Consider the following 55230-nt stretch of genomic DNA (forward strand, 5'->3'; position numbering starts at 1 on the left):
CGCGACTGCGCCGCCACCATGGCCTTCGGCATGGAGGCCGTTGCCGGCGGCACGGACCTGCTGTGCATCGGCGAAATGGGCATCGGCAACACGACGATCGCCGCCGCCATCAACCTGGCGCTTTACGGCGGCACGGCCGAGGAATGGGTCGGTCCGGGCACCGGTTCGGAAGGCGAAGTGCTCCAGCGCAAGATCGCCGCCGTCGAGAAGGCTGTCGCGCTGAACCGCGATCATCTTTCCGATCCGCTGGAAGTGCTGCGGCGTCTCGGCGGCCGCGAGATCGCGGCAATGGCCGGCGCCATCCTTGCCGCGCGCATGCAGAAAATCCCCGTCATCATCGACGGCTATGTCGCGACGGCGGCCGGCGCGATCCTGCGTGCCGCCAATCCGTCGGCGCTCGATCATTGCCTGATCGGCCATGTCTCGGCGGAGCCTGCGCATATGAAGGCGATCGAGAAGCTCGGCAAGACGCCGCTTCTGGCGCTCGGCATGCGTCTGGGCGAAGGCACCGGTGCGGCCCTTGCCGCCGGCATCGTCAAATCGGCGGCCGCCTGCCATTCCGGCATGGCGACTTTCGTTCAGGCGGGCGTCAGCAACCGTTCGTAGCGAGCGGTCGGCAAAAAGCCAAAATGGCGTGGATTGAGACCCGTGGGGCGTTGGTTCCATTGGTGCGGCAAGAACGGGATTGAAGAATGGGTCAGGGACCAATCGAGAAAAAGACGGGCTTCAGCCACCTGATCGCCGCGGCGACCTATTCGGCCGCGGGCGCACGCCGCCTGCTTGGCGAATCCGCCTTCCGCCATGAGCTGATCGCCTTCGGCGTCGCCATGGTCATCTTCGCCGTCGTCGGCGCCAACTTCTTCCAGTATGTGGCGATGGCCATCCTCTTCCTGCTGATGATCGCCTTCGAGGCGCTCAATACGGCGATCGAAGAGATTGTCGACCGGGTCTCGCCGGAGATTTCAGAGATGGGCAAACACTCGAAGGACCTCGGGTCGTTCGCGGTGTTTTGCCTGATTATCGCCAATGCCGGTTACGCCGGCTATGTGGTGATTTCGCAGTTCATCTGAGACTGTGGGGTGGCGTGGATCCTCGGGTCAAGCCCGAGGATGACGGTGGGGAGGTGGATGCCTCCGTCGTTTATGCTGCGCAGATATTTCCACTATCACTCCCACGGGATCAGCCCGGGTATGATGCAAGAGCGAAGGTTTCGCCAAAGTATCGGCGGTCTCCTGAAGCACTGGTCAATAAGGGGAGGGTGAAGGCCAGCCTCCCCTCTGTCATCCTCGGGCTTGACCCGAGGATCCACGCCTCCGCTGAAACGCCTCAGGCGAAGCTCTTGCGGCGCGGCGAAACGGCCTGGGTTTCCGTAACGGCGGGCAGGCTTTGCAGCACGCGTTTCGCCGGCAGGATTGCGATGGCTTCGGTGCCTTCGCGCAGCTTGGATTTCAGGATGAATTCGCCATTGTGCTTGGCAAGGATGGCCTGAACGATCGGCAGGCCGAGGCCGGTGCCCTGTTCGGCGCTCTTGATGGCGATGGAGCCCTGGCCGAAGGCCGAGAGCACGACGGGGATTTCGTCCTCGGGAATGCCGGGGCCGTTGTCCTTGATGGAGAGATATTGTCCGCCGCCGGCCGTCCAGCCGGCCTTGACGACGATCTCGCCGCCCTGGGGTGTGAATTTCACGGCATTGGACAAGAGGTTCAGAACGACCTGGCGCAGGGCCTTCTCATCCGCCCAGAGTGCGGGCATGCCGCCTTCGACCTGTTCTGAGATCGTGATGTTCTTCGCCCGCGCGCGCAGCTGCACCATGCCGATGCAATCCTCGGCGATATCGACGAGATGCACGCTATCCTCCGACAGGTCGTATTTGCCGGCCTCAATGCGCGAGAGGTCGAGGATCTCGTTGATGAGGTTGAGCAGGTGCTGGCCGGAGCGGTGAATGTCCGACGTGTATTCCTTGTAGACCGGGTTGTTGAGCGGGCCCAGCACTTCCGTCGACATGACCTCGGAGAAGCCGAGAATGGCGTTGAGCGGCGTGCGCAGTTCATGCGACATGGAGGCGAGGAAGCGGGATTTCGCGAGGTTGGCTTCTTCCGCCCGGCGGCGAGCCTCGTCGGACATGGATTTGGCGACTTCCAGCTCGGCGATCAGGTCATCCTTTTCCGATTGCGAGGAGAGGAGCTGGGCACTCGTCTGGCGCAGGCGATGCGTGATGAAGATTAGGAAGACGAGGGCGGCGGCGATGATCGCCGCCATGGCCATTGTGGTGGGGACGGGACGCAGCAAGGCCGAGAGGACAAGGGCCGCGACCGTTGGCGCAAAGGCGAAAAGCACGGCATGACGCAGCATCAGCGTCGTGATCGTCGTGACGGCAAGCGCGACAAGGAGGGCAGTGCCCTGATAGAGCTCGAAGGTGACGCCGGTGCAGCTGCCGCAGGTCTGGAGCGCGAAGGCCGTCCAGGCGACGCCCATCAAAAGCTGTGCCGCGAGGAAGCGGCGCTGCCAGCGCTGGACATTTTCGATAGTGATGTCTTTGCCGCGCGCGCGCCGCGCGATGATCATGCCGACCGCATGCGCGCTGAGCGCCAAAACCGCCCAGGCCATAAGGCCGATTTCCTGCGTGAAATAGATGCCGATCGCGGCGATCATCACGATGATGGCGGGGATGATCAGCGCACTCTGCACCACGGAGGCGATGTGGAGTTGCAGCATTTCCCGCTCGAGACCCGCGGAAATGCCTGTCGCGGTCTGCAACCGTTCGCGAGTCGCGCGGACGGCCCGCGAAACAGCCTTGTTTCTATGGCTGCGCGACTTGTCGACGATGATCTTGTCGGTCGAGGTACTGACGCCGGTACTCATCACGAATTGCAACGGTTGCTGATGGCGTTGAATTCTAGGGGGCAATCCTTAAGAAGATGCTGCCGCGCATAAACCATTTACGAACCATTCCGACATTTTCAGTAGCGTGAACGCGGCGCCGTTTCGGATATGACGGAGCGTGAAGACGAGAACGGCAGGAAGTGGAATTCATGGGGCTTTCCAAGGGGGCGCGCGATGTTGGCGTGGCGGTGGCGATCCTGGCGCTGACGGCGCTGATCGTGCTGCGCGTCAGTGGTGAAAGCGGCGAGACGATCACCGGGACCGCGCGTGCGGCCGACGGCGATACGCTGACGCTGGACGGGCACCGCATTCGCCTTGTTGGCATGGATACGCCCGAGATGATGCAGATCTGCAAGCGCGACGGCGAGGACTGGCGCTGCGGCGTGGCCGCCCGCTCGCGGCTTGCCGAGTTTTTGCGCGCGGGGCCGGTCACCTGCCGGACGCAGGGCAGGGACAAATATGACCGGCTGCTGGCGCGCTGTGAGACGGAAGCCGGCGATCTCGGCGGACGAATGGTGCGCGAAGGGCTGGCGGTGGCCTATGGCGGCTACGAGGACGAGGAGCAGTTCGCCAAGGCCGAGCGCAAGGGGCTGTGGGCCACGGAATTCGACCTGCCGCAGCAATGGCGCCGCATGAACGGGCGTCCGCAGGAAGACACGCACAAGGGGCAACCCGGCGTGCTCGGCGACATTCTGTCGACGCTGGGTCTCGGTTGACGGATGGCGCGATGAACGAGCGCAAGCCTGCCGACGAGATCGCCGCGCTCAGTGCGGCAATGGCCGCCTGCCGGCTCTGTCGGGACGCGCCGGCCAAGGGGCCGAAGGATCGTCTGCCGCACGAGCCGCGGCCTGTCGCCGTTCTCTCCGCGACGGCGCGCATCCTGATTGCCGGGCAGGCGCCGGGGCTTCGGGTGCATGACAGCGGGCTCCCCTTCAACGATGCCTCCGGCGACCGGCTGCGCGAGTGGATGGGCGTGACGCGGGAGGACTTCTACGACCCGGAGAAATTCGCCATCGTGCCGATGGGCTTCTGTTTTCCCGGCTATGACGCCCATGGCAGCGACCTGCCGCCGCGCCGGGAATGCGCGCCGCTCTGGCGCGCGCGCGTCATCGCCGCCATGCCGCAGGTCGAGCTGGTGCTGGCAATCGGCCAATATGCGCAGGCCTGGCATCTCGGCGCGGCGAAGGCGAAAAGCATGACCGACACGGTGCGCGATTGGCGCCGGCATCTCGGCCGCAATGCAGCGCCCGCGGTACTGCCTCTGCCACATCCGAGCTGGCGCAACACCGGCTGGCTGAAGCGCAACCCGTGGTTCTCGGACGAGGTTCTGCCTGAACTGAGAAAGCGTGTGAAAATCCTCACGGGCTGAAATGTAATTCTTCCCATTTGCCGTAATCCCGGTATATGAGGGAATTAAATTTCTTAGGGGACTATAATGGATCGTCTGGACCGCAAAATCCTGCGCCTTCTGCAGGAAGATTCCACGCTGGCTGTGGCCGACCTCGCCAAGAAGGTCGGGCTTTCGACCACGCCTTGCTGGCGGCGCATCCAGAAGATGGAAGAGGATGGCGTGATCCGCAAGCGCGTCGCGCTGCTCGATCCGGTCAAGATCAACACCAAGGTCACCGTCTTCGTCTCGATCCGCACCAATTCGCATTCCACCGAATGGCTGAAGCGTTTTTCGGAAGTGATCGTCGAATTCCCTGAAGTCGTCGAGTTCTATCGCATGAGCGGCGAGGTGGATTACCTGCTGCGCGTCGTCGTGCCCGATATCGGCGCCTATGACGCCTTCTACAAGCGCATGATCGCCCGTATCGAGATCCGTGACGTCTCCTCGGCCTTCGCCATGGAGCAGATCAAGTACACGACCGAGATGCCGCTCGATTACATGACCGTCGACAATCAGAAGAACAGCGACGAATAGTCAGCGCTTGAGACGGGCGAGGATCTTCTCGTCCGTCAGTTCGCGCACCGCGTCCTTGCCGATCCAGCGTGCCGTCTTGTCGCTGCTGCCGGCAAGCGTCCGCGCAAGGGCGAGGGCGAGCGCATGGCAGGCGTGGCTGCGCTTGCCGACATTGCGTAGCGCCCAGTTGACGGATTTTTTCACGAAGTTCCGGGGATCGCCGGCGTGGTCTTCGACGAGATCGAGCCAGCCGATCAGTGTGTCGTCCGGCTCCTTCTTCATATGCACCGCAGCGCTCGCGATCATGGCGAAGGCGGTGCGGCGCACGAATTCCCGCTCGTCGGCCGCGAAGGTCGGGATCAGCGAGACGAGCTTTGCTTCGATAAAAATATCCGCGGCGTTGTCGACCAATTCCCAGGAGTTGAAGTCCTCAGCAAGGCGAAGGGCTTCCTCCGGCGTCAGCTTCCCCGGCTCCAGCGTATAGAGCGCCAGCATGCGGGCCTCGCGGATATCACTGGTCCACAGGGCGAAGGCGCGGGCGTGATCCTTGCCCGTCAGGCGGGCAATTTTCTGCAAGTCGGGATTGGAGATGCCGAGCGCCGTTTCCGTGACGATGCCGAAACGCTCCATGCCGGCGACCGTTTCCTCCGATCGCAGCGACCGGAGGTGTTCGATGATCTCGCCGGCGGTGGAGGCCTTGCCGATCATTTCCGCTCGAGACGGGCGAGAAGCGAGGACGTGTCCCAGCGGTTGCCGCCCATGTCCTGCACGTCGCCGTAGAACTGGTCGATGAGGGCGGTGGTGGGCAGCTTGGCGCCGTTGCGGCGGGCTTCGGACAGGACGATGTCGAGGTCCTTGCGCATCCAGTCGATGGCGAAGCCGAAATCGTATTTGCCCGCGATCATCGTCTTGTGGCGGTTGTCCATCTGCCAGGAACCGGCCGCACCCTTGGAGATGACCTCGATGACCGCCTCCATGTCGAGGCCCGACTTCTTGCCGAAATGAATGGCCTCGGCGAGGCCCTGCACGACGCCGGCCACGCAGATCTGGTTGACCATCTTGGCGAGCTGGCCGCTGCCGGCCGGGCCCATCAGGCCGACCATGCGGGCATAGGCGTCGATGACGGGCCTGGCTTTTTCAAAAACCGCTTCCTCACCGCCGCACATGACGGTCAGGACGCCGTTTTCGGCGCCGGCCTGGCCGCCGGAGACGGGAGCGTCGATGAAATGCAGGCCCTTGGCCTTCGTCGCGGCATCGAGTTCGCGGGCGACTTCGGCGGATGCGGTGGTGTTGTCGATGAGGGTCGCGCCCGGCTTCATGCCTTCGATCACGCCATCCTTGGCGATGGTGACGGAACGAAGGTCATCGTCATTGCCGACGCAGGTGAAGACGAAGTCGGCTTCCTTTGCTGCCTCGGCCGGGGTGCGGAACGCCGTGCCGCCGAATTCGGCCGCCCATTTTTCCGCCTTGGCGAAGGTGCGGTTATAGACCGCGACCTCGTGGCCGCCCTTGACCTTCAGGTGGCCGGCCATGGGATAGCCCATGACACCGAGACCGATGAACGCAACCTTTGCCATGCCGTAACCTCCTGCAATCGCTGGCAGGAGGTTTAGCGGATCATCGTTTCCGGCGAAAGTGTTTCTCTTGTGTCAGGGGCAATGCGCCGCGCTCGTCAGCCGCGATATTTCGCCAGCACGAGATGGCCGGCGATTGGTTCGCCTTCTTCCATGCGGACGGTGATGTCGGTGATTTCGACGAGGTCGAAACCGGTCTCGTCGAGGCGCTGGCGGACATAGTCGGGCGAATGGGCAAAGCGCTGGTGCGCGCCGACCATGAAGGGGCGGCCGGCGAAGGTGTCGGCCGGCAGCGTTTCGGAGGAGAAGATGAAATGTCCGCCGGCCACGAGGTTTTCGGCGGCGCCGAAGAACAGCGGCTCCAGCGCGCCGAGATAGGGCAGTACGTCGGTCGCGGTGATCAGGTCGAAGGGCTCGTCGTCATTATCGTCGAGGAAATCGACGGCCTCGGCGACGTAGAGCGTCTCGTAGAGGTCCTTCTCATGGGCGACTTCCACCATGTTTTCCGACAGGTCGACGCCGGTGATGTCCTCCGCCATGTCGCGCAACGCGCCGCCGGTCAGGCCCGTGCCGCAGCCGAGGTCGAGCACGCGCTGGAACGGACCCATCTTGAGGTCCTGGAAGCGATGGCGCACCAGAAGCGGCACGCAATAGCCGAGCTGTTCGACCAGCACATCCTCGAACACTTCGGCGTGTTGATCGAACAGGGTGGCGACATAGGCGTCCGGCGCCTTTTCCGGCGTGTCGCCGCGGCCCATAGAGGCGAGGCGCACGGCCGCACCGCCATGGTCTTCCGGGTCGAGCGCCAGCACCTCGGCATAGGCTTTGGCGGCGGCATCGAAATCGCCGGACTTTTCCAGCGAAAGGGCGCGGTTATAGGCTTCCGCGAGCGCGTCTTCATCAATCTTCTTCATGGGGCGTCTCATACGGTCCGGCTGCGGTTTTGGCAATGGAGGCGGATGCGCGCAAACGGTCCATCGAGATGGGCGCTTTCGCCCTCTAAGTGCAAATAGGCATTTATCAATTGGCGAAAGAGGCGCATGATCTTCCCAAGACCAAAAAGACAGTTGGAGGAAAGACATGCCCGCCGATATGTCCCCCTTGTCGCTTTCCGACGCGAAGCGCACAGGCAGCCCCGCCTTGCCGGCGACGCCGATGGAAACGATCAACACCATGGTGCATTATTATCGCGGCGAGCTTGGCCGAATGGCCGGCTGGCGCGACCGGATCGACCGAACGTCGAACTGGGCGATCACCGTGGTGGCGGCGCTGCTCTCCGTCTCGCTCTCGACGCCGACCTCGCATCACGGCGTGTTGCTCTTCGCCATGCTGCTCGTCTCGCTGCTCCTGATGATCGAGGCGCGGCGCTACCGGTTCTTCGACGTGTATCGGGCACGCGTGCGCCAGCTGGAGCGTTTCTATTTCGCCGAAATCCTTAATCCGCGCGCCGCCCTCGACCTCGACTGGGCCGCGCCCATCGCGAAAAGCCTGCGCAAGCCGGAATTCCTGATCAGCTACCGCGACGCCACCTGTCGGCGACTCCGGCGGAACTATTGCTGGCTCTATCTCATCCTGCTGCTCGCCTGGGCGCTGAAGATCTCCTCCTCGATGATGCAGAAGCCGGCGACGGCTGGCCGCGACATGACGCTCGCGGTCGAGCATGTGGTGGCGAATGCGGCACTCGGGCCGGTTCCGGGCCTGGTGGTGATCGGCCTCGTCGCAGTGTTCTATGCCGTCATCGCCTATTTCTCGCTGAAGGTGGACATGTCCGACACCGAACTCGCGCATGGGTCGGTACACGTCTAATCGTTCCGCGCTGCTCAGTTGATGATGAACTCGCCCTTCAGCGCCCGCCACTCCGTCGCCGAGATCAGGCGATGGTGGATGTAGCGGACGGAGTGGATCGGACCGTCGAGTTTTTCCTGCCAGAATTTCAGGAAACTCTTCATCTCCGGAAAATCCGGGGCGAGGTCGTAGTGCTGCCAGATATAGGTCTGCAGGAACTGCTGGTGATCCGGCATGCGGTAGAGGATCTGGGCCGTGGTCATGCCGTAGCCCTTGAGCTGCATTGCCATGTCGTTCGTCATGGGGACCTCATCGCGAGATGAATGATGGTCCCTAAGATTGAGCGCCCGCAAGGTTAACAAGACCTTAAAGTCTCGTAGCGTAAGGAAAGATTTCTTATGAAATCAACGCCTTGGCAGCACTCTGCGTCGAGTGCTGCCAAGGGATGTCAGCGCTTCAGGTGGCGGGTCAGGCGGGTTTCGAGCCAGGCCCAGATGTTGCGCAGCAGCTCCACCATGAGGAGATACATCAGTGCGGCCCAGAGATAGGCCTGATAGTCGAATGTGCGCGAGAAGGCGAGGCGGGTCTGGCCCATCAGATCGAGGACCGTGACGATGGCGACGATGGCCGAGCCCTTGATCATCAGGATGATCTCGTTGCCGTAGGGGCGCAGCGCCACGATGAGCGCCTGTGGCAGGATGACCTTGAAGAAGGCGACCTTCTTCGGCAGGCCGAGCGCGTCGGCGCCCTCAAGCTGGCCGCGCGGCACGCTCTGGATGGCGCCGCGCAGGATTTCCGCCTGGTAGGCGGCGGTGTTGAGCGTGAAGGCGAGCAGCGCGCAGTTCCAGGCATCGCGGAAGAACCACCAGACGCCCATGGCCTTCAGCTCGGCGGAGAAGCTGCCGAGGCCGTAATAGATGAGGAAGAGCTGGGTCAGCAGCGGCGTGCCGCGGAAGAAGTAGACATAGCCATAGGCGATCCACGACAGGACCGGGTTCTTCGACATGCGCGCAAAAGCGACTGGCAGCGAGATGAGGCCGCCGAGCACGACCGAGCAGACGACCAGGAGCAGCGTGACACCCAGGCCGGACAGGTAGTTCGGACCGTATTTCGCGAATTTTTCCGGATCCCAGCCGCCGGCGATCATCATGAAGATGCCAATGGCAAGCGCAAGCCAGACGCCGAGGAAGGCATTGCCGAAGAAGCGGCCGGCGGTGAAGGCCTTTACCGGGGCCGGTGGCGGGGCCTGTGGTTCGATCAGGGTGGTGACGAAGCTCATCGTGCGGCCTCCGAACGCTTGGCCCAGCCCTCGATGCCGGAGAAGACCAGCGAGGAGAGGAAGGCGAGGACAAGGAAAAGCACACAGGCGATGACGTAGAACTCGAAGGCTTCCTTGGTGACGCGCGCCGCAATACTTGTCTGGCGCAGGATATCCGGCAGGCCGACGACGGAGACGAGGGCGGTGTCCTTCAACAGCGCCATCCACAGATTGCCGAGGCCGGGCAGGGCGACGCGGATGAGTTGCGGCAGGATGATGAGCTGCATGGTGCGGCCGTGATGCAGGCCGAGCGCGTAGCCCGCCTCGTACTGGCCGCGCGGAATAGCCTTGAAGGCCGACAGCAGCACTTCCGAGCAATAGGCGGAAAACACCATGGCGAGCGCGATCATGCCGGCGAAGAAGGCGTTGATCTCGACCGTGCCGTCATAGCCGACGGCGGTCATGAGGTTCTGCACAACGATCTGCAGGCCGTAATAGATGATGAAGAGCGTCAGAAGCTCCGGCAGGCCGCGGAAGAGCGTGGTGTAGATATTGGCCGAGAGCCTGAGCGACTTTTCTTCCGACTGTTTTGCCAGCGCGATGAAGAAGCCCAGGAACAGGCCGATGGGCAGCGTCGCGATGGCGAGACTGGCCGTGACCAGGAAGCCGAAAGCAATCTCGTCGCCCCAGCCCGCGGCACCGCAGGCGAGCAGCGTATTGCCCGCGAAAAGATTGAAGATGCCGACCGGACCGCAGAGGGGATCGATGATCCCCAGAAATGCGGATACCGCTTCGACGATGGCGGTGAAGAACCCGCTCATGCCAGAATTACCCCCGATGCGCGTTTTTCGCTTCTTGTTAAGGCGCTTGCTGCGCTCTCTTTCTTATGACCAACTTCTCAAACAAAAGGAGCGGGAGAGCAAGCCCTCCCGCCCGTGCATTCTGGTGATGGGGTCAGAAAAAACCCGCATGAGCCGGATGCGTCGTGTCTTACTCGCCGTAGACGTCGAACGGGAAGTACTTGGCGTTGATTTCCTGGTACTTGCCGTTGGCGCGGATCGCCGCGATCGCTGCGGTGAACTTGTCGGCCAGCGCGTCGCCCTTGCGCACCGCGATGCCGGCGCCTTCACCGTTGATGACGGGGTCGATCGGCAGCGTGCCGAGCAGCTTGCAGCAGGCGCCGGCGTCGGTCTTCAGCCATTCGGAGAGCACCACGACGTCGTCGATGGCGGCATCGATGCGGCCGTTGGCGATGTCGAGCTTGTACTCGTCCGAGGTCGGGTACATCTTGATGTCGGCATCCTTCATATGCGCCTGGGCATAGTTGGAATGGGTCGTGGAACCCTGGGCGCCGAGCGCCTTGCCGGCGAGCGCCTCAGGCGTCGCTTCCTTGATGTCGGAATCCTTCGGCACGATGATGGCCGGCGGCGTGTTGTAGTACTTCTTGGAGAAGTCGACCTTCTCCTTGCGCTCGGCGGTGATCGACATGGACGCGACGATGGCGTCGAACTTCTTGGCGATGAGCGCCGGAATGATGCCGTCCCAGTCCTGCGTCACGAAGGTGCATTCGGCCTTCATTTCCTCGCAGAGCGCCTTGGCGATGTCGATGTCGAAACCGGTCAGCGTGCCGTCGGCCTCGAGATTGTTGAAGGGCGGGTAGGCGCCTTCCGTGCCGATCACGATCTTCTCGCCTTCAGCCATCGCGGAGGTCGCGAAGAGGGCGATGACCGCAGCCGAGGCTGCGAGCGTGAAACGTTTGGAAATACGCATTGTGATCCTCTCTGTTGAAGGCTCTCGGGTTTTTCTTGTTGTCCGGGCCTTGAATGGAAGCGGGCAGGTCTGCCCGCTTGGGTTGGATAATCGAACTGTTTCTCATAAAAAATCAACTGCTTTTCCGTCGCGCTTCCGCCGCGTTTCCCCGACCATTTCATGGCCGTCACTGGTCTTGGCGCCGGCGCGACCTATCTCGCCGGTCGATGAGGTCGTTCAGGCGCGGTTCACACCCGCCTGACTAGGCCTGAACAGGAAACGGGTGTTGCCGGCCGGCCGAAAGAGCCGGGAGGCAGCGCTCCAGACAGACAGACGGGACACCGTGAGGACAGAACGATGACTTTCCGCTCCAAACTTTTTGCCACCGTGGCTCTGCCCCTGCTTTCAGCCTCGCTGATCGCGACGCCGTCGCTGGCCGATGCGCTCATGAAACCCTTCGACGTGGCCCAGGCGAGCGACGAGGGACAGCCGAGCGAGGAAGAACTGCTGAAACAGCAGCAGGAAGAACAGCAGCGCGCCGAGCAGGAAGACCAGCAGCGGCAGGCGGACGAACAGAAGGCCGCAGAGGACCAGCAGCGTCAGGCCGATGAGCAGAAGGCTGCCGAGGAAGACCAGCAGCGTCAGGCCGATGAACAGAAAGCCGCCGAGGACCAGCAGCGGCAGGCCGACGAGCTGAAGGCTGCTGAAGACCAGCAGCGTCAGGCCGATGAACAGAAGGCTGCCGAGGACCAGCAGCAGGCCGACGAACAGAAGGCTGCCGAAGACCAGCAGCGTCAGGCCGATGAACAGAAGGCTGCCGAGGACCAGCAGCGGCAGGCCGATGAACAGAAGGCTGCCGAGGACCAGCAGCAGGCCGACGAACAGAAGGCTGCCGAAGACCAGCAGCGTCAGGCCGATGAGCAGAAGGCTGCCGAGGACCAGCAGCGTCAGGCCGATGAGCAGAAGGCTGCCGAGGACCAGCAGCGGCAGGCCGACGAGCAGAAGGCTGCCGAGGACCAGCAGCCTCAGGCCGACGAGCAGAAGGCCGCTGATGAGCAGCAATCCGAGCAGCCTGCCACCGAACAGAGCCAGCAGGCCGGCGAGGAAACACCTGCCACCGAGCCGGTGCCGGAGGTGGTTGAAACGTTGACGGAAGAGCAGAAGCAGGAGATCGCTGAGGATCCCGGCAAGACCGACGAGACGGTGGTCCTGCCTGTCGAAAATGGCGCGGCCGTGCTCGACAGTGACAAGGACGCCGACAATGCCGGCGGCCAGAAGAGCCGCGACAATCGTCGCAAGCAGCGTGAGGAACAGCGCGCGCAGGAAGAGGACGTGCCGGTTCCCGACACGGACGACAGCGCGCAGGCAGCGATTTCCGAAGAGGTGCGCGATGCGGTGCCCGGGCGTATCGAGGCGGCCATCAAGGAAGAAGGCAAGCGCGTCGACGAGGCACCGGAATTCCTCGTTCCCGAGACCACCAACATCGTCAACAACACGGTCATCAACAACACGACGATCGTCAACAACGACAACAAGACGATCGACAACAGCGTCACGCAGGTCAATGTCATCGAGCGCTTCGAGAATCGCACGGTTCTGGAAGTGGGCGAGCAGCTGATCGTGCGCGGTGACGATCGTCCGCGCCTGCGCCGTGATTCCGAGGATGTCTTTTACGACAACCTGGCGCGCGGTCGCGTGCGCGAAACGATCCAGCGTCCCGGCGGCGTGCGCATCGTGACGATCTACAATCGTTACGGCGATATCATCCAGCGCTCGCGCGTCGGGGATGACGGCCGCGAATATATTCTCGTCTATGCGCCGGAACTGGAGGATGACGCGCCGCGTCCCGGCCTCGTCGATGTCGGTTACGAGCTGCCGCCGATGCGCCTGCGCATTCCCGTCAGCGACTATATCATCGACACCTCGAGCGATCCGGACCGCGATTACTACGCCTTCCTTGCCGAGCCGCCGGTCGAGCGCGTCGAGCGCGTCTATACGATCGACGAGGTGAAACAGTCGGCGCGTCTGCGGGACAAGGTGCGCCGCATCGACCTCGATACGATCACCTTCGCGACGGCGAGCGCCGAGGTGCCTATGTCGCAGGCCCGTACGCTGCGCAGCGTGGCCGACGCGATGCAGAAGGTGCTGGACAAGGACCCGGGCGAGACCTTCCTGATCGAGGGGCATACGGATGCCGTCGGCTCGGACAAGTCGAACCTGGTGCTTTCCGATGAGCGCGCCGAATCGGTCGCCAGCCTGTTGACGGAGGTTTACGGCATTCCGCCGGAGAACCTGCAGACGCAGGGTTACGGCGAGCGCTTCCTGAAGGTTCGCACCGAGGTGGCCGAACAGCAGAACCGCCGCGTCACCATCCGCCGCGTCACGACGCTGGTGCGCCCGCTCGCCAAGGCGAACTGATCGGGATTTCGTGCGTTTTGACAGAGCCGCCGGTCAATGCGCCGGCGGCTCTGTCGCATTCAGCGCGGATTCATGTGAGATGGTCTAGCGTCTGTTTTACGAGGGGCGAATATGTGGAAACACGAATTTGCCTCAAACGATTGATCCATTGCCTGCAAAACCGGCAAAAGAGGAAACGCTATGGGTAAGAGAACGACACTTCTGGCAACGGTGGCTTTGCCCATCGTTTCGCTGGTCTGGCAGCCGGTTCAGGCCGCGATGATCCGTCCGCCTGTCATCGACAGCCGCATGCCCAACGTCATCACCGTGCAGGAGAGCGACGGTTCCGAGGAAGAGCGCAAGCCGCGCAAGAAGCGGGAACGGCAGGAAGACGGCGAGCAGCAGGGCGAGCGCCGCAAGCCGCGCAAGGAACAGAGCGACGAAAGCGCCGGCGAACAGCAGCAGCAAGAACGCCAGGAGCGGCGCAAGAAGCGCGAGTCTGCTGAAGGTGATGACCAGCAGCAGCAGCAGGAACGCCAAGAGCGCCGCAAAAAGCAGCGCGAGGCCGCTGAAGGCGATGACCAGCAGCAGCAGGATCGCCAGAAGGCGCGCGAGGAACGCAAGAAGCAGCGCGAGGCCGCTGAAGGCGACGATCAGCAACAGCAGGATCGCCAGAAGGCGCGTGAAGAGCGCAAGAAGCAGCGTGAGGCCGCTGAGGGCGATGACCAGCAGCAGGATCGCCAGAAGGCGCGCGAGGAACGCAAGAAGCAGCGTGAGGCCGCTGAGGGCGACGATCAGCAACAGCGGGATCGCCAGAAGGCGCGCGAGGAACGCAAGAAGCAGCGTGAGGCCGCTGAGGGCGACGATCAGCAACAGCAGGATCGCCAGAAGGCGCGCGAGGAACGCAAGAAGCAGCGCGAGGCCGCTGAAGGCGACGATCAGCAACAGCAGGACCGCCAGAAGGCGCGTGAAGAGCGCAAGAAGCAGCGCGAGGCCGCTGAAGGCGACGATCAGCAACAGCAGGATCGCCAGAAAGCCCGCGAAGAGCGTCGCAAGAAGCAGCGTGAGGCTGCGGAGGACCAGCAGCGCGAAGAGCAGACAAACGAGCGGCCCCGCCGCAAGCGCGATGAAGATCGTGAGCGCATTGCCCGAGACCCGTCCAAGACGAACGAGACGATCGAACTGCCGTTCCTCGACGGTGCGGCCGTGCTCGACAGCGACAAGGATTTCGACAACCGCAAAGGATCCAGCCGTGACGAGCGTCGCCGCAAGCGCGCTGAAGAGCGGGAAAACGTCAAGATCCGTATCCCTGAGTCGGATCGCGACGCACAGGTCGGCTGGAAGGATCGTGATCGCGTCCGCTACGAATCGGGCGAGAGCGAGCGTGGCGAACGCCGTGACCGCCGTCCGCGCTATGAGGAGCGTGATGGCTGGCGTGTCGAGCGCGAAGTCGATGATCGCGCCGTGATCAATTTCGGCGACCGGATCATCGTCCGCTCGGACGACGGCCGCCGCCTGTCGCGCCGGGCAACCGAGACCTATTACGAGGACCTGCCGCATGGCCGTGTCCGCGAGGTCATCGTGCGTCCGAACGGCGACCGGGTCGTCACGATCCGCAGCCGCTACGGCGACGTCATCCAGCGCTCGCGCATCGATCGCTCGGGTCGTGAATATGTCATGTTCTATGCCCCGGAAATCGATCGTGACGCCCGGCCGACCTTCGTCGATCCCGGCGAGCGTCTGCCGCCGATGCGCCTGACGGTGCCGCTCGACGACTATATCATCGACACGTCGTCCGAGGGCTCGCATGATTATCGCGAATTCCTCGACCGGCCGCCGGTGGAGCCCGTCGAGCGTGTCTATACGCTGGATGAGGTGAAGTACTCGGCCCGTATCCGCGACAAGGTGCGCCGTATCGACCTCGATACGATCACGTTTGCGACCGGTTCATCGGAGATTTCGATGAACCAGGCGACGACCCTGCGCAAGGTGGCGGATGCGATGAACGAGATCCTCGACAAGGATGCCGGCGAGACCTTCCTGATCGAAGGCCACACCGATGCCGTCGGCTCGGACGAATCGAACCTCGTGCTTTCGGACGAACGGGCCGAGGCCGTCGCCAACATCCTGACGGACGTCTATGACATCCCGCCGGAAAACCTGGCCACCCAGGGCTATGGCGAGCGGTTCTTGAAGATCGATACGGATGGGCCCGAACAGCTCAACCGTCGCGTCACAATCCGTCGCGTGACCGCGCTGGTGAAGCCGGTCGCCATGGCCGAGTAATCGGTCGATACAGGATAGAAAGAAGGCCGCGGAATTCGTTCCGCGGCCTTTTCCGTTTTATGGTGATCAGGCGGGGGCGGGTACCGGGAGACCGGTGATCTCTATGACGAAATCCGCGATGGCAGCGGTGTCGTCGAGGTCGAAGACGGGAAGGGCGGTATCCGTGACCGCGTGGTCGGCGGCGATGGCGGCGATATGGGGGTCTTCGGGGGCGAGCGGAACGCGGTTGGCGGATTCCAGGCGTCGTGCCTCGATCTTCGGAATCGGCTCGCGCTTGTAGCCCTCGATAAGCACGAGATCGCAGGGCGCGAGGCGGGCGAGGATTTCTTCGAAACTGGGCTCAGGTGCACCGCGCAGCTCGTGCATGATGGCATAGCGCGTGCCGGAGACGATGGTCACTTCATGCGCGCCGGCCTGGCGATGGCGGTAACTGTCGGCGCCGACCTTGTCGATATCGAAATCATGGTGCGCGTGTTTGATGGTCGAGACGCGGTAGCCGCGGGCGACGAGCTCCGTGACCAGACGCACGGCAAGCCCGGTCTTGCCGGAATTCTTCCATCCGGCGATGCCGAAGATTTTGGGACGCGTCATCTCTCCAGCACCCAGAGCCAGTTTTCCGCCTGATCGAGATCGTCGGGCGTGTTGATGTTGAAGAACGGATCGAATTCGCCGCGCGACGTCTCGATCGGCGGGAAGGTGATTTCACGCGCCTGGTGGCGTTCGAGATAGCTGCGCACACGCAACGCCCCGCCGCCGGAAAGCCAAGCACTGAGATCGTCGGCCAGCGCCACCGGCCAGAGCGCGAAGACCGGGTGGAGGCCACCTGCCGAGCGCGCGACGGCGATCCTGTCCGGCGTATCGATGACCTTGCCCAGCCGGCTGACGAGATCGGTCGGGAAGAAGGGGCTGTCGGTCGGCACGGTCGCGACGTGGCTCGCCTCGGGATGGTTGCGCCTGACATGGTCGAGGGCGGCGAGCACGCCACCGAGCGGCCCTGCGCGCGCGGCGCCGAGATCGGCGAAGACCGGAAACTCCTCGCCGCGCTCGAAGAGCATGGGACCGTTGGCATTGACGGCGACGGACGAGACCTGCGGCCGCAACCGCCGTGCGGCGCGGTCGATAAGGGCTGCGCCGCCGAGACGGATGCGCGTCTTGTCCTGCCCCATCCGCGAGGACAGGCCGCCGGCCAGGATCACACCCGGTATCGCTTGCGAGAGTGCCATCGTGCTCCCATCGTGTTGGCTCTCACACCGGTCTAGTCGGTGCAAGGCCTGGTCGCAAGTCTCTGCGATGTCACGGCGATTCCGGCGTGGACTGCTGGGCGATGGGGGCCGCCCGGCGACGGTTTTCGCGGTAGAAGGTGTAGAGGCCCGAGGCGATGACGATGAAGGCGCCCACGGTCATCCAGAGATCGGGTAATTCGCCGAAGAACAGGAAGCCGATCGCGATCGCCCAGAGGAGGCTCATGTAGCGGAACGGCGCGACGAAGGAGATTTCGCCGACACGCATGGCGTTGACGATCGTCTGGTAGCCGATGAGCAGCAGAACGCTGGCCGCGGCCAGCCGCTCGACGACCGCCGCCGACATCGGCTGCCAGCCGCCCATCGGCACGATCAGTGCACCGCCGACAAGCGTGATGACGATCGCGGTGATGACGCTGATGAACAGGGTGGAGACGTCGCTGCGGATGCGCCGCGTGGCGAGATCGCGTGTCGCCGCACCGATCATCGAAGCGATGGCATAGATGGCGGCGAGCGAAAAGCCCTCCGGCCCGGGCCGGATGACGATGAGCACGCCGATGAAGCCGACGATGATGGCGAGCCAGCGCCGCCAGCCGACCTGTTCGCCCAGGAAGAGGGCGGCCCCGAGCGTCACGGCCAGCGGCAGCGACTGGAGGATGGCCGAGATATTGGCGAGCGGCATGACGCTGAGGGCGGAAATGAAGGTGAGCGAGGCAAAAATTTCCGCCGCGAGCCGCAGGGCGACCGGCGGCTGCAACAGGATGCGCCAGGAGCCGAGTGCGCCCATCCGCCAGGCGATGACCAGCACGAGCGCGCTTGTCATCAGCCCGCGCACAAACAGGATCTGGCCGGTGTTCATCGCATGCGTGACGGATTTCACGAGCGCATCGTTGCAGGTGAAGGCCGCCATGGCGATGGCCATGAACAGGGCGCCCCTGGCATTTCCGGTGGAGTTCATAGGGAGTGATTCCGCGCGTTGGTCTCTCCCTCATATGCCGAACGGGCGTGGCCTGCCATCATCCTCAAGGCTGGAACAAACGGGGTGATTGGCGAAAGAAACGGCGATTGAAATGATTTTGAGCAGAAGACGCGATCATTTCGGCGCAAACCCTTGAGTTTCTGCCGGTTTCTCGAAGGCATTCATTAAGCTTCCCCACCTATCGTTGCGTCATCCCAAATGCGTGTTCGCATGATGCGACGGGTGAGGGCTGGCCGTCTGATGCAAGACCGGTGCAGTCCCTTCAGCAGTTTTCGGCCGCACTCCCCCTGGTCTCCAGAGCGGCCGTTTCGGCTTTGAAAGCGCCCGACGGGACATGGTCGTCATAAGAAACGCCGGGGAAACCATGTCCTTCATCGACCGCCTGCTCCAGCAGCGCCGCATCGTCACCAAGGTATTGCTGTTCGTCATTCCGCTCGTCGCGCTCATCGCCGGCATCGGCCTTGTCGGTTATTTTACCGCGAGCACCCTGAACGGCCACATGACGGTCACGCGCGAGACGATCAACAGCCTGTCGCATTTCCAGAACCTGCGCACGAGCCTGCAGGATTTCGCCGACAAACCGGGACAGGACACGCGCGACGCACTCTCCGCCCGCATCGACGAGCAGGAGGCCGGCATCCGCGATCTCGACGCGCTGCTGCCGAATGCGGCGGAAAAGGCCAAGATCGCCTCCGTCGTCGCCCTTGCCGGTACGATGCGCGGCCAGACCGAGGCGCTGTGGTCGATCGATCAGGAGCGCAACGCCGTCACGACCAGCCTAGAAAGCGCGCTTGCCGCGATGGCCAGGGACGGCGACTTTGCCGAAAAACAGATCGCGGTCATCCGCAACGAATCGGGTGAGAAGGAAGCCTTCGCCAAGGCGTTGCTGTTCGACGCCGCTGCCTATCAGGGCCTGGCCGAACGCATCGGCAAGTTCCGCAAGCCGGTCGCGCTGGCCATGAAGCCGGAAGACAAGGTGAAGGCGGCCGAGACCTATCTGCCGCAGCTTTTGAAGCAGCTTGCCGAATCCAAGGCGATCGCCTCGCCGAAGGCGCTGGAGCAGATCAAGCCGCTGGAGGTCGAAATCGCCGCGGTGCAGGGCATCCTCGCCGGCACTGACGATGCCGAGGGCAAGAAGGCGAAATTCATTCCGGTTCTTACCAAGCTTTCCAAATTCGATGCCGACTTCCTGAAGGAGGCCGGCAAGAATTCCGATACGGCCGCCAAGCGCTTCGTCGGCATGGATGCCGAGATCGCGCTGCTCAAGACGCTGATCACGCTGATGGGCGACACGTTCAAGGGCATCGACCAGACGCGCCTGCATATCAGCGAGCTGCATCGCAAGCTCGACCAGCCCAGCCGCGACGCGGTTCTCGCCGACGTGAAGGCCGTTGCCGCCAGCGCCGCCGAGCTTGCCAAGCTCGGCGCCAAGAATGCCGCACTGCGCGATCTCTCGCAGAAGCTGGCGCCTTCGCTCGCCAGCATCGAGAAGGGCACGCAGGACCTGATCGCCGTCGGCGAAAAGTGGCAGGCGGCGCGTGTTGCCGCCTATGCCGCAGTCGCCGATGCCAGCCAGACGCTCGAGCAGTTCGTGTCGAGTGCGCAGGAGGCCGGCAAGCAGGATAGCCAGCGCTCGGCCAATGTCTCGATCATCGCCATGGTCGCCGGCACGCTGCTCGCCATCATCGGCGGCCTGATGCTGGTCGAAACCCTGCGCGGCCCGCTGAAGCGCGTCACCGAATCGATGGCGCGCCTCGCCAGCGGCGATCTGGAAATCAGCATCGACGGCCGCAACCGTGGCGACGAGATCGGCGACATGGTGCGTTCGGTCGCCGTCTTCCGCGATGCCGCCCGCGAAAACGTAAGGCTTGAGCAGGAGGCGGAAGCCCAGCGCCAGCTGACGGCCGAGGAGCAGGCCCGCCGTACCAGCGAGCGCGCCCGCATCGAGGCCGAGCAGACCGAGGCGCTGACCGCGCTCTCCGATGTGCTCGGCCAGCTTGCCGCCGGCAATCTCGAAGAGAGCATGACGGAGGCGCTGGCCGCCGAATATGTCGCCATGGCCCGCACCTACAACAATGCCGTCGAGGCGCTGCGCCACACGCTGTCCGACGTTCGTGCGACGACGATGGAAATCAACGGCGGCACCGGCAACCTTGCCGCCTCCGCCGACGATCTCGCCCGCCGCACCGAACAGCAGGCGGCTGCCCTCGAGGAAAGCTCGCGGGCGCTGCGCCAGCTTACCGACATCGTCCGTTCGACGGCCGAAAGCGCCCAGAAGACCGCCGTTTCGGTCGATGAGACGCATAGCTACGCCCAGCGCTCCGGCGAGGTCGTGGCCAAGGCCGTCACCGCCATGGGCGAGATCAACCGCTCCTCGGAGAAGATCAGCACGATCATCGGCGTCATCGACGAGATCGCTTTCCAGACGAACCTTCTGGCGCTCAATGCCGGTGTCGAGGCGGCGCGTGCCGGCGAGGCCGGTCGTGGTTTCGCCGTCGTCGCGCAGGAAGTCCGTGAGCTTGCCCAGCGCTGCGCCGGTGCCGCCCGCGAGATCAAGGGCCTCATCTCGGAAAGTTCCGCCCAGGTGCGCAACGGCGTTTCGCTGGTGACGGAGACGGGCGAGGCGCTCTCGGTGATCAACGACCACATCTCCTCGATCCACACGCTCGTCGGCAAGATCGAGGCGGCTGCGGCGGCCCAGTATCAGGGCATCAACGAGGTGAACCAGGCTGTGCACCAGGTCGAGCTCATCACCCAGCAGAATGCCGCGATGGTGGAAGAGAACACCGCCGAAATCCACGGCCTGCGCCGCCGGGTGCAGACGCTCAACCAGAAGATCGACCACTTCAAGACACGCGATCTCGATACGCGGGAAGACAACGGTTATGGCCGGCACTATGCGGCGTAAGCGATCGTGACGGATCAAATAAAACGGCCGGGCGAAAGCCCGGCCGTTTTATTTGAAGGGCTTTCAACCGCCCGTAACGCTCATATGCCGGGCGACGGCCGGGCGGTTGCGGCGGTCGATGATGAAATCGTGGCCCTTGGGCTTGCGGCCGATCGCTTCGTCGATGGCCTGCGAGAGCAGGGCGTCGTCATCGGAGGCGCGCAGCGGCAGGCGCAGGTCGGCGGCGTCGTTCTGGCCGAGGCACATATAGAGCGTGCCGGTGCAGGTGAGGCGCACGCGGTTGCAGCTCTCGCAGAAATTATGCGTCATCGGTGTGATCAGGCCGAGACGACCGCCGGTCTCCTCGACCGTCACGTAACGCGCCGGGCCGCCGGTGCGGTAGGCGTTTTCGGTCAGTGTGAATTCTTCGGCGAGGCGGGCGCGCATTTCCGACAGCGGCAGATAGCGGTCGGTGCGGTCTTCCTCGATTTCGCCCATCGGCATGGTCTCGATGAGCGTCAGGTCCATGCCGCGGCCGTGCGCCCAGCGCATCAGCTCGGGGATTTCGCGGTCGTTGAAATCCTTCAGGGCAACGGCGTTGATCTTGATTTTCAGGCCGGCGGCCTGCGCGGCGTCGATACCTTCGATGACCTTCGAAAGCTCGCCCCAGCGGGTGATGGTCTTGAACTTTTCCACGTCGAGCGTGTCGAGCGAGACATTGATGCGGCGCACGCCGCAATCGGCAAGCTCGGCGGCGTGTTTGGCAAGCTGCGATCCGTTGGTCGTCAGCGTCAGTTCGTCGAGGCGGCCGTCACGAACCTGTTTGCCGAGTTCGCGCACGAGATGCATGATGTTCTTGCGCACCAGCGGCTCGCCGCCGGTGAGCCTGAGCTTGCGCACGCCCTTGGCGATGAAGGCGGAACAGAGCCGGTTCAGCTCTTCGAGCGTGAGCAGGTCCTTCTTCGGCAGGAAGGTCATGTTTTCCGCCATGCAATAGGTGCAGCGGAAATCGCAGCGGTCCGTCACGGAGACGCGCAGATAGGTGACCGCCCGCCCGAAGGGGTCGATCATCGGGGCTGCGGATTGCGCGACGGGGTCGGCGCCGTTCCAAGGTCCTGCATAGGAATTCAAAACATGTCCTCCATTATCGACATGTCGTGCGCGCGAGGCGTAGCGTCAAGCCGATGCGGCGATTATGACAGTATTTTCCGCCTTGCACATCCCCGGCTTGCGGCATAGTCCTTCGCGAAATCGAATAGGAAAGGGCATGGACATGAGCGATCTCTGGCCGACCGAACTGCGCGTTTCCAAGGACCGCCAGCGCCTCGTCGTCACGTTCAACGACGGTGCTAGCTTCGACCTTTCCGCCGAGATGCTGCGCGTTCTTTCGCCCTCGGCGGAAGTGCAGGGCCATGGGCCGGGCCAGAAGGTAACCGTGCCGGGCAAGCGCAATGTCGCGATCATCGCCATGACGCCGACGGGCAATTATGCCGTGCGCATCGGTTTCGACGACTTTCATGATACCGGCATCTTCACGTGGTCCTATCTCAGGGAACTCGGGGAAAAGGGCGAAACGCTCTTTGCCGAATACGAGCGCGACCTTGCAGAGAAGGGCATGAGCCGCGATATGTCGGAAAAGCCGCGATAATTTCCGGACTGCCAAAGGGCGCGTCCACCGCAAACGAACGGAGAGACCCTTGGCAGCAGAAGCGAACGCAAACGATCTCACCCAGGTTGTCGTGCTCCTGGCGGCAGGCGTCGCCGCCGTGCCGGTCTTCAAGAAGATCGGGCTCGGCTCGGTGCTCGGTTATCTCGCGGCCGGCCTTGCCATCGGCCCCTTCGGCCTCGGCTTCTTTGCCGATCCGCAGGCGATCATCCATGTCGCCGAACTCGGCGTGGTGATGTTCCTCTTCATCATCGGCCTGGAAATGCAGCCGTCGCGGCTCTGGGGAATGCGCAAGGACATTTTCGGCCTCGGCGCGGTGCAGGTCATGGGCGCCATGGCGGCACTCACCTGTATCGGGCTTTCCTTCGGCTTCCCGCTCATTCCCTCCTTTGTCGCCGGCACCGGCTTCGTTCTGACCTCGACCGCCATCGTCATGCAGATGCTGCAGGAGCGCGGCACCCTGTCGACGCTGAAGGGGCAACGCATCATCGCGATCCTGCTCTTCGAAGACCTTGCCATCGTGCCGCTGCTCGCCATTGTCGCACTGCTTGGCACGGGCGCGGCCGCGACGGATGCGTCCGATCGCTGGCTCTCCGTCGGCATCGCCATCGGCGCCATCGTGGCGCTGGTTCTGGCTGGACGATACCTGCTCAATCCGTTGTTTCGGGTGCTTGCCGCCTCCGGTGCGCGTGAGGTGATGACGGCGGCGGCGCTGCTCGTGGTGCTGGGGTCGGCGCTCGCCATGCAGGTCTCGGGCCTCTCCATGGCGATGGGGGCCTTCCTTGCCGGCGTGCTGCTGTCCGAATCGGCTTTTCGCCATCAGCTTGAAGCCGATATCGAGCCGTTCCGCGGCATCCTGCTCGGGCTGTTCTTCCTCGGCGTCGGCATGGCGATCGATCTCTCGGTCATCGCCGCCAACTGGCAGCTCGTGGTGGCGAGCGTCATCGGCTACATGGTGGCGAAGACGCTGCTGATCTATCTCGTCGCGCGTCTGCTCGGCACCTGCCATAGCGAGAGCCTGGAGCGCGCCGTGCTGATGGCGCAGGGCGGCGAATTCGCCTTCGTGCTCTATGCCGCAGCCGTTGCCGCCGGCATTCTCAACGGCGAGGAAAACGCCATCCTGACGGCGACGATCATCATCTCGATGATCCTGACGCCGCTGATGGTCATCCTGCATGACCGCTTCGTGCCGAAGCAGCAGCCCTCCACCGAGGGCCTGACGCTGCCGGAGAATGTCGAGGGCACCGTATTGATGATCGGCTTCGGCCGCTTTGGCCAGATCGTCAGCCAGCCGCTGCTCGCAAGAGGCTACACGCTCTCCCTCATCGACAAGGATGCGGAATTCGTGCGCGACGCCTCGGATTTCGGCTTCAAGGTCTATTACGGCGACGGCTCGCGCATCGATATCCTGCATGCGGCCGGCGCTTCGACGGCCAAGGCGATCCTCATCTGCCTCGACGACAAGGAAGCCGCGGTGAAGATCGCCGAGATTGTCCGTGAAGAATTTCCGCTCGTGCCGATCCTGGCACGCGCCTATGACCGTGGCCACGCGCTCGATCTCATCCATGCCGGCGTGGATTTCCAGATCCGCGAGACCTTCGAGTCGGCCATGATCTTCAGCCGCGAGACGCTGAAGGCGCTCGGCGAGGACGAGGATCTGGCGGCCGAGGTGGTCGAGGAGTTCCGCGATGTCGATCGCCAGCGGCTGGAGCTGGAAACCGTCGGCGGAATCTATGCCGGACGCCAGCTCATCCGCGGCAATGCCTCGCCCGCCGATCTCGTCGCCGCCCGTACGGGGCGTCAGCGTGCGGCGGCGGAAGAGGAGCGCCACCGCCACGAGGAGGAACCGGCAGACTGACGTTACGCAATCTGCTGTAGCGACTCAGCGCAACATGCGTCATGTCTAATGAAAATGGACATGAGGTGGCTATGAACAAGGGACGGCTCGAAGCCTTCAGCGATGGTGTGATCGCCATCATTATCACGATCATGGTATTGCAGCTGGCGGTACCGAAGGAGCCGACCTTCACGGCGCTGGTTCCCATGCTGCCGATATTCCTCGGCTATCTCCTGAGCTTCGTCTATGTGGCGATCTACTGGAACAACCATCACCATTTGCTGACCATCTGCGGCAATGCCAGCGGCGGCGTGCTGTGGGCGAACATGCATCTCCTGTTCTGGATGTCGCTCATTCCCTTTGCCACCGCCTGGATGGGCAACAATCCGTCGGATGCGCTCCCGACGGCGCTCTACGGCGTGATCCTGCTTCTGACGGCCGTTGCCTATGAAATCCTGCAGATCCGCATCGTCGCGGTGCATCCCGACGCCGCGCGCGTGCGCAGCGCGCTTGGAAGCGATTTCAAGGGGCGGTTCTCGCCTGTTTTCTATCTCGCCGCGATTGGGCTTGCCTTTGTCTCGCCGGTGATTTCCCATGTGCTCTATGCGGCGGTAGCGCTTCTCTGGATCGTGCCCGACCAGCGCCTGGAACAGCTTTATAAAAAGGATGCGCCATGACGGCGACGAATGACGAACGTTTTGCCACTTCCGCCTGCCTGCGTGCCCGCGGCACTGCCAAGGAAGGCAAGGTGGCCTTTGCCGAGCTTTTCTTCGACCTCATCTTCGTGCTGACGATCATCCAGCTCTCGCATTCGCTGGCCGCGCACTATTCCCCCCTTGGCCTCGTCGAGGCCGCACTGCTGATGCTGGCAATCTGGTGGGTGTGGATCTACACGACCTGGGCGACGAACTGGCTCGATCCGGAAAAGTCGCCGGTGCGCATCCTGCTCTTCGTTCTGATGTTCCTGGGGCTGATGCTGTCCATCGCCATTCCCACCGCCTTCGAGGCGGGCGGACTTCTGTTCGCGATTACCTACGTCGCCATGCAGACCGGCCGCTCGGCCTTCACCGCCTATGTCATGCGGCGCGACTGGCCGGAAAACAGCCTCAACTTCACGCGTATCACGGTCTGGACGCTGTTTTCGGCCGTGTTCTGGATCGGCGGCGCTTTCGTCGAGCATGAGGCACGTCTCGCGATGTGGATCATCGCGCTCGGTCTCGAATATGCCTCGCCGGCACTCGGTTTTGCCGTTCCGGGGCTTGGCCGCTCGACGGTCAGCGACTGGCAGGTCTCGGGAGAGCACATGGCGGAGCGTTGCGCGCTCTTCGTCATCATCTGCCTTGGCGAAACGATCCTTGTCACCGGCCGCACGGTCGCCGGCATGGAACTGCTCGACGGCTTCACCATCTTCATGCTGATGACTGCGTTCCTCTCGACCGCCACCATGTGGTGGATCTATTTCCGCTTCGGCCATGGCGAGGCGGCGCATCTCATCGAGCATTCGGCGACACCCGGCCGCATCGCCCGCATGGCCTTCACCTATGCGCATATTCCCATCGTCGCCGGCATCATCCTGTCGGCCGTGGCGGAGGAATTCGCGCTCGCCCATCCGCACGGCCATGTCGATGCCAAGACGGCGAGCGCCATTCTCGGCGGGCCGATCGTCTTCCTGCTGGGCAATATCTGGTTCAAGGCGGCAATCCGCGGCCGCTCGCCGCTGTCGCATATCGTCGGCATCGCGGCATTGCTCGCATTGTCGGTGCTGGTGCCATTCGTCGAGCCGTACCAGCTCTTCATGGCCGCTGCCGCCGTGCTGTTTGGTGTGGCGCTCTGGGAATTCCAGTCGTTGAAGTCGACGCGGGCGGATGCGGTCGCGAAAGCCTAGCCTTCCTCTTCGTCATCCGCAGTCTCCAGCGTCTGGAGAATGCGGATGATGTCTTCCATGGCGTCCGCCACCTGAAGGCAGCGGTCTTCCGGCGTCTGGGATAGGATGCGCTCGATGAGGCCGGTCTGGATGGTCATGGCCTCTTCTGTCAGCGTCCGGCCGGTTGGGGTCAATGACAGGCGCAGCACGCGTTTGTCCTTGGCGTCGGGATTGCGCTCGATCAGGCCGCGCTTTTCGAGCTGCGGCAGGAGCATGCTCATGTTGGAACGACCCACCAGCAGCTTGCGGGCCAGCTCCTGCTGCGAAATGCCCTGGAAACGGTAGAGATTGACGAGAATGTCGAGATGCGGCGGCTTGATGCCGAGATCCGCGATCGCCCGCGTCACCGCCTGCTGCATCAGCTGGCAGGCGCGCGCCACCCCGATCCAGCTGCGAAAGCGCGGATGGTCCCAGGGGAAGGCTTGATTTTTGTTCATCGTTGTACTTTATTGTTCATCATTGAACATTTTTGATGGATTCCCACTATGGCATCCTTTGGCTTGAAGGTCATCCGCTTCGCGCTCTCCGGCGTCGCCGCGGTTTCTCCCGCTGCGGCCGGCCGGGCCGCGTTCCGCCTCTTTGCGACCACGCCGGGTCGCCGCCCGCGCACGGCCAAGGAGAAGGAGCTTTTTGTGCGCTCCGAGCGCTGGATGCGACAGGCGCAACGCGTGACGCTGGACTTTACCGGCGGCACGGCGGTGGCCCATCGTTTCGCCGCGCGTCCCTGTGAAAACTTTGCCGGCCGCGTGCTGGTCGTACACGGCTGGGGCTCGCGGGCGGCCTACCTCTCAGCCTTGACGGAGGGGCTGGTGGCTGCGGGCCATGAGGTCGTGGCGCTCGACTTGCCGGGCCATGGCTCTTCACGCGGGCGAACGCTGACGCTGCCGATGGCAGTGCGCGCCATCGATGCGGCCTGGCAGCGCTTCGGCGGCTTCGATTATTTCTGCGGCCATTCTTTCGGCGGTGCGTCGCTTGCCTGCGCGGCGAGCGGCCTCGTGCCCTCGGTGCCCGCGCACCGGCCGCGACGGCTCGTCACCATCGGCTCGCCGAGCGAGATGGCCTGGCTGTTCAAGGATCTCGGCCGCTACTTGAAGCTCGGTCCCAGAACGCAGGTGGCGCTGGAAGATCATGTCGAGCGCATTGCCGGCGCGCCGCTTTCGGCCTTCGATGCGGCCAGCGGGGCAGGGCGGCTCAGCACGCCGATGCTCGTTCTCCATGCCGAGGACGACAAGGAGGTGCCGGCCCATCATGCCCGGCGTTACGCCGCCTCCGGCCCCAATGTGACGCTGGAATGGGCCAACGGCTTCGGCCATCGCCGCATCGTTTCCGCCGAGCCCGTCATCGACCGGATCGTCGGTTTCTTCGCGGAGGACGGGCAGCGTATCGCCGCCTGATCGCTTTCCGTCACGCGCCTGTCATGCAAGGGTGCGATGCGCCGCGAAGGTGCTAAGCACAGGAGAGCAGCATGACGGTGGTCACGTCGGTCGAGCAGTTGAACGAACTTTACGGCGCGCCGGGCGAAGCCTCGCTCGTCAAGGTGACGGATTTTCTGCTGCCGGAATACCGCACGATGATCGAGGCGTCCCCGTTCGTGGCGCTGGCCACGGTGGGACCGGAAGGGCTCGACTGCTCGCCACGCGGCGATGCCGGCGCGGTCATTCATATCGAGGACGAGCGCACACTGATGCTGCCGGACTGGCGCGGCAACAACCGGATCGATTCGCTCTCTAACATCGTGCGCGATCCGCGCGTCGCCTTGATGTTCCTCATTCCCGGCTCCAGCACGACCATGCGTCTCAACGGCCGCGCCGTCGTGCGCATCGATGACGCGATCACGCAGCGTTTCGTCATGGACGGCAAACATCCGCGCTCGGTCGTCGTCATCACGATCGAGGAAGTCTATTCGCAATGCGCCCGCGCCGTGCTGCGCGCCGATCTCTGGAACCCGGAAAAATTCCGCGATGCGGCCTGCCTGCCGACCGTCGGGCAGATGCTGGCATCCGCCAAGAAGGGTTTCGACGGAATAGCCTACGACAAGGAATGGCCGGGCCGTGCGGCAAAGACCATGTGGTAGGTGGGGGCGAATATCCCGCCTTCCCGAACCGTCTTGTTCTTGGTTATGAATGGCTTTTGCCGAATTTGGAGTTTGAGATGCGGACAGGACTTTTTGCGGCGGCTTTCGCCGGCATGCTTGCGGCCTCGATGGGCGCTGCCAAGGCAGACGAATTGATCGAGAGCTACGGCGCCTATATCGGCCAGGATGATCTCTACAATTCCAACAACGAGCGCCTGACCCAGCCCTGGCAGGTCATCCGCCAGGATCGCGCCAATGTACATCGCTTCGGCGTCAGCCAGCCTGGCGACGACACCGACAGCTTCTTCGCCTCCGCGCGCAACCGCGAGCTTGCCGAACGCATGATCAGCCACGGCCGCATCGAGCGCAGCGCCGCGCGCCGCCTGTTGCAGGGCGATGTGCGCATCGAGGTCGAGATCTGGCGCGGTGCGGATGGCGACTATATCAACATCAATGTCGATTAAGCCTCTTTTCGCGGGCATTGCCGCGCTCCTTATCGCCATGCCCGCGGTGCGGGCAGCGGAGCCCGATCTTGCGGCCCGTCTCAAGCTGCTGCTGGAGGCCTATCCGGAAAGCCTTTCCGGCGTCGAGGGCAACAGGCTGCTGTTCAAGGATGGCGGCCCGGCGCTCTATATCGACGACGGCAAGGTCAAGGATCACCAGACGGCACTGGCCTCCGGCGATGTCGAGGACAGCCTGCGGCAGGTCTATCCGCTCGGCGCCTGCGAGAAAAAGCCGGAGGTCGATTTCGATCCCGGCCGCATTCGCAGCGATGCCTTGATGATGCGGCTCTATGGTGCGTCGGCGAGGGCCGTCGGGGCCGATCTCGTTCCCGTCAAATGGTTCGGCGAAACGTTGCGCGTGACGAAGCGGCAGGGTGCCGCCGCGGCGCTGGAGAAGGTGCGCGATGAACTTGAGGCAAAACCGGAGCTGAAGCGCTACCTCAGCCCCTCGGCCGGCGTGTTCAACTGGCGCAAGGTTTCCGGCGCGAAAAACATGTCGGTGCACAGTTTTGGCGCGGCCGTCGATCTCAACACGAAGTTTGCGGATTACTGGATCTGGTCGGGCGGAAAGCCGGGCAAGGTGCCGAAATACGCCAACAAATATCCGCTCGAGATCGTCGAGATTTTCGAGCGGTATGGCTTCATCTGGGGCGGGCGCTGGTATCACTACGACACCATGCATTTCGAATACCGCCCGGAACTCATTGCCATCGCAAAAGCGGCAGACGTTTCCGCCTGCCGCTGATCGCTTAGTTACGAACGATGACCGTTACGCCTGCCGTGACCTGCGCATAGAGGTGCTCGACGTCTTCGTTCGCCATGCGGATGCAGCCGGAGGACTGCGCCTTGCCGAGCGATGACGGCTGGTTGGTGCCGTGGATGCGGTAGACGGTCGAACCGAGGTAGATGGCGCGCGAGCCGAGCGGGTTGTCGAGGCCGCCCTTCATCGAGACCGGCAGGATCTTGCCCTTCTTGGCTTCGCGGGCGCGCATGTCTTCCGGCGGCGTCCAGGTCGGCCATTCTGTCTTGCGCGTCACCTTTTCCGTGCCGGTCCAAATGAAGCCTTCGCGGCCGACGCTGACGGCGTATTTCATGGCGAGGCCGGAGCCGAGCACGTGGTAGAGGCGCCGCTCGGAGTTGTCGACGATGATCGTGCCGGGGGCGACGTCCTCGGTGAAGGCGACGAGTTCGCGGGCGATCGGGGCGCGGGAAACGGCGGCGATCTTCTTTTCCGACTTCATCGGCTTGCCGCCTGAGAGAACCTGCAGCCAACCCGTCTTCTGCGAGGAGGACGAGAGCGAGGCGACCTCGATCGGGTCGATGGTCTTGTCGGCGGCCGATGCGGCGCCGGTGGAAAGAAGGCCTGCGATAAGGGCGAGTGCGAGCTTGTTCATGGTCCTGGTCCCTGTCTGGAGTGCCGGTGCGGTTCGTGCCCGGCGTCGTGTTCTCATGGGGACGTTTTAGGACGTTGCCGGTTGTCGCGATGTTCCGGCGGGAACAGCCTCAGAAAGGCTGGATCCAGACGAGGCTGCTCAGCATCAGGGCTACGATCATGGTGATTTCGACAAATCCGGTTTGCATGGTGCGATCCTCCCGTTGCCGCGAAAACGCTTTCGTGTCGCCGCGGTTCCGCCGGATTTCAAAAAATGCCCGAAACGCAAAACGGCGCCCGAAGGCGCCGTTTCGAAAGGTATGCCTGGAGGCCTATTTTCGGTAGATAAGCCAGCTCTTGGCAAAATCCTTCTTCATGCCGTCCTCATAGGCCATGGTGCGGTTGCGGCCGCCGTTCTTGGCGCAATAGAGAGCGATGTCGGCCTTCGAATAGAGTTCGCCGGGGCCTTCCGCCCAGGAGGCCATGCAGAAGCCGAGCGAGATGGTGATCGGGCCGTAGTTGACGCCTGTCTTGGAGTTCTTGAAGGGCGTGTGCTCAAGCGCGGTGCGGATGCGCTCGGCGATCGCCATCGCCTCTTCTTCGGTATTGCCTTCCACGATCATCGCGAATTCCTCGCCGCCGGTGCGCGCAACGAGGATGTCCTTGCGCACATTGGCGCGGATGAGGCTGCCGATGGAGGCGAGGATCTTGTCGCCGACGGGATGGCCGTAGGTGTCGTTGATCTTCTTGAAGTGGTCGATGTCGGCGATGATCAGCGCCGTGACATGGCGCGTCATCGTCGAATTGTAGATGGCGGAGAGCTTGTCGTCGAAGGCGCGGCGGTTGGAAAGCTGCGTCAGCGAATCCGTGTTGGCGATGCGCTTGTACTCGTCGAGCTCCTTGCGCACATTGTCCATCTCGACGGACCGCTGTACGACATTCTCGACCATCACCTTGCCCTGGCTGATCGTGTCGCCAGTGGCCTGGGTGAGTACCCCGATCACGCCCTTGATGATATCGACGCTGGCGGAGCTCTTGTTGTTGATGCGAACGAAGGTTTCGTCGAGCAGCTTGTTGTAGCTTTCGAGCGAGGTCTGCTCCTGCTTGAGCAGGCGCAGCAGGCCTTCGAGTTCGCCGACGATCTTGGTGTGTGCGCCATCGATAGCCGGCACGCCGTGGTGGTGGCCGAAATACTGCATGCCGATTTCGTCGAGCTCTTCCTGCGAGGCCTTGCTGCCGAGGGCTGCGAGTTCGCGCGTCAGCTTTGGGTTCGAGCCGATATAGGCCTCGTAGAACAGCTCGTAATTGCGGGGAATGGGAGACACACCCATTATGCGCATGGCATAGGTCACCTGGGCCGCGATATCGGGCACCTGGACCTTTTGCGCAACTGCCGTGTTCATGTCGGCTGCTCCTGGCTCATTCGTTAGCTCCCGCAAAATACTGCGCAAATGCTTTGCGAAGGATTAACGTTTGTGGATTCCGTAACGGCAGGCTGCAAAGAAAAAAAGCCGCAAATCCGGGGATTTGCGGCCTTTCCAGTAGAATATGAGGGATTTCTTCCTCAACCCGGCATAATCATTTTTTCGGGACGTACAACTTCGTCAAACTCTTCATTGGTGACGTAACCGCCGCCGACGGCTTCCTCACGCAGCGTCGTGCCGTTCTTGTGCGCCGTCTTGGCGATCTTGGCGGCGTTGTCGTAGCCGATCTTCGGGGCGAGTGCGGTGACGAGCATCAGCGAACGGTCGAGCGCCGCCTTGATGTTGTCTTCGCGGGCTTCGATGCCGACGACGCAATTGTCGGTGAAGGAAATCGCCGCGTCCGAGAGAAGCTGGACGGACTGCAGGAAGTTGTAGGCCATCAGCGGGTTGAAGACGTTGAGCTCGAAATGGCCCTGGCTGCCGGCGAAGGTGAGCGAGGCATGATTGCCGAACACCTGGGCGCAGACCTGGGTGAGGGCTTCGCACTGGGTCGGGTTGACCTTGCCGGGCATGATCGACGAGCCGGGTTCGTTTTCCGGCAGCGCCAGTTCGCCGAGGCCCGAGCGCGGGCCGGAACCGAGGAAGCGGATGTCGTTGGCGATCTTGAAGAGCGCGGCGGCGGCGGCATTGATCGCGCCATGTGAGAAGACCATGGAATCGTGGGCGGCCAGCGCCTCGAACTTGTTCGGCGCGGTCTTGAAGGCGATGCCGGTGATCGAGGCGATGTGCTCGGCGACCTTTTCGGCAAAGCCGATCGGGGCGTTGAGGCCCGTGCCGACGGCGGTGCCGCCCTGTGCGAGTTCGCACAGGCCCGGCAGCGTCAGCTCGATGCGCTTGATCGAGGAGGCGACCTGTGCGGCATAGCCGGAGAATTCCTGGCCGAGCGTGAGCGGCGTCGCGTCCTGCGTGTGCGTGCGGCCGATCTTGATGATGTGATCGAAAGCCTTGACCTTGGCTTCGAGCGCGGCGTGCAGGTGCTTCAGCGCCGGCAGCAGATCGTGCACGATGCGCTCGGCGCAGGCGATGTGCATGGCCGTCGGATAGGTGTCGTTCGACGACTGGCTCATGTTGACGTGGTCGTTCGGATGCACCGGCTTCTTGGAGCCCATGACGCCGCCGAGCATTTCGATCGCCCGGTTGGAGATCACTTCATTGGCGTTCATGTTGGACTGGGTGCCCGAGCCGGTCTGCCACACGACGAGCGGGAAGTGATCGTTGAGCTTGCCGTCGATGACTTCCTGCGCGGCTTCGGTGATGGCCATGGCGAGAGCCGGATCGAGGCGGCCGAGTTCGGCATTGGCGCGGGCGGCGGCCTGCTTGACGATGCCGAGCGCACGCACGACCGACAGCGGCTGCTTTTCCCAGCCGATCTTGAAGTTGCCGAGGGAGCGCTGCGCTTGCGCGCCCCAATAGCGGCTGTTGTCCACTTCGATGGGGCCGAATGTATCCGTTTCCGTGCGCGTCGATGTCATAGTGCTTCCCGCTTCTCCGAGCCCATGCGTTACGGTCTGCCGCCGGCCTCGCCGCCGCATGGGACGCGGCAGGCCGGGCGAGCGCGGCCGTTTGGGAAGGCCGTGCTGAAAAATCGCGCAAATCTCTGGCCTATCTGCGACCCGCTTGCAAGGGCGGAATGGCGGAAGAAGACGAGACTTTCGGTTAAAATCGATTAGGCGGAAAACGGGCCGGGAAGGTATGCGGGAGGCGATGCGGGCTGTGCCTTTTCCATCACAATCGCCGGCTTGTTTTTTCGGCGACTTCCGGCAGGCGGACGGAATTTTTCGCCTCCTGCGCGAAATTTCGCCACCAATTCAAATTTTTACGCAGGCTCGTCCGTTTGCTTTTCCAGGTGTCGGCGTCACGGATAAGTGAGGTTTTGCAGGGCTGGCGGGAAGGGGCGTTTCCTTTTCATTCACCATCCTTTCCTATAACTTACCGGCCTGCTGGTTCGGGCGCCGCCAGAGACCGCGCGTTGCGGTTCATACGGGGAATGGATTATTTATGAAGCTGACAAAGACTGCCGTGCTGGCCGCCGCGCTGGCTCTTTCCTGCGCCACCATCACGCTCCACGCTGCACCGGCCAACGCCCTGACGCTGTTCGACATCTTCCGCGGCAAGAAGAAGGAGCCGGTGCGCGAAGACTTGCCGGGTGTGACCACGGGTGCCGCCCTTCCGGGCGCTGAGACGAAGCAGGCGGCCAAGCCGCTGCCGCGCGTCACCGGCCCGCGCTACTACACCTACAAGGCTGACGGCCTGAAGCGCGTCGCCGTCGAGAAGCTCGCCGACCCGGTCGTGACGAGCTCGATCACCGTTGACATCCCGGCCGCCGGTGACGCGGGCGTGCGCGCGGCCTTCGCCAATGTGAACGTGCGCACGACGCCCGATGCCGCCAAGGCGGTGGAGGCATTCTACGCCACGCAAAAGAAATTTGTCTGGATCGACGGCACCGGCATCAACGAAAAGGCGAAGAGCGCGATTGCTGTTCTCGCCGATGCCACCTCCGTCGGCCTCGACCCCTGGGACTACGCGGTCAAGATTCCGTCTGATAGCTTCGACAGCGCCGACATCAACAAGCGGTACGACGAGCTTGCGACCTTCGAGATCGCGCTGTCGTCGGCTGTCGCCACCTATGTGCAGGACGCGGTGCGCGGCCGCATCGATCCCAATCGCATTTCCGGCTATCACGACTTCAAGCGCAAGGACGTCAACATCGTCGCCGCGCTGAAGAACGTCGCGATGAGCAGCAACGTCAAGGGCTATCTGGAAAGCCGCTCGCCCGCGAGCGCCGACTTCCAGGCCCTGAAGGCCGAGCTTGCAAAGCTCAAGGCCGAGAGCAATGCGGAAGACCGCGTCGTCATCGCCGACGGTACGCTGCTGAAGCCTGGCCAGAGCAATCCGGAACTCGCCAACATCGTCAAGGGCATTGTCAAGCACGGTTCCGATGCGCTGAAGACCGAGCATTCGCTCACGATCGCCGGCTACAAGGACACGCCGGAATATACGCCGGAACTGGTTTCCCTCGTCGAGGCCTTCCAGAAGGAAAACGGCCTGAAGCCGGATGGCGTCGTCGGCAAAGCCTCAATCCGCAAGATGGTCGGCGGCGACAGCGCGGCCGACAAGATCGCCAAGCTGGAAGTGGCGCTGGAACAGGCGCGCTGGCTGCCGGTCGATCTGGGTGCCCGCCACGTCTTCATCAACCAGCCGGCCTTCCAGGTCTATTACTACCAGGACGGCCACGAAAAATTCTCGATGCGCACGGTCGTCGGCTCGAAGTCGAACCAGACCTATTTCTTCGAGGACCGCATCCAGACCGTCGAAGTGAATCCTTATTGGGGCGTGCCGCAGTCGATCATCATCAACGAGATGCTGCCGAAGCTGCGCAACGACCCGAATTATCTTGACCGCATGGGCTATGAAGTGGCCGTGGGTGGCAGGGCGGTTCCGTCGTCCTCCGTCAACTGGTATGGCTCGACATCGGGCATTTCCGTTCGCCAGCCGCCGAGTGGCGACAATGCGCTGGGCGAATTGAAGATACTCTTCCCCAACAGCCATGCCATCTACATGCATGACACGCCGTCGAAGAGCTTCTTCAAGAAGGATATGCGGGCGCTGAGCCATGGCTGCGTGCGCCTTGCCGAGCCGCGCAAGATGGCTGCCGCCGTGCTTGGCGTGACGGAAGCCGATGTCGCCAAGGAAATTGCCGGCGGCAAGAACAAGGGCATCAACGTCAAAGCCGATATCCCGATCTACGTTGCCTATTTCACGGCCTGGCCGAACAAGGACGGCGCGGTTGAATATTTCGACGACGTCTATGGTCGCGACGACTATATGCGCAAGGCTTTCGCCGCCACGCAGAAGGCGCGGCAAGTCCAGGGCTGATAGCGTCAAAGGGCAAGTGTATCGAAGGCGCCGTGTCCGGAAGGATACGGCGCCTTTTTCCTGTCACCGCGCGAGCAGGCGCTCGATGAGATCGGGCGTCAGTTCGTCGAAATGCGTGACGACATGGCTGGGCTCGAGTTCTGCGACCGGCACGTCGGAATAGCCGAAGGGTACGCCGATGGAGGGCACGCCGGCATTGCGGGCGACCAGGATGTCGTTGAGGCTGTCGCCGACCATCACCGTGCGCTTCGGATCGCCCTCCGCAAGGCGGACCGTGCCGAGCAGGTGTTCGGCATCGGGCTTGCGGACCGCGAAGGTGTCGCCGCCGGTGATTGCGGCAAAGCGGGCGGTCAAGCCAAGACCGTCGATCAGGCGGCGGGCAAGGCCCTCCATCTTGTTGGTGCAGACGGCAAGGCGGTAGCCGGAACCGGACAGGCGATCCATGGCCTCGACGAGACCGGGATAGGGCACGGACACGCCCGGCATCGCAGCGGCATAGTGCTCGACGAAGACATCAAGCATGCGCTCCAGGTCGCCATCCGTGATGTCTCGGCCGCGCAGCGAAAAGGCGCGCTTGATCATGACCTGTCCGCCATGGCCGACGAGATAGGTGAGATCGCCATAACCGACGGGATCGAGGCCTTCGAGGCCGATCGTGTGGTTGAGGCTCGCCACGAGGTCGTGTGCGGTGTCGATGAGCGTACCGTCGAGATCGAAGACAACGAGAGAAGCGGACATGGGAAACCTTGTCGAAAAGATGGGAGGCGGGTCTCTCCGGTAGGCGATGGAGGCGGCATTTGCAATTCCCTTGTGCCGACGCCTTTGAACGGCGCGCGTACCCGCCGGCTTTGCCGCGATTTTGGCTTTCGTTTGCCGGGCGGGGCGTGTAAGTGTCTCACCGGAATTTCCGGCCGCTTCGTGCGAAGGGCCGACAGGTTGGTTTTAGGGAGTGCGTGGCGGATGGACGCCAGGGAAATGAAGATCAAGGCTGCGGAAGCCGCTCTTGCCCATGTGGAAGACGGCATGCGGCTCGGTATCGGCACCGGCTCGACGGCGGAGGAATTCGTCCGGCTTCTGGCGGAAAAGGTCGCCGGCGGCCTCAAGGTCGAGGGCGTGCCCACCTCCGAGCGCACGGCGCGGCTCTGCGTCGAACTCGGCGTGCCCCTGAAGTCGCTCGACGAACTGCCGGAACTCGACCTGACGATCGACGGCGCCGACGAAGTCGATGGCCAGCTTCGCCTCGTCAAGGGCGGCGGCGGCGCGTTGCTGCGTGAGAAGATCGTGGCGGCAGCCTCGGCCCGCATGATCGTGATTGCCGACGAGACCAAGGTGGTGGAAACGCTCGGCGCCTTCAAGCTGCCGATCGAGGTCAACCCGTTCGGTCTCGTCTCCACGCGCATCGCCATCGAGAAGGCGGCCGCGCGGCTTGGCCTTTCCGGCCCGCTCACGCTGCGCGCCTCCGGCGACGGCACCTTCAAGACGGATGGTGGGCACTATATTCTCGACGCATCTTTTGGCCGCATTCCTGATGCAGATGCGCTCGCAAGCAGCCTCAATGACATACCCGGTGTCGTCGAACACGGACTCTTCATCAATATGGCGTCGCTTGCCATCATCGCCGGTCCGGCTGGTGCGCGCACGCTGACGGCAAAAGCATAGACAGGAGCACAGACCGACATGATCAACTTTGCTGGTTTCGGCCGGACCCTCGCGGTAACCCTCATCGTTTCGGCAAGCCTCGTCGGCGCCGCCAAGGCGCAGGAGGTCACGGAAGAGCAGTTGAAGACCGCGCGCGCCGCCATCGACGCCATCGCGGCGACCGCAGGCTTCGACAACATCCTGCCGAGCCTTGCCATGCGCGCCAAGGCAGCGCTCATCCAGGCTTCGCCGAACCATGAGGCGGAAATCAACGCGACCGTCGACGAGCAGGCGCTGGCACTTGCACCGCGCCGCGCCGATCTCGAGAAGGAAGCCGCGTCGATCTACGCCAAGACCTTCACGCAGGACGAGCTGAAGGCGATCGCCGACTTCTACTCCTCGCCGGTCGGCAAGAAGCTCCTGACGGACGGTCCGATCGCCACGCGTAGCCTGATGAAGGCCGCCGAGATCTGGGCCGCCGGCATCGGCCGCGACCTGCAGGTCGAAAGCGGCAAGAAGCTCCAGAATATCTTGGGCGCTCCCGCCACAGCCGAAGGCGGCGAAGCGAAGCCGCAGCCGTAAGCGAACAAAAAAGGCAGCCTTCGGCCGCCTTTTTCATATCCGTTGCATGACGCGGGCCGCCCTATCAGGGGCGGCCCGTTTTTATTCGTGGATCGTATATTCGCCGAGTTCGCAGAGGTTCTGCGTGTCGGTGGTCGTGTCGAGGTCGGAGTCTTCGGCGAACTCGAAGCGCATGTCGTAGTTGCAGACATCACGGCCGTCGGCGATCGTGATTTCGATCGTCTCGCCGGGGTTAAGGACCTGCTCGCCGAAGACATCGTCTTCCCACTTGTCGACGCCGACGGGCGAGGTGTGGAAACGGGTCAGGACGGAGTTGGTGCCGTTCTTCAGCTGGAAGACGAGGTCTTCCGCGAGAGCGGGGCCTGCAAGCATGGCGAGTGCCAGTGCCGATGCTGCGAAAACTTTAGATTTAGACATATCTATCATCCGGTTAGCCCACAATCGGGCGCTCATTTCCTACGGTGCCTTTGTTTCGCCGTAAATGGGATACGCCTGCTTTTTTAGAAAAAACTGTTGGGCGGCGCGCCTTGGTCACGCTCCGATTTGCAGATCGTTGCGGCGTGCTCTTTTCCTTTTTGTTGCGGCGTTCCTATATGGAGAAAACCGGGCGGCGGATTCGCGCCGCTGCATCCCATACGGCCGTCCGGCCAGCCTTGCCCGCAGGAGATCACCATGCCGACATTCGACTACGACCTCTTCGTCATCGGTGGAGGCTCCGGCGGCGTGCGCAGCGCGCGTCTCGCCGCAAGCATGGGCAAGAAGGTGGCGATCGCCGAGGAGTTCCGCTTCGGCGGCACCTGCGTCATCCGTGGCTGCGTGCCGAAGAAGCTCTATGTCTATGCCTCGCAGTTTCCCGAGCATTTCGAGGACGCCGCTGGCTTCGGCTGGACGGTCGGCGAAAGCACCTTCGACTGGCAGGCGCTCGTTGCTGCCAAGGAGAATGAGATCTCCCGTCTCGAAGGCCTCTATCGCAAGGGCCTCGACAATGCGGCTGCGACCATTCTGGCGACCCGCGCCGTGCTGGTCGGTCCGAATACCCTTCGCCTGACGGCGACCGACGAACTGGTGACGGCCGAGCGCATCCTGATCGCCGTCGGCGGTCATCCAACGCCGCATCCTGATCTGCCGGGCCACGAGCTCTGCATATCCTCAAACGAGGCCTTCGACCTGCCGGAGATGCCTGAAGCCATCGTCATCTCGGGCGGCGGCTATATCGCGGTGGAATTCGCCAATATCTTCCACGGCCTCGGCGTCGAGACGACGCTGATCTATCGCGGCAAGCAGATCCTCTCGCGCTTCGACCACGACATGCGCCAGGGCGTGCAGGCGGCGATGATCGCCAAGGGCATCCGCGTGATCTGCGAAGACATCATCACCAGCGTTTCGGAAACAGCAGATGGCAAGCGGTCCGTCGCCACCAAGGCCGGCGAGACGCTTGTCGTCGACCAGGTCATGCTGGCGCTCGGCCGGGTGCCGAACACCGGCAGCCTCGGGCTGGAGACGGCAGGGGTTAAGATGAATGAGCGCGGCGCCATCATCGTCGACGATTTTTCGCGCACCAATGTACCCGGCATTTTCGCGCTCGGCGATGTGACGGATCGCGTGCAACTGACGCCGGTCGCCATCCACGAGGCGATGTGCTTCATCGAGACGGAGTTCCGCGGCAATCCGGTCTCGCCGGATCACGACCTCATCGCCACCGCCGTCTTCTCGCAGCCGGAGATCGGTACGGTCGGCCTCAGTGAGGAAGATGCGGCGAAAAAGTTCGACGATCTTGAAATCTACCGCGCCGAATTCCGCCCGATGAAGGCGACGCTGTCGGGCCGGCAGGAAAAGACGATCATGAAGCTCGTCGTCAATGCGGCGGACCGCAAGGTGGTGGGGGCCCATATTCTCGGCCATGAGGCCGGCGAGATGGCGCAGCTGCTCGGCATTTCGCTGAAGGCCGGCGTCACCAAGGACGATTTCGACCGAACCATGGCGGTGCATCCGACGGCGTCCGAAGAACTCGTGACGATGTACCAGCCGAGCTATCGCATCAAGAACGGCCAGCGGCTCTAAGCGGCGCAATCCTTTCCGGCGGAAGGCGGCCGGCGAAACGATCCTCGTGGCGCTTGAAGAGCGCGGCGAGGCGGTCGAGCGCGAGGCGCATTTCCGGCCGGTGGCGATCGTCGTCGTTGACGGCGAGCCACAGCGGGTGGGTGAGGGCCTCGATCGGTTCGCCCTCGCGCACCAGCCCCGGTATCGTGTCTCCGACGAAGGTCGGCAGCACGCCACGCCCCGCACCGCCGGCAATCAGCCGGGCAAGGATGTCGGGCGCGTTGGTCCAGGTATGGATCTGGTTTTCGTGATGGCGGAAAACCCATTTTTCCGGCTCGGAGACAGCGACTTCCGTGCCGATCGATACCCAGGGCAGATCCCCTTCGAAAGCGCGGCCCGCTGCTCGGTAAACCGCATAGGCGACGTCCACCGACTTGCGCACGGCGAGATTACCGGTTTTCGGCGCCGCATGAAGGAGGAAGATCATGCCGTGGCGATAGGTGAGGTCGTCGCCGGGCGGGAGCCGCTTGCAGCAGAGGCGGAAACTGTCTTCAGCGCCGCGTAGCGCGCCGGTGTTGTCGGCCACGAAACCCGTCAGCCAGATATCACCGGCAACGGAAACGATGGGCAGCGCGAAGGCATCGCCATGCCAGCGCGTGATGTCGGCTGTCGTGCGGCGGATCGTCTGCACATGCTCGAACAGCACCACGCCGTCGGGCGCCAGCCGATACCCCTGCTGGCTGCGAACGAAGAGCGTGCGGCCCATGGCGCGTTCCAGCGCGAGCATGCGGCGGCCGATCGTCGGCGCGCTGATGCCCGTCATGCTCGCCGCGCCGGCAAGCCCGCCCTCGGCGGCGACGTGGAAGAAAAGCTGCAGGTCGCTCCAATCGACTTCCGACATGTCCGGTTCCTCGTTTGCCTCGCCTTTCATAGCGCAAAAGCCGCCGCCGGTATCGCTCACCGGTGAAACGGGCGTTTCATTTCCGCATCTACGAAGACCGCAAACCGGTCGCTACTTCCATGACGGACACCGCCAACAAGGAGTTTCGTCATGAGCCCGGAATGGATGATTGCCCTCGATCGACAGACGACCGCGATGCAACGGTCAAAACGCAGCGCTTTTACCGACCCGCTGGAGCGGGCGGAATGGCGCGGCCTGCAAGGCGTGAACACACTGTTCAAGCGATGGCTGGAAAGCGCCCGGCCACAGCCGCAAAAGACGCCGCAAAAGCCTGTTTCCAGCTGGATATTCGCATCCGGAGCGGCTTCGCGTCGCTCCCGGGCCTGATCGCCGACCTTTGGGCTGTCACATGAAAACACCGCCGTCGCAATTGCCTCGGTGACCGCTGGAAGTTCGGCTATGCAAGAACCATCTAACGGTTTATAAGCCCGCATCTTCAAAAAGGAGGGGCGCCCGCAGGCTTTCGCGAGCGCTTCAGGACAGGTGAGTATCATGGCACAGAATTGGACCCCGACCAGCTGGCGGCACAAGCCCATCCAGCAGGTTCCGGATTATCCGGATCTCGCCGCATTGGCGGCGACTGAAGAGCGCCTCGCGAAGTTTCCGCCGCTCGTCTTCGCCGGCGAAGCCCGCCGCCTGAAGGCCTCGCTCGCCAATGTCGCAGAAGGCAAGGGCTTCCTGCTGCAGGGCGGCGATTGCGCCGAGAGCTTCGCCGAACACGGCGCCGATACGATCCGCGACTTCTTCCGCGCTTTCCTCCAAATGGCCGTGGTCCTGACGTTTGGCGCCCAGCAGCCGGTTGTGAAGGTTGGCCGTATTGCCGGCCAGTTCGCCAAGCCGCGCTCCTCGGGCATCGAGAAGCAGGGTGACGTGTCGCTGCCGTCCTACCGCGGCGATATCATCAACGGCATCGAATTCACCGAGGAAGCCCGCATTCCGAACCCGGAACGCCAGATCATGGCCTACCGTCAGTCGGCTGCGACGCTGAACCTGCTGCGCGCCTTCGCAATGGGCGGTTATGCCAATCTCGACAACGTGCACCAGTGGATGCTCGGCTTCGTCAAGGACAGCCCGCAGGCCGAGCGTTACCGCAAGCTCGCCGACCGGATTTCCGAAACGATGGACTTCATGAAGGCCATCGGCATCACGCCGGAAACCAACCCGAACCTGCGCGAGACCGATTTCTTCACGAGCCACGAGGCGCTGCTGCTCGGCTACGAGCAGGCGCTGACCCGCGTCGATTCGACCTCCGGCGACTGGTACGCCACCTCCGGCCATATGATCTGGATCGGCGACCGCACGCGCCAGGCCGACCATGCGCATATCGAATATTGCCGCGGCATCAAGAACCCGCTCGGCCTCAAGTGCGGCCCGTCGCTGACCGGCGACGGCCTGCTGGAGCTCATCGATCTGCTGAACCCGCAGAACGAGGCCGGCCGCCTGACGCTGATCTGCCGTTTCGGCCACGACAAGGTCGCCGACAACCTGCCGAAGCTCATCCGTGCCGTCGAGCGCGAGGGCAAGAAGGTCGTCTGGTCCTGCGATCCGATGCATGGCAACACGATCACGCTCAACAACTACAAGACCCGTCCGTTCGAGCGGATCCTGTCGGAAGTCGAAAGCTTCTTCCAGATCCACCGCGCGGAAGGCACGCATCCGGGCGGTATCCATATCGAGATGACCGGCAACGACGTGACGGAATGCACGGGTGGCGCACGCGCGCTGTCGGGCGACGACCTAGCCGACCGCTACCACACCCATTGCGATCCACGCCTCAACGCCGACCAGGCGCTCGAACTCGCCTTCCTTCTTGCCGAGCGCATGAAGGGCGGCCGCGATGAAAAGCGGATGGTTGTGAACGCCTGATCTCCATCCGTTCATGCTTTGGCTCCGTAAATTAGCGGCGCTGATGCAAGCATTCAGGAATGTGAATTTGACAGGACCGGGCCGGCTGACAAAGCTGGCCCGGTTTTCGTTTGCGCACCTGCGCATACAATAAAAGGGGGAGACATGAGCGATACGCATTCGGGACATTGCCTGTGCGGCGCGGTGCGGTTTCGCACATCCGGCAAGCTGCGCGAGGTGATCGCCTGCCATTGCAGCCAGTGCCGCCGGCAGACGGGGCATTTTTATGCGGCGACAAATGTGCAGGACGACGGGCTGGCGGTGGAGGGCGCCGACAGCGTCACCTGGTACCGGGCCAGCGAGACGGCGAGCCGCGGCTTCTGCCGCACCTGCGGCTCGGCGCTGTTCTGGAAGGGCGACGGCTCGGACTATACTTCGATCATGGCCGGCTCGTTCGAGCAGCCGACGGGGTTGAAGATCGGCATGCATATCTTCTGCGCCGACAAGGGCGACTACTACGAGATCGTCGATGACGCGCCCCAATATGCTCAAGGCGGATGAGGCGCGCCGTCGTCTTCACTGCACAAGGGCTGGGCGCTGGCAGCGCACGCCGGTGACGCGGATATCCGCTTCCCCGACCCGGACGCCGACGACCAGCAGCAGATTGTAGAGCAGCTCATCGATCGGCGCCGTTACCGTTGCCAGCGTGGAGGCGAGCGCAGCTGTTACCGCCTTCGGCGTGCCGAGCGTCAGGAAGAGGATTTGGATGTCGAGATCGAGGTTCTGAAGCAGCGTCGTCGTCGCGGAGGTCAGCGTGTGGCGTGTTGAGACGGTCTTGACGGCGCGGGAGGCAATGTCCGTCGGCGAGAAGGCGAGGCGGGTGCGGCCGAGGTTTTTTGCCTCGACATGAGCGATGGCATCGATGCGGACGAGACCGGAGTCGAGGATGCGGGCCTTTTGTACGCGCGCCTCGTCGGAAAAATCCGAGAGCACGGCGGGATTGACTTTGCCGAGCGCGATTTCCGCCACACCCGGTACGGCATCGACCGAGACATTGGCGTTTTCCGCCTTGCCGCCGAGGCAGCGGATATCGGCAAGTTTGGCCTCCGATGCCGCGACCTCGACATAGAGCGGCAGTTTTATGCGCAGGCCGGCGAGTGCCGCCAGGCCGTCGAAACTCACCTCTACGGCAAGCCGCGTCTGGGCGCTGCGCACGGCAACGCCGGGTTCCCCCAAGCGATGGGCGGGCGTTTCGACCGGCGGTTCGCCGATGGCGAGGCGGACGGTGACGGCGGCGAGGCCGGGCAGCGAGGTGCCCAGATCGAGCGCCACCTGGTTCTTGCCATTGGCCAGGGCCGCGGCAGCCGAGACCATCTGCAGCGCGTTGACTGCCATCTTCCAGTCTCCGCCAGTGGCGACGGCGAGGCCTTTCTTCGGATCGATATTGAGGATGCGCGACAGTGGCAACTTGACCTTGCTGCTTGCCGTTGCCTGTTCGATCATCCTGAGCGCTGATTTGGTGGTGGCGGAAAGGCCTTCGACGGCGCGCATCGAGGCGAGAAGCTGCGGCATGGTGATGCCGGCATTCAGCACGTCCTCATAAGTGGCCGCCGTAAGGTTGAGCTGTGTCGCGACGGCCTTGAGAAAGGGATTGACGGCAATGTCGGTATCGACGAGTGCGCGATAGTCCATCACTTTCAACGAGAGCTTGGTGCCCAGCAATTGGCCGAGCAGTGCATTGAGAATACCGTCATTGAGGCTGGCAAGCCGTGTGCCGACCGAAAAGGCGGCGATCTTGTTGCGGGCCGCGGAACCGACGGCCGACAAAACCGGCGGCTCGGGCATGAAGATCGACGCGATGAAAAGATCTGCGGGACGGGTGAGCGTGACGCGTGCGGCATCGGCATCGGCGTCGGCGCTGGCTGGCTTGAAGCGTGCTTCCGGGGTGATATCGGGATCGGCGCTATAGCGGCCGCGCTCGATCTTCGCCGCGGCGAGCGTTCTCTTGGTGCCGGCCGGCAGGGTGATCGGCTGGATGAGGTTGCCGCCGTCCTTGTCCGTCACGGTGACGGGCATGCCGTTCAATGCGAAATAACTGGCCGCCGATTTCTCCGCCTCGCCGACATTGGCGGCGGCGGCGATGGCGGCGAGATCGGCGGAAGCCTGCAACTGACGCTGCTGCACGGTGAGATAGCCGAAGTCGACACCGAGCGCGATGGAGAAGACCAGCAGCGGCAGGCTGAGGGCGGCGAGCGTACCGATATTGCCGGAGTGATCAGTGAGGAGGGTGGACGGGCGTTTCGTCATCACAGGCCTCCCACACGCACGGTGGCGTAGCGCTCGATCTTTTCCTGCGGCAGGGCGAAGGTGAACATCTTCCAGATCGGCAGGTCGCTGGAATCGTAGGAGATGGTCACCGTGAATTGATCCGGATTGCCGGGGTCGTCGGCCACCAGCACATTCATCTTCTTCCGGTTGATGAAGGAGTAATTGAAGCGCGAGGCATCGAGATAGTGATTGACCAATGTCACGCGTTCTGCCGGGTTGAGACCGGCGACCGCCGTGCGGGCGGCGTCCGCCGCGATCTGCTGCACCGAATGGGTGACGGAGAGGTAGATGCCGTAGGCGATCAACGTGAAGAGGACCAGGAAGAACAAGGGCGCGATGATCGCGAATTCCAGGGCCGATGTGCCGGCGCGATCCTTCGCCAAGCGGGACAGAGCGTGCATGACATCTCCTCCTTGAGACTGTCTGACGACTTGGTATTCCCGCATCCGGAAGTGGATGCACGCTTATAGTGCAACCTGAATCTTAATTTCTCCTATAGATTGGGCGGCTGGATTTATGTAGTCGAAAAGTTGCATCTGCACGTCACTCTTTATCGCGCAGAACATCATGCAATCGCAGCACTTCCATTTTCAGGGCGGCGATCTCGTTGAGAAAATGCGTGTCGATCTTATGGTGCAGCGCGATCAGCTCGATCTCGGCCTTGAGGTTCACCTCGTAATCCTTGGACGCCTCGAAACGGTCTCGCGCGGCCTGCCGGTTCTGCGACATCATGATGATCGGCGCCTGCAGGGCGGCGATCATCGACAGCAGAAGATTGAGGAAGATGAAGGGGTAGGGGTCGAAGGCGTCCTTCGTCAGCAGGATCGTGTTGGCGACGGTCCAGCCGGCGAGAAAGACGAGGAAACCCACGATGAAGGCCCAGGAGCCGCCGACGCGGGCGATGGCATCGGCGACGCGGTCGCCGGGCGCCTGCTTCGACTGGTAGGCGACGTTCCTGTCTTCCGACAGGATACGACCCTCGCGGGAATGGAGCAACACCTCGCGCTCGGTCTCGTCGAGCTCATCGGAGGTTTTGCCGAAGAGGATTTGGGCGGCGTCGTCGAAGGGTTTCATGGCGGAGCTCCGCAAGAGAATCGGAGCCCTAGCCTAGCCTCGTTTTGTGCGGGAAATCAGTACGCCGCGCTCATCAGTTCCGCATGGGAGTTGAAGAAGCGTTCGAGACCGTACTGCTTGCCGAACATGATGTCGTGCTGCAGGAAGCGGAAGTCGCGCACCAGCGGATCGACGGTCTTCTTGCGCGCCCAGTCCGGCGTGCCGTTGCCTTTAGCGTCGATCAGCATGTAGCGGTCGATGACGCGCAGCTTGTCATGCACGGCGCCAAGGAAGCCCGTGTAGTAGGGGTGCTCGAAGCCGGCTTCCTTGAGGATGTAGTAGGAGAGGAAGGCCGGGCTGATCGTGCCGACATCCTTTTCCGCACCGGTCTTGTTCGACCAGATGACGAGCGGGGTCTCGTGCTCCTTCTTCATCTGCTCGGTCGAGCCCTTGCGCGAGGCGGTGATGCCCTTCATGTAGCCGGAATTCTGGTAGACCGTGTTGAGCGGCGGCAGGTGATCGCCGAACACGACGATGATCGTCTCGCGGTCGCGCTCCTTGGCCCAGTCCATCAGCATCTTGAGGCTCTGATCGGCTTCCTTCACACCCTGCGCATAGCTTGCCAGCATGCGGTTGTCGCGCGCGTCCAGCTTGCCTTCGGGGGTGATGTCCGTCTTCGTGTAGCGGCCGTCGTCATAGGGGCCGTGGCCCTGCAGGGTCACGGTGAAGAAGAAGAACGGATCTTCCTGCAGATCGGCCTGGCGGATGATTTCCTTGGTTAGCGCCTCATCGGAGGTGAAGTTGCCACGCTTTGCGAGCGGCGGCATCTTGTCGACGTCCTTGAAGGTCTCGAAGCCGAACGCCTTGTAAACGCTCGAACGGTTCCAGAACCAGCCGGAGAACGGATGGATGGCGCGCGCCGTATAGCCTTCCGCACGGAAGAACGTGGCAAGCGAGGGGATCGGCTTGCGGATATATTGCTGGTAGGGAATGCTGCCGGTCGGCAGGAAGGCGTTGGAGAAGCCCGTCAGCGCCTCGAATTCGATATTGGCCGTCAGGCCGCCGAATTCCGGCGAAAAGACGTGGCCGCCCTGGCTTTCGCGGATGACCGGCATCGGATCCTGCGAGAGCTTCACGCTGTCGATGCGCGTCGGATCCCACAGCGATTCACTCATCACGACGATGACGTCGGGCTTGGAGCGGTGCGTGGTGCCGAAGGGCAGCGGCTTGGAGGGGATTTTGTCGATGGCATCGACCATATAGCCGGCGGGCGCCTGAACATTGGCCATCGGCAGGTTGATGGCAAAGGCCATGACGAAGCCGTTGTGGCGATAGTTCTCCGCCTGGTCCCACATGATCGGGAAGACCTTCAGACGGTCGCGTACCCAGGAGAAGTCGTTATAGTCCATGATGGAGGCAAAGCCGGCGAGCAGCGGCAGCGCGACGGCAAGGCGTGCAAGGCGTTCCTTGCGTGTCAGCGGCCGGAAGCGGCGCCAAGCGAAAACCCAGAGGCTGACGAGACCGACGACGGCGGCGACGATGGCGAGGGCGAGACCTGCGGCCGTCCAGGGACGATCCTGCACGAGGACCGGCATCAGTTCCATGATCTGGCGGCCGAACAGCAGGTCCGTCGGGTAGAGCGGGTCGGTCAGGAAGACCTGCTTCTGCTGCGAGATGACGCCCATCAGCACGACGAGCGGCGCGATGAACAACACGCCCTTGTGCTGGCGGCCGATCAGCGCATCGAGCGCGAGATAGGTCAGGAAGAACACGCCCGTCGTGGTCCAGGCCGGCTGTTCGAGATTGGTGAAATAAATCCAGGTCTGCTCGAGCGAGCCGCGCGTGATGAGTTCGACGACGACGACGGTCAGCAGTGCCAGAAGGCCGGAAACGGCAAGCGAACGCAGGACGGCAAGCGCCTTTGCATGGCGCGCAAAGAAGCCTGCCTCAGCGGCAAGTCCTTCGGTGGCATCCATTGCCACGGCTGCGGGAGTGAACAGGGCCAAGGCCGTCTCCAAACTTCATGAAACTTTCGTGTATCTGTCATACGGACGTCATCTTGAACAGGAGATGAACGGTTTCTGCAACGTTCTCCCTGTGCTTTGGTTCCACCTGTTGCATCGTCGCAATGGCGGCGGGAACCCGCTGAAAACAGGGGCTTGGCGGGAAAGCGCGTGCAATCGTCAGGCTTTTCATTCCCAAAGCCTCTGTCATGCTCTAAACAGCTTCTCGACCGTTCGAGAGTGCGGGCTGCGCAGGATCGGACACCATGCAAAGACGGGTCTGCAGATATGACTTCCGAGACTGAAAAGGCGACGCTCCGCATCGCGGTTGCGCAATTGAACCCTGTCGTCGGTGACATCACCGGCAACCTCGCCAAGGCGCGTGCGGCCCGCGAGGATGCGGCACGGCAGGGTGCCGATCTGCTGCTGCTCACGGAACTCTTCATCTCCGGCTATCCGCCCGAGGATCTCGTGCTGAAGCCCGCCTTCCTGAAGGCCTGCCGCCGCGCCATCGACGATCTGGCCGCCGACACCGCACAGGGCGGCCCCGGCGTCATCATCGGCTTTCCCCGGCAGGACGAGACCGGCCGCTTCAACGCCGTCGCCATAATCGATGCCGGCAAGGTGATTGCCGTCAGGGACAAGGTGGACCTGCCGAACTACGGCGAATTCGATGAAAAACGCGTCTTCGACCAGGGCGCCATGCCGGGTCCGGTGAATTTCCGGGGCGTGCGGCTCGGCATCCCGATCTGCGAGGACATCTGGGGCGAGCTCGGCGTCTGCGAGACGCTGGCCGAAAGCGGCGCAGAAATCCTGCTCTCGCCGAACGGCTCGCCCTATTATCGCGGCAAGGTCGATATCCGCCATCAGGTCGTGCTGAAGCAGGTCATCGAGACCGGACTGCCGCTCGTCTATGCCAACCAGCTCGGCGGCCAGGACGAACTGGTCTTCGACGGCGCGAGCTTCGCCTTCAATGCCGACAAGACGCTCGCCTTCCAGATGAGCCAGTTCGAGGAGACCGTCGCGCTCGTCACCTTCAAGAAGGAAGGGGACGGCTGGATCTGCGACGGCGGGCCGATGTCGCGCATCCCCGAAAAGGAGGAGGCGGATTACCGCGCCTGCCTGCTCGGCTTCCGCGATTACGTCAACAAGAACGGCTTCAAGAATGTCGTGCTGGGCCTTTCCGGCGGCATCGACTCGGCCATCTGCGCCGCCATCGCCGTCGATGCACTGGGTGAGGAGCGGGTGCGTTGCATCATGCTGCCCTATCGCTACACCTCGCAGGATTCGCTCAAGGATGCCGCCGATTGCGCCAAGATGCTCGGCTGCCGTTATGACATCGTGCCGATCGAGGCGCCGGTGACCGGCTTTCTCGCCGCCTTGTCGGAGACCTTCGAGGGCACGGAAGAGGGCATCACCGAAGAAAACCTGCAAAGCCGCACGCGCGGCACGATCCTGATGGCGATCTCCAACAAGTTCGGCTCGATGGTCGTGACGACCGGCAACAAGTCGGAAATGTCGGTCGGTTATGCCACGCTCTATGGCGACATGAACGGCGGCTTCAATCCGATCAAGGACCTCTACAAGATGCAGGTCTACGCGCTCTCCAGCTGGCGCAACGCCCATCTGCCGCCGGGCGCGCTTGGGCCGACGGGCGAGGTGATCCCGAAGAACATCATCGACAAGGCGCCCTCCGCCGAGCTTCGCCCGAACCAGACCGACCAGGATTCGTTGCCGCCCTATCCCGTCCTCGACGACATCCTCGAATGCCTCGTCGAGATGGAGATGAGCACGGAGGACATCGTCGCGCGGGGCCATGATGTGAAGACGGTGCACCGCATCGAACACCTGCTCTACATCGCCGAATACAAGCGCCGCCAGTCGGCGCCGGGCGTGAAGATTACCAAGAAGAATTTCGGCCGCGACCGCCGCTATCCGATCACCAACCGGTATCGCGACCGGGGGTAGGCGATGCGCAGCTCGGTCGAAATCCACAACATCGTCTCCGGCGAAACACGTGTCGTCTGGCAGACCGAGCAACTGGTCGAGGCGCCGAATTTTTCGCGGGACGGGCGGTTTCTCGTTATCAATGGCGATGGGCTGCTCTATCGGCTGGCGCTCGATGGCGTTGCGCCGCAACGGATCGACACCGGCTTTGCGGTGCAGTGCAACAACGACCATGGGCTTTCGCCCGACGGACTTATGTTGGCGATCAGCGACAAGGTGGAGTTCGGCAAGTCTGCGATCTATGTGCTGCCGGTCGAGGGCGGCGTTCCGAGGCTGGTGACGCCGAACCTGCCGTCCTATTGGCACGGCTGGTCGCCGGATGGTGCGGCGCTCGCCTATTGCGGCATTCGCGACGATGTCTTCGATATCTACACGATTCCTGTGTCGGGGGGTGAGGAAAAGCGGCTGACTTTTGGAGAAGGGCGCAATGACGGGCCGGATTATTCGGCGGATGGGGAATGGATCTATTTCAATTCCAGCCGCACCGGCCACATGCAGATCTGGCGGGTGCGTCCCGACGGTTCCGAGCCGACCCGCATCACCGACAGCCCCTATGGCGACTGGTTTCCGCATCCGTCGCCTGATGGGAAACACCTGCTTGTGCTGTCCTATGACGGCGATGTCTTCGATCATCCGCGCGATCTCGATGTGCGGCTGCGCCTTATGGACGTGGACGGCGGCAACGCACGGATTCTGTTCGATCTTTTCGGTGGGCAGGGCACGATGAACGTGCCGAACTGGTCGCCGGACGGCAGCGAATTCGCCTTTGTGCGTTACGCGCCGGTCTGATCACAATTTGTGGTGCATATGCGTTAAGTTTTCGCTCACCAGCCTGTTTAAGTGAATTTTGCGGTCTGCCAATTAGCCTCTGTTCAACAATGCCCGGAACCGGGCGGGGGCAGGCAGGGGTGACGATGACGGGCAGGACGGAAGAAGGCCGGACGGGAAAACGGCGAAGGGTGAGTTTCGCAATTCGCGCTGCGGCCGTGATGATCGTCGGGCTTTTCGGCGCGGCGAATTTCTTCGTCCTCGACTATGCCATCGAACGCGCCGACAGTTTTGTCGCCGAGACCGAGCGCACGCTGGTCCGCAACGAATTCAGCCACCAGATCGACCAGGTGGTGCAGTACCAGAGCCAGCTGTCCTTCTGGGACAAGAGTTTCAACGCGCTTGCCCACGGTATGCCGGACGACGATTTCGTGCGCGACCAGATGCGCGACTGGATGTGGTCCGACTTCGGCTTTTCCTGGATGATCCTGACATCGCCGGATGGTGAGAAAATCCTCGGCGTGCATCGAGGCGAAAAGGTTTCCGACCGCAAGGCGCGTGAAAAGCTGCAATGGATGAGCGATCTCACCCGCCGCGCCGAGCGGGCCTATCGCGAGGCGCTGTCGCCCGATCGGGGTGGCTGGCAGGTGGCGCGCGCCAAGGAGGACCCCGATCTCCTGACCCCGGCACTGCCGGAAATACATGTCTCGGGCATGCGGCTCATCGACCGCGTCATGAGCATCGTCGTCGTGCAGGCCGTCGTTCCGAAATCGCTCTATATTCCCGCAAGCCGTCTGGAGCCGACCCTGCTCATCACCGTCAAGCCGGTGTCGCAGAAGATGCTGTCCAATGCCGAGCGGCGGCTCGGCGTGCACGATCTCGGCTTCACGCCCATCGTCACCGAGGAGCCGGGCCTCGTGATGACGCCGGTCGGCGGCGATGCTTACAATCCGATGGTCGCCTCCTGGCGGCCCAACATGCCGGGCTCCTTCGTCTGGCGCTCGGCCCTGCCGCAGATCGCGATTTTCGTGCTGGTCTTTGCCGGCGTCATGCTCTTCGTGACCCTGCGCTTTTCCGCGCTGGTCAGGGCGCTCCAGCGCAGCGAGGCGAAAAACGCCTTCCTCGCCCGGCACGATCCGCTGACGGGGCTGAAAAACCGTAGCGGCTTCGACGAGGAGGTCCGCCGCACCATCGCCAAGGGCAACGGCAAGCCCTTCGCGATCCTCGCGCTCGACCTCGACAGGTTCAAGGCGGTCAACGACCGCCATGGCCACGCGGCGGGCGATATCGTGCTGCAGGCGGTTGCCCGCCGCTTCTCCGATCGTGTAGGCAAGCAGGGTTCGGTGGCGCGTCTCGGCGGCGACGAATTCTCCATTCTTCTCAATGGCGATTTTTCCCGCGAAAACCTCGTGGCGCTTGCCGAGGCGCTGGTCCTCGATGCGCAGGTGCCGATCGCCTATGACGGCCAGCTTCTGCTCATTGGCGGCAGCGCGGGCATTGCCCAGTTCCCCGATCACGGCGGCAGCCTACACGACGTCATGGTGATGGCCGATGCCGCGCTCTATGCGGCCAAACATGCCGGCCGCAACCGCGCTGTTCACGCCGGCGATATCGATGCCGGCACGGTGGCCGAAGCGGGTGCGGCGCGCGCTGCCTGATGCTTGTGAGGCGCTCTGAGACAGGTGCGCGGCGCGGGCGGGCTTGATCGTGCCCGAAAGCCGTGCGCATATCCTTTTCAGTCAGGTGCCCGCGACATGCGGGAGAATCGGGAATCCGGTGCGGGTGCAATATCCAGGTCCGGAACGTGCCCAACGCTGTGACGGGGATGGCGTGCATTCCAAAGCTTGAATCGATTCAAGCTTTTGCCACTGGTTCTTGAACCGGGAAGGCAGGTGCGGGCCGCGTGAACCGAAGTCAGAAGACCGGCCTGGCGAGATAGACCGAACCGCGCGGACGGCGGCAGGTTGGACGCATTGTTGGGGAGAAGACGATGCGAACAGAACTCTCGGACGATCTCGTCCGGGCGGGCGCCTTTCCATGTGAGGACAGGCAGGCCGTCTATCGTGCCATTGAAACGCGCCGCGACGTGCGTGACCAGTTCTTGCCCGATGCCTTGCCCGACGATCTCGTCGGCCGCCTGCTGCATGCCGCGCACAGCGCGCCGTCCGTCGGCTTCATGCAGCCGTGGAATTTCCTGCTGGTACGCGGCGAGGAAACGCGCCGTGCAGTGCATGGCGCCTTCCTCAAGGCCAATGCCGAGGCGGCGGATATGTTTTCAGGCGAGCGGCAGGCGCAATACCGCGCGCTGAAGCTCGAAGGCATCCTGAAGGCGCCGCTGTCGATCTGTGTGACCTGCGATCCGACGCGGGGCGGCACGGTGGTGCTCGGCCGCACGCACAATCCACGCATGGACGTCTATTCCACGGTCTGCGCCGTGCAGAACCTCTGGCTCGCGGCGCGGGCGGAAGGGGTCGGCGTCGGCTGGGTCAGCATCTTCCATGACAGCGATATCCGCGACATTCTCGGCATTCCCGCGCATGTCGAAATCGTTGCCTGGCTCTGCGTCGGCTTCGTGGATCAGCTGTATGCGGAGCCGGAACTGGCGGTGAAGGGATGGCGGCAGCGCCTGCCGCTGGAAGAGTTGGTGTTCGAGGAGCGTTGGCCGGCGACTGCATAAAGCAGGTCAGTTGACGCCGGCATCGGCCGGGCGGCCGAGATCGATGGCGGACTCGTTTTCCGGCAGGAAGGCGGGGCCGACGGTGCGCACCTTGCTATGCGTGGGATCGTAGTCACGGTCCTCGATCTTGGCAGGGGTTTTTGCTGTTTCCTGCTTGTCATGCCGGGTTGTGATCGTCGTGATGGAGCCGGTTTCCGGCAGGGCTTCCTCTGTCGTGCCCCCGCTCGTACTAACGGTCTCGCCCTTCATCGCCTTCTGGCGCTTGATCATCTCCTGGTAATAGGCGGAGAGATTGCAGCCGCAGGTGCCAGCTTTGGAGAGATCGCGGGTCCGGTAGCTGAAGGCGTGCTCGAGATCGCGATAGGGCCGGCCGGTGACGGTCGACGTCATCTGTTCGGTTTCCTGGCCCGGTGTCATCGACTGGTAGAAGAGCTGCGTCTCGGTTTCCGGGCACATCATCGCGCAGACCTTCTGGTCGCGGCGGAAATCGAGCGGGGTCGCGCCCGACGAGATCGGGAAGAAGCCGCCGTCGCAGGTGCGCACGCAGACGGTGCGCAGATTGCCATGGCCGGCGCTGCCACCGAGCGAGCGCAGCTGCAATCGCCCGCTGTCTTCAGGCATGGTGCCCAGCGGCAGGGTGCGCGTATCGTCCTGCAAGGTGCGCAGGGTTTCGGTCGCGGCGATCGGCATCACCTTCGCGTCGTCGTTGCAGCCGTTCGTTTCCAGCGCGGCGAGAAGGCGGTTCCGCGACCCTTGCGAGGATGTGCCGCCGGCAAATTCGCGGCGCTTGCGGTCGAGGATATAGAGATTGCGCTCCATCTTGCCGATGACCGTTTCCAGCGTATCGCAGGCCGCTTCGTTCTCACCGCCGAAGACGGTGATGCTGCCGGACGAGCAGCCGAGGCGGCGCTGATCGCTCTTGGCCTTGCGCAGCTGGATATTCTGGCGGGCGATGGCGCCGGCATATTTGCGCGCGCTTGTGGTGTCGACCACGACCCGAGGGAGGTTTGCCAGTTCCGCCTGAATCCGTTCGCAGACATCGGAGGCCGTCGCACCGCCCGAAACGAGGAGCGGCAAGCCGGTTGCGAGCGCAAACAAAAGGCGGAGGCGTCCTTTCACGTCCTGATATCCCGTAAGAGAGCTTGGAAGGCGGCCCGAGGCGCACCTTGATCATGTCCCTATCATAAGCCACTGCGCGCGCCGTGCAACGCGCTCCCGGATTTGTGATTAACGGCCGAAGAGATAATATGAATTACCTAGTCAGCTTTGCGCGGACGGCGCAATTGATCTCACGGGGGCCTTGGTGTAGCACTCTCGGCATATGCAACAGCCGGTTACGGCACGGTCGCCGTCCGGCGGCGCAATCATCCCGCAGGCAGGTGACCATGAAGATATCGTCAGTCTTGTTGAGCCCTCTTTATGCGCTGCAACTCGCATCGGGTGCAAAATCCTTTGCCGATAACCCTGTTATCGGCAGCAAGTGGCTCAACAAAAAGGGCCTGCATGAGAAGCGTGTGTCGCTGGCAATGCGCATGGCCGCCTGGCGCCGCAGGAAGCTGGAAAACCTCGTCGCGCCGGACCATCGCCGGCAATATGCCGAGACCGGTTTCGTCAAGATCGAGAATTTTTTGTCGCCGGAAGTGTTCGCCG

At 63.0% G+C, this 55230-nt stretch carries 53 protein-coding genes and 1 riboswitch (1 of these 54 only partly in view); of the genes, 29 read left to right on the forward strand and 24 right to left on the reverse strand.

Annotated features, from left to right (window positions below; translation table 11 throughout):
• Both ACOZK4_RS20945 and ACOZK4_RS20950 read left to right on the forward strand, forming a co-directional pair.
• The coding region (locus tag ACOZK4_RS20945) for a nicotinate-nucleotide--dimethylbenzimidazole phosphoribosyltransferase (protein ID WP_421593589.1) at positions 1 to 606 on the forward strand (606 nt) is incomplete at its 5' end.
• Between the two features lie 86 nt (positions 607 to 692).
• A complete protein-coding gene (locus tag ACOZK4_RS20950) occupies positions 693 to 1070 on the forward strand; it encodes a diacylglycerol kinase (protein WP_421593591.1) in 378 nt (125 codons plus the stop codon).
• A gap of 256 nt (positions 1071 to 1326) precedes the next feature.
• Here ACOZK4_RS20950 and ACOZK4_RS20955 read toward each other — a convergent pair whose 3' ends face one another.
• Entirely contained in the window at positions 1327 to 2862 is a 1536-nt protein-coding gene (locus ACOZK4_RS20955) for a sensor histidine kinase (RefSeq protein ID WP_421593592.1), read from the reverse strand.
• Between the two features lie 170 nt (positions 2863 to 3032).
• On the opposite strand from ACOZK4_RS20955, the gene ACOZK4_RS20960 reads away from it, so the two are divergent.
• From ACOZK4_RS20960 to ACOZK4_RS20970, 3 genes are all read left to right on the forward strand, one after another.
• Positions 3033 to 3599, forward strand: coding sequence for a thermonuclease family protein (locus ACOZK4_RS20960; RefSeq protein WP_421593593.1), 567 nt, complete (start codon positions 3033 to 3035; stop codon positions 3597 to 3599).
• 11 nt (positions 3600 to 3610) lie between these two features.
• Positions 3611 to 4252: a uracil-DNA glycosylase family protein gene (locus tag ACOZK4_RS20965; RefSeq protein WP_421593594.1), complete on the forward strand. Its 642-nt coding sequence runs from the start codon at positions 3611 to 3613 to the stop codon at positions 4250 to 4252.
• 66 nt (positions 4253 to 4318) lie between these two features.
• Positions 4319 to 4807: an Lrp/AsnC family transcriptional regulator gene (locus tag ACOZK4_RS20970; protein ID WP_313531831.1), complete on the forward strand. Its 489-nt coding sequence runs from the start codon at positions 4319 to 4321 to the stop codon at positions 4805 to 4807.
• Here ACOZK4_RS20970 and ACOZK4_RS20975 read toward each other — a convergent pair whose 3' ends face one another.
• The 3 genes from ACOZK4_RS20975 to ACOZK4_RS20985 all read right to left on the reverse strand — a co-directional run bounded on the left by ACOZK4_RS20975 (position 4808) and on the right by ACOZK4_RS20985 (position 7286).
• A complete protein-coding gene (locus ACOZK4_RS20975; protein ID WP_421593596.1) occupies positions 4808 to 5494 on the reverse strand; it encodes a DNA alkylation repair protein in 687 nt (228 codons plus the stop codon). It abuts the gene before it with no gap.
• On the reverse strand, positions 5491 to 6363 hold the full coding sequence (locus ACOZK4_RS20980; RefSeq protein WP_421593597.1) for an NAD(P)-dependent oxidoreductase: 873 nt from the start codon (positions 6361 to 6363) through the stop codon (positions 5491 to 5493). Before ACOZK4_RS20980 ends, ACOZK4_RS20975 begins: the two co-directional genes overlap by 4 nt.
• A gap of 95 nt (positions 6364 to 6458) precedes the next feature.
• Positions 6459 to 7286 carry a methyltransferase gene (locus ACOZK4_RS20985; RefSeq protein ID WP_421593599.1) on the reverse strand — a complete coding sequence of 276 codons (828 nt, stop codon included), beginning with the start codon at positions 7284 to 7286 and terminating at the stop codon, positions 6459 to 6461.
• A 154-nt stretch (positions 7287 to 7440) separates the two neighbouring features.
• Here ACOZK4_RS20985 and ACOZK4_RS20990 point away from each other — a divergent pair, with 154 nt between their 5' ends.
• Positions 7441 to 8166, forward strand: a complete 726-nt coding sequence (locus ACOZK4_RS20990; protein WP_421593601.1) for a DUF2270 domain-containing protein — start codon at positions 7441 to 7443, stop codon at positions 8164 to 8166.
• A 14-nt stretch (positions 8167 to 8180) separates the two neighbouring features.
• On the opposite strand, the gene ACOZK4_RS20995 is transcribed toward ACOZK4_RS20990, so the two are convergent.
• The 4 genes from ACOZK4_RS20995 to ACOZK4_RS21010 form a co-directional block, all read right to left on the reverse strand.
• On the reverse strand, positions 8181 to 8447 hold the full coding sequence (locus ACOZK4_RS20995) for an aspartate-semialdehyde dehydrogenase (RefSeq protein WP_313531821.1): 267 nt from the start codon (positions 8445 to 8447) through the stop codon (positions 8181 to 8183).
• A 146-nt stretch (positions 8448 to 8593) separates the two neighbouring features.
• On the reverse strand, positions 8594 to 9424 hold the full coding sequence (locus ACOZK4_RS21000) for an ABC transporter permease (RefSeq protein WP_421593602.1): 831 nt from the start codon (positions 9422 to 9424) through the stop codon (positions 8594 to 8596).
• Complete coding sequence (locus tag ACOZK4_RS21005; protein ID WP_421593604.1) at positions 9421 to 10224, reverse strand: ABC transporter permease; 804 nt, start codon at positions 10222 to 10224, stop codon at positions 9421 to 9423. The genes ACOZK4_RS21000 and ACOZK4_RS21005 overlap by 4 nt, the downstream gene beginning before the upstream one ends.
• Positions 10225 to 10393: 169 nt before the next feature.
• Positions 10394 to 11173, reverse strand: coding sequence for an ABC transporter substrate-binding protein (locus tag ACOZK4_RS21010; RefSeq protein ID WP_313531816.1), 780 nt, complete (start codon positions 11171 to 11173; stop codon positions 10394 to 10396).
• Positions 11174 to 11509: 336 nt separating this feature from the next.
• On the opposite strand from ACOZK4_RS21010, the gene ACOZK4_RS21015 reads away from it, so the two are divergent.
• Positions 11510 to 13570: an OmpA family protein gene (locus tag ACOZK4_RS21015; protein ID WP_421593605.1), complete on the forward strand. Its 2061-nt coding sequence runs from the start codon at positions 11510 to 11512 to the stop codon at positions 13568 to 13570.
• A 180-nt stretch (positions 13571 to 13750) separates the two neighbouring features.
• Positions 13751 to 15835, forward strand: a complete 2085-nt coding sequence (locus tag ACOZK4_RS21020; RefSeq protein ID WP_421593606.1) for an OmpA family protein — start codon at positions 13751 to 13753, stop codon at positions 15833 to 15835.
• A gap of 66 nt (positions 15836 to 15901) precedes the next feature.
• Here the strand turns inward: ACOZK4_RS21020 and mobB are convergent, their stop codons facing one another.
• From mobB to ACOZK4_RS21035, 3 genes are all read right to left on the reverse strand, one after another.
• On the reverse strand, positions 15902 to 16426 hold the full coding sequence (gene mobB / locus ACOZK4_RS21025; protein ID WP_421593607.1) for a molybdopterin-guanine dinucleotide biosynthesis protein B: 525 nt from the start codon (positions 16424 to 16426) through the stop codon (positions 15902 to 15904).
• Entirely contained in the window at positions 16423 to 17058 is a 636-nt protein-coding gene (gene mobA / locus ACOZK4_RS21030) for a molybdenum cofactor guanylyltransferase MobA (RefSeq protein ID WP_421593608.1), read from the reverse strand. Before mobA ends, mobB begins: the two co-directional genes overlap by 4 nt.
• Before the next feature lie 70 nt (positions 17059 to 17128).
• Complete coding sequence (locus ACOZK4_RS21035) at positions 17129 to 18034, reverse strand: DMT family transporter (protein WP_421593609.1); 906 nt, start codon at positions 18032 to 18034, stop codon at positions 17129 to 17131.
• A 385-nt stretch (positions 18035 to 18419) separates the two neighbouring features.
• Between ACOZK4_RS21035 and ACOZK4_RS21040 the strand changes: the two genes are divergently transcribed.
• On the forward strand, positions 18420 to 20963 hold the full coding sequence (locus tag ACOZK4_RS21040; protein WP_421593610.1) for a methyl-accepting chemotaxis protein: 2544 nt from the start codon (positions 18420 to 18422) through the stop codon (positions 20961 to 20963).
• A gap of 63 nt (positions 20964 to 21026) precedes the next feature.
• On the opposite strand, the gene moaA is transcribed toward ACOZK4_RS21040, so the two are convergent.
• Positions 21027 to 22013, reverse strand: coding sequence for a GTP 3',8-cyclase MoaA (gene moaA, locus ACOZK4_RS21045; RefSeq protein WP_421593784.1), 987 nt, complete (start codon positions 22011 to 22013; stop codon positions 21027 to 21029).
• A gap of 202 nt (positions 22014 to 22215) precedes the next feature.
• On the opposite strand from moaA, the gene ACOZK4_RS21050 reads away from it, so the two are divergent.
• The 4 genes from ACOZK4_RS21050 (at position 22216) to ACOZK4_RS21065 (ending at position 26330) form a co-directional block, all read left to right on the forward strand.
• Positions 22216 to 22590, forward strand: a complete 375-nt coding sequence (locus ACOZK4_RS21050) for a DUF971 domain-containing protein (protein ID WP_313532132.1) — start codon at positions 22216 to 22218, stop codon at positions 22588 to 22590.
• Positions 22591 to 22639: 49 nt separating this feature from the next.
• Positions 22640 to 24466: a monovalent cation:proton antiporter-2 (CPA2) family protein gene (locus tag ACOZK4_RS21055; RefSeq protein WP_421593611.1), complete on the forward strand. Its 1827-nt coding sequence runs from the start codon at positions 22640 to 22642 to the stop codon at positions 24464 to 24466.
• A gap of 71 nt (positions 24467 to 24537) precedes the next feature.
• Positions 24538 to 25122, forward strand: a complete 585-nt coding sequence (locus ACOZK4_RS21060) for a TMEM175 family protein (protein ID WP_421593612.1) — start codon at positions 24538 to 24540, stop codon at positions 25120 to 25122.
• Positions 25119 to 26330, forward strand: coding sequence for a low temperature requirement protein A (locus ACOZK4_RS21065; protein WP_421593614.1), 1212 nt, complete (start codon positions 25119 to 25121; stop codon positions 26328 to 26330). Before ACOZK4_RS21060 ends, ACOZK4_RS21065 begins: the two co-directional genes overlap by 4 nt.
• On the opposite strand, the gene ACOZK4_RS21070 is transcribed toward ACOZK4_RS21065, so the two are convergent.
• Positions 26327 to 26806, reverse strand: a complete 480-nt coding sequence (locus ACOZK4_RS21070; RefSeq protein ID WP_421593615.1) for a MarR family winged helix-turn-helix transcriptional regulator — start codon at positions 26804 to 26806, stop codon at positions 26327 to 26329. The genes ACOZK4_RS21065 and ACOZK4_RS21070 overlap by 4 nt on opposite strands.
• A gap of 48 nt (positions 26807 to 26854) precedes the next feature.
• On the opposite strand from ACOZK4_RS21070, the gene ACOZK4_RS21075 reads away from it, so the two are divergent.
• From ACOZK4_RS21075 to ACOZK4_RS21090, 4 genes are all read left to right on the forward strand, one after another.
• Positions 26855 to 27763, forward strand: a complete 909-nt coding sequence (locus ACOZK4_RS21075) for an alpha/beta hydrolase (RefSeq protein WP_421593617.1) — start codon at positions 26855 to 26857, stop codon at positions 27761 to 27763.
• Positions 27764 to 27834: 71 nt separating this feature from the next.
• Entirely contained in the window at positions 27835 to 28443 is a 609-nt protein-coding gene (locus tag ACOZK4_RS21080) for a pyridoxamine 5'-phosphate oxidase family protein (RefSeq protein ID WP_421593618.1), read from the forward strand.
• A gap of 77 nt (positions 28444 to 28520) precedes the next feature.
• Positions 28521 to 28907 carry a hypothetical protein gene (locus ACOZK4_RS21085; RefSeq protein ID WP_313530636.1) on the forward strand — a complete coding sequence of 129 codons (387 nt, stop codon included), beginning with the start codon at positions 28521 to 28523 and terminating at the stop codon, positions 28905 to 28907.
• Positions 28897 to 29691, forward strand: coding sequence for a M15 family metallopeptidase (locus tag ACOZK4_RS21090; RefSeq protein WP_421593620.1), 795 nt, complete (start codon positions 28897 to 28899; stop codon positions 29689 to 29691). The genes ACOZK4_RS21085 and ACOZK4_RS21090 overlap by 11 nt, the downstream gene beginning before the upstream one ends.
• Positions 29692 to 29695: 4 nt before the next feature.
• On the opposite strand, the gene ACOZK4_RS21095 is transcribed toward ACOZK4_RS21090, so the two are convergent.
• The 3 genes from ACOZK4_RS21095 to fumC all read right to left on the reverse strand — a co-directional run bounded on the left by ACOZK4_RS21095 (position 29696) and on the right by fumC (position 33334).
• On the reverse strand, positions 29696 to 30340 hold the full coding sequence (locus ACOZK4_RS21095) for a L,D-transpeptidase (RefSeq protein ID WP_421593621.1): 645 nt from the start codon (positions 30338 to 30340) through the stop codon (positions 29696 to 29698).
• 310 nt (positions 30341 to 30650) lie between these two features.
• Positions 30651 to 31721: a GGDEF domain-containing protein gene (locus ACOZK4_RS21100; protein ID WP_313530644.1), complete on the reverse strand. Its 1071-nt coding sequence runs from the start codon at positions 31719 to 31721 to the stop codon at positions 30651 to 30653.
• A 161-nt stretch (positions 31722 to 31882) separates the two neighbouring features.
• A complete protein-coding gene (fumC, locus tag ACOZK4_RS21105) occupies positions 31883 to 33334 on the reverse strand; it encodes a class II fumarate hydratase (RefSeq protein ID WP_421593622.1) in 1452 nt (483 codons plus the stop codon).
• Positions 33335 to 33800: 466 nt separating this feature from the next.
• Between fumC and ACOZK4_RS21110 the strand changes: the two genes are divergently transcribed.
• A complete protein-coding gene (locus ACOZK4_RS21110; protein ID WP_421593624.1) occupies positions 33801 to 35678 on the forward strand; it encodes a L,D-transpeptidase family protein in 1878 nt (625 codons plus the stop codon).
• Positions 35679 to 35741: 63 nt separating this feature from the next.
• Here the strand turns inward: ACOZK4_RS21110 and ACOZK4_RS21115 are convergent, their stop codons facing one another.
• Positions 35742 to 36416: an HAD family hydrolase gene (locus ACOZK4_RS21115; protein WP_421593625.1), complete on the reverse strand. Its 675-nt coding sequence runs from the start codon at positions 36414 to 36416 to the stop codon at positions 35742 to 35744.
• A 222-nt stretch (positions 36417 to 36638) separates the two neighbouring features.
• Between ACOZK4_RS21115 and rpiA the strand changes: the two genes are divergently transcribed.
• Both rpiA and ACOZK4_RS21125 read left to right on the forward strand, forming a co-directional pair.
• Positions 36639 to 37337 (forward strand): ribose-5-phosphate isomerase RpiA, encoded by a 699-nt coding sequence (gene rpiA, locus ACOZK4_RS21120; protein WP_421593626.1) that lies wholly within the window; start codon positions 36639 to 36641, stop codon positions 37335 to 37337.
• Between the two features lie 18 nt (positions 37338 to 37355).
• Positions 37356 to 37898: a DUF2059 domain-containing protein gene (locus ACOZK4_RS21125; protein ID WP_421593627.1), complete on the forward strand. Its 543-nt coding sequence runs from the start codon at positions 37356 to 37358 to the stop codon at positions 37896 to 37898.
• 81 nt (positions 37899 to 37979) lie between these two features.
• On the opposite strand, the gene ACOZK4_RS21130 is transcribed toward ACOZK4_RS21125, so the two are convergent.
• A complete protein-coding gene (locus tag ACOZK4_RS21130) occupies positions 37980 to 38315 on the reverse strand; it encodes a hypothetical protein (RefSeq protein WP_314094450.1) in 336 nt (111 codons plus the stop codon).
• Positions 38316 to 38570: 255 nt separating this feature from the next.
• Here ACOZK4_RS21130 and gor point away from each other — a divergent pair, with 255 nt between their 5' ends.
• Positions 38571 to 39959 (forward strand): glutathione-disulfide reductase, encoded by a 1389-nt coding sequence (gene gor / locus ACOZK4_RS21135; protein ID WP_421593628.1) that lies wholly within the window; start codon positions 38571 to 38573, stop codon positions 39957 to 39959.
• Here gor and ACOZK4_RS21140 read toward each other — a convergent pair.
• The gene (locus tag ACOZK4_RS21140) at positions 39937 to 40839 is read right to left on the reverse strand and encodes a LysR family transcriptional regulator (RefSeq protein WP_421593629.1); all 903 of its coding nucleotides are present in this window, start codon (positions 40837 to 40839) and stop codon (positions 39937 to 39939) included. The genes gor and ACOZK4_RS21140 overlap by 23 nt on opposite strands.
• Before the next feature lie 150 nt (positions 40840 to 40989).
• On the opposite strand from ACOZK4_RS21140, the gene ACOZK4_RS21145 reads away from it, so the two are divergent.
• From ACOZK4_RS21145 to ACOZK4_RS21155, 3 genes are all read left to right on the forward strand, one after another.
• Positions 40990 to 41226: a hypothetical protein gene (locus ACOZK4_RS21145; RefSeq protein ID WP_421593630.1), complete on the forward strand. Its 237-nt coding sequence runs from the start codon at positions 40990 to 40992 to the stop codon at positions 41224 to 41226.
• 165 nt (positions 41227 to 41391) lie between these two features.
• The gene (locus tag ACOZK4_RS21150; protein ID WP_421593631.1) at positions 41392 to 42765 is read left to right on the forward strand and encodes a class II 3-deoxy-7-phosphoheptulonate synthase; all 1374 of its coding nucleotides are present in this window, start codon (positions 41392 to 41394) and stop codon (positions 42763 to 42765) included.
• Positions 42766 to 42909: 144 nt separating this feature from the next.
• Positions 42910 to 43305 (forward strand): GFA family protein, encoded by a 396-nt coding sequence (locus ACOZK4_RS21155; protein ID WP_421593632.1) that lies wholly within the window; start codon positions 42910 to 42912, stop codon positions 43303 to 43305.
• Between the two features lie 15 nt (positions 43306 to 43320).
• Here ACOZK4_RS21155 and ACOZK4_RS21160 read toward each other — a convergent pair whose 3' ends face one another.
• The 4 genes from ACOZK4_RS21160 to ACOZK4_RS21175 form a co-directional block, all read right to left on the reverse strand.
• Positions 43321 to 45051, reverse strand: a complete 1731-nt coding sequence (locus ACOZK4_RS21160; RefSeq protein ID WP_421593633.1) for a pilus assembly protein TadG-related protein — start codon at positions 45049 to 45051, stop codon at positions 43321 to 43323.
• Positions 45051 to 45473: a TadE/TadG family type IV pilus assembly protein gene (locus ACOZK4_RS21165; RefSeq protein WP_421593634.1), complete on the reverse strand. Its 423-nt coding sequence runs from the start codon at positions 45471 to 45473 to the stop codon at positions 45051 to 45053. Before ACOZK4_RS21165 ends, ACOZK4_RS21160 begins: the two co-directional genes overlap by 1 nt.
• A 142-nt stretch (positions 45474 to 45615) precedes the next feature.
• Complete coding sequence (locus ACOZK4_RS21170; RefSeq protein WP_421593635.1) at positions 45616 to 46146, reverse strand: DUF1003 domain-containing protein; 531 nt, start codon at positions 46144 to 46146, stop codon at positions 45616 to 45618.
• Between the two features lie 56 nt (positions 46147 to 46202).
• The gene (locus ACOZK4_RS21175) at positions 46203 to 48101 is read right to left on the reverse strand and encodes an LTA synthase family protein (RefSeq protein WP_421593786.1); all 1899 of its coding nucleotides are present in this window, start codon (positions 48099 to 48101) and stop codon (positions 46203 to 46205) included.
• A 315-nt stretch (positions 48102 to 48416) separates the two neighbouring features.
• On the opposite strand from ACOZK4_RS21175, the gene ACOZK4_RS21180 reads away from it, so the two are divergent.
• The 4 genes from ACOZK4_RS21180 (at position 48417) to bluB (ending at position 53580) form a co-directional block, all read left to right on the forward strand.
• Positions 48417 to 50096, forward strand: coding sequence for an NAD+ synthase (locus ACOZK4_RS21180; RefSeq protein WP_421593636.1), 1680 nt, complete (start codon positions 48417 to 48419; stop codon positions 50094 to 50096).
• A 3-nt stretch (positions 50097 to 50099) separates the two neighbouring features.
• Positions 50100 to 50924 (forward strand): TolB family protein, encoded by an 825-nt coding sequence (locus ACOZK4_RS21185; RefSeq protein WP_421593637.1) that lies wholly within the window; start codon positions 50100 to 50102, stop codon positions 50922 to 50924.
• Positions 50925 to 51094: 170 nt separating this feature from the next.
• Complete coding sequence (locus ACOZK4_RS21190; RefSeq protein WP_421593639.1) at positions 51095 to 52561, forward strand: diguanylate cyclase domain-containing protein; 1467 nt, start codon at positions 51095 to 51097, stop codon at positions 52559 to 52561.
• A gap of 66 nt (positions 52562 to 52627) precedes the next feature.
• Positions 52628 to 52848: riboswitch (cobalamin riboswitch) on the forward strand.
• A 45-nt stretch (positions 52849 to 52893) separates the two neighbouring features.
• Entirely contained in the window at positions 52894 to 53580 is a 687-nt protein-coding gene (gene bluB / locus ACOZK4_RS21195) for a 5,6-dimethylbenzimidazole synthase (protein ID WP_421593640.1), read from the forward strand.
• Between the two features lie 6 nt (positions 53581 to 53586).
• On the opposite strand, the gene ACOZK4_RS21200 is transcribed toward bluB, so the two are convergent.
• Entirely contained in the window at positions 53587 to 54699 is a 1113-nt protein-coding gene (locus tag ACOZK4_RS21200; protein WP_421593642.1) for a DUF2865 domain-containing protein, read from the reverse strand.
• 266 nt (positions 54700 to 54965) lie between these two features.
• Between ACOZK4_RS21200 and ACOZK4_RS21205 the strand changes: the two genes are divergently transcribed.
• A protein-coding gene (locus tag ACOZK4_RS21205; protein ID WP_421593644.1) for a phytanoyl-CoA dioxygenase family protein crosses the window boundary here: on the forward strand, positions 54966 to 55230 show its beginning. 800 nt of this gene lie beyond the right edge of the window; the window shows 265 of its 1065 coding nt (coding positions 1-265); the start codon lies at positions 54966 to 54968; the stop codon falls past the right edge of the window.

Source organism: Shinella sp. M27 (assembly GCF_049199905.1).
Classification (GTDB): Bacteria; Pseudomonadota; Alphaproteobacteria; order Rhizobiales; family Rhizobiaceae; genus Shinella.

What these genes read in the sequence shown, in the direction of transcription:
- ACOZK4_RS20950 (WP_421593591.1), top strand. Translation starts at nt 693, where the DNA reads ATGGGTCAGGGACCAATCGAGAAAAAGACGGGCTTCAGCCACCTGATC.
- ACOZK4_RS20955 (WP_421593592.1), bottom strand. Translation starts at nt 2,862, where the DNA reads ATGAGTACCGGCGTCAGTACCTCGACCGACAAGATCATCGTCGACAAG.
- ACOZK4_RS20960 (WP_421593593.1), top strand. Translation starts at nt 3,033, where the DNA reads ATGGGGCTTTCCAAGGGGGCGCGCGATGTTGGCGTGGCGGTGGCGATC.
- ACOZK4_RS20965 (WP_421593594.1), top strand. Translation starts at nt 3,611, where the DNA reads ATGAACGAGCGCAAGCCTGCCGACGAGATCGCCGCGCTCAGTGCGGCA.
- ACOZK4_RS20970 (WP_313531831.1), top strand. Translation starts at nt 4,319, where the DNA reads ATGGATCGTCTGGACCGCAAAATCCTGCGCCTTCTGCAGGAAGATTCC.
- ACOZK4_RS20975 (WP_421593596.1), bottom strand. Translation starts at nt 5,494, where the DNA reads ATGATCGGCAAGGCCTCCACCGCCGGCGAGATCATCGAACACCTCCGG.
- ACOZK4_RS20980 (WP_421593597.1), bottom strand. Translation starts at nt 6,363, where the DNA reads ATGGCAAAGGTTGCGTTCATCGGTCTCGGTGTCATGGGCTATCCCATG.
- ACOZK4_RS20985 (WP_421593599.1), bottom strand. Translation starts at nt 7,286, where the DNA reads ATGAGACGCCCCATGAAGAAGATTGATGAAGACGCGCTCGCGGAAGCC.
- ACOZK4_RS20990 (WP_421593601.1), top strand. Translation starts at nt 7,441, where the DNA reads ATGCCCGCCGATATGTCCCCCTTGTCGCTTTCCGACGCGAAGCGCACA.
- ACOZK4_RS20995 (WP_313531821.1), bottom strand. Translation starts at nt 8,447, where the DNA reads ATGACGAACGACATGGCAATGCAGCTCAAGGGCTACGGCATGACCACG.
- ACOZK4_RS21000 (WP_421593602.1), bottom strand. Translation starts at nt 9,424, where the DNA reads ATGAGCTTCGTCACCACCCTGATCGAACCACAGGCCCCGCCACCGGCC.
- ACOZK4_RS21005 (WP_421593604.1), bottom strand. Translation starts at nt 10,224, where the DNA reads ATGAGCGGGTTCTTCACCGCCATCGTCGAAGCGGTATCCGCATTTCTG.
- ACOZK4_RS21010 (WP_313531816.1), bottom strand. Translation starts at nt 11,173, where the DNA reads ATGCGTATTTCCAAACGTTTCACGCTCGCAGCCTCGGCTGCGGTCATC.
- ACOZK4_RS21015 (WP_421593605.1), top strand. Translation starts at nt 11,510, where the DNA reads ATGACTTTCCGCTCCAAACTTTTTGCCACCGTGGCTCTGCCCCTGCTT.
- ACOZK4_RS21020 (WP_421593606.1), top strand. Translation starts at nt 13,751, where the DNA reads ATGGGTAAGAGAACGACACTTCTGGCAACGGTGGCTTTGCCCATCGTT.
- mobB (WP_421593607.1), bottom strand. Translation starts at nt 16,426, where the DNA reads ATGACGCGTCCCAAAATCTTCGGCATCGCCGGATGGAAGAATTCCGGC.
- mobA (WP_421593608.1), bottom strand. Translation starts at nt 17,058, where the DNA reads ATGGCACTCTCGCAAGCGATACCGGGTGTGATCCTGGCCGGCGGCCTG.
- ACOZK4_RS21035 (WP_421593609.1), bottom strand. Translation starts at nt 18,034, where the DNA reads ATGAACTCCACCGGAAATGCCAGGGGCGCCCTGTTCATGGCCATCGCC.
- ACOZK4_RS21040 (WP_421593610.1), top strand. Translation starts at nt 18,420, where the DNA reads ATGTCCTTCATCGACCGCCTGCTCCAGCAGCGCCGCATCGTCACCAAG.
- moaA (WP_421593784.1), bottom strand. Translation starts at nt 22,013, where the DNA reads ATGATCGACCCCTTCGGGCGGGCGGTCACCTATCTGCGCGTCTCCGTG.
- ACOZK4_RS21050 (WP_313532132.1), top strand. Translation starts at nt 22,216, where the DNA reads ATGAGCGATCTCTGGCCGACCGAACTGCGCGTTTCCAAGGACCGCCAG.
- ACOZK4_RS21060 (WP_421593612.1), top strand. Translation starts at nt 24,538, where the DNA reads ATGAACAAGGGACGGCTCGAAGCCTTCAGCGATGGTGTGATCGCCATC.
- ACOZK4_RS21065 (WP_421593614.1), top strand. Translation starts at nt 25,119, where the DNA reads ATGACGGCGACGAATGACGAACGTTTTGCCACTTCCGCCTGCCTGCGT.
- ACOZK4_RS21070 (WP_421593615.1), bottom strand. Translation starts at nt 26,806, where the DNA reads ATGAACAAAAATCAAGCCTTCCCCTGGGACCATCCGCGCTTTCGCAGC.
- ACOZK4_RS21075 (WP_421593617.1), top strand. Translation starts at nt 26,855, where the DNA reads ATGGCATCCTTTGGCTTGAAGGTCATCCGCTTCGCGCTCTCCGGCGTC.
- ACOZK4_RS21080 (WP_421593618.1), top strand. Translation starts at nt 27,835, where the DNA reads ATGACGGTGGTCACGTCGGTCGAGCAGTTGAACGAACTTTACGGCGCG.
- ACOZK4_RS21085 (WP_313530636.1), top strand. Translation starts at nt 28,521, where the DNA reads ATGCGGACAGGACTTTTTGCGGCGGCTTTCGCCGGCATGCTTGCGGCC.
- ACOZK4_RS21090 (WP_421593620.1), top strand. Translation starts at nt 28,897, where the DNA reads ATGTCGATTAAGCCTCTTTTCGCGGGCATTGCCGCGCTCCTTATCGCC.
- ACOZK4_RS21095 (WP_421593621.1), bottom strand. Translation starts at nt 30,340, where the DNA reads ATGAACAAGCTCGCACTCGCCCTTATCGCAGGCCTTCTTTCCACCGGC.
- ACOZK4_RS21100 (WP_313530644.1), bottom strand. Translation starts at nt 31,721, where the DNA reads ATGAACACGGCAGTTGCGCAAAAGGTCCAGGTGCCCGATATCGCGGCC.
- fumC (WP_421593622.1), bottom strand. Translation starts at nt 33,334, where the DNA reads ATGCGGCGGCGAGGCCGGCGGCAGACCGTAACGCATGGGCTCGGAGAA.
- ACOZK4_RS21110 (WP_421593624.1), top strand. Translation starts at nt 33,801, where the DNA reads ATGAAGCTGACAAAGACTGCCGTGCTGGCCGCCGCGCTGGCTCTTTCC.
- ACOZK4_RS21115 (WP_421593625.1), bottom strand. Translation starts at nt 36,416, where the DNA reads ATGTCCGCTTCTCTCGTTGTCTTCGATCTCGACGGTACGCTCATCGAC.
- rpiA (WP_421593626.1), top strand. Translation starts at nt 36,639, where the DNA reads ATGGACGCCAGGGAAATGAAGATCAAGGCTGCGGAAGCCGCTCTTGCC.
- ACOZK4_RS21125 (WP_421593627.1), top strand. Translation starts at nt 37,356, where the DNA reads ATGATCAACTTTGCTGGTTTCGGCCGGACCCTCGCGGTAACCCTCATC.
- ACOZK4_RS21130 (WP_314094450.1), bottom strand. Translation starts at nt 38,315, where the DNA reads ATGTCTAAATCTAAAGTTTTCGCAGCATCGGCACTGGCACTCGCCATG.
- gor (WP_421593628.1), top strand. Translation starts at nt 38,571, where the DNA reads ATGCCGACATTCGACTACGACCTCTTCGTCATCGGTGGAGGCTCCGGC.
- ACOZK4_RS21140 (WP_421593629.1), bottom strand. Translation starts at nt 40,839, where the DNA reads ATGTCGGAAGTCGATTGGAGCGACCTGCAGCTTTTCTTCCACGTCGCC.
- ACOZK4_RS21145 (WP_421593630.1), top strand. Translation starts at nt 40,990, where the DNA reads ATGAGCCCGGAATGGATGATTGCCCTCGATCGACAGACGACCGCGATG.
- ACOZK4_RS21150 (WP_421593631.1), top strand. Translation starts at nt 41,392, where the DNA reads ATGGCACAGAATTGGACCCCGACCAGCTGGCGGCACAAGCCCATCCAG.
- ACOZK4_RS21155 (WP_421593632.1), top strand. Translation starts at nt 42,910, where the DNA reads ATGAGCGATACGCATTCGGGACATTGCCTGTGCGGCGCGGTGCGGTTT.
- ACOZK4_RS21160 (WP_421593633.1), bottom strand. Translation starts at nt 45,051, where the DNA reads ATGACGAAACGCCCGTCCACCCTCCTCACTGATCACTCCGGCAATATC.
- ACOZK4_RS21165 (WP_421593634.1), bottom strand. Translation starts at nt 45,473, where the DNA reads ATGCACGCTCTGTCCCGCTTGGCGAAGGATCGCGCCGGCACATCGGCC.
- ACOZK4_RS21170 (WP_421593635.1), bottom strand. Translation starts at nt 46,146, where the DNA reads ATGAAACCCTTCGACGACGCCGCCCAAATCCTCTTCGGCAAAACCTCC.
- ACOZK4_RS21175 (WP_421593786.1), bottom strand. Translation starts at nt 48,101, where the DNA reads ATGGATGCCACCGAAGGACTTGCCGCTGAGGCAGGCTTCTTTGCGCGC.
- ACOZK4_RS21180 (WP_421593636.1), top strand. Translation starts at nt 48,417, where the DNA reads ATGACTTCCGAGACTGAAAAGGCGACGCTCCGCATCGCGGTTGCGCAA.
- ACOZK4_RS21185 (WP_421593637.1), top strand. Translation starts at nt 50,100, where the DNA reads ATGCGCAGCTCGGTCGAAATCCACAACATCGTCTCCGGCGAAACACGT.
- bluB (WP_421593640.1), top strand. Translation starts at nt 52,894, where the DNA reads ATGCGAACAGAACTCTCGGACGATCTCGTCCGGGCGGGCGCCTTTCCA.